This window comes from Bacillus coahuilensis m4-4 (genome assembly GCF_000171615.1).
Classification (GTDB): Bacteria; Bacillota; Bacilli; order Bacillales; family Bacillaceae_K; genus Bacillus_T; species Bacillus_T coahuilensis.
Map to the genome: position 1 here is coordinate 1 of NZ_ABFU01000051.3, position 57,671 is coordinate 57,671.

Sequence of the window (57,671 nt, forward strand, 5' to 3'; positions counted from 1 at the left end):
CAATAAAAAAGCTTGGGGTTACCATCCCAAGCTTTTTTATTGAATTATTTTCATCTAAAATAACGGATAAGGAGAGTGATGTTAATGGTTTCGACGGAAAACACAGTAGTCGGTTTTATTGGTACCGGAGTAATGGGAAATCATATGTCTCGTCATATTTTACAGGCGGGGTATGAAGTGGTTGTGCATACGAGAAATAAGGAAAAAGCTCTGAACCTTTTGGAGATGGGGGCAAGATGGATGGAATCGCCCAAGGATGTGGCGAATGAAGCAAATGTCATCTTCACCATCGTAGGCTATCCTAAAGATGTCGAGGACGTGTATTTAGGTGATAACGGTATTATTACGAATGGAAAAAAAGGTACATATGTTATTGATATGACAACCTCTACGCCAAACTTAGCGAAACGGTTGTATAAAGAGGCAAGTGAAAAAGGGATCCATGCTCTAGATGCGCCTGTTTCAGGTGGAGAAATTGGGGCAAAAGAAGGACGACTTTCCATTATGGTCGGAGGAGATAAGAAAGCGTACGAAGCGGTTCAACCGATTTTTGAGTTGTTCGGAACGAATATCGTTTATCAAGGGGAAGCAGGAGCAGGACAGCATACGAAAATGTGTAATCAAATGGCCATTGCGACCAATATGATTGGAGTTTGTGAAGCGGTCATTTATGCTGAAAAAGCAGGACTTGATCCACGTATCGTTTTACAAAGTATCTCGTCGGGTTCAGCAGGAAGTTGGTCATTGTCCCATCTAGCTCCCAAAATGATTGACGGAGACTTTGAACCAGGGTTTTATATTAAGCATTTTATAAAAGATATGACGATTGCTCTAGAAGAAGTAAAAGCGATGGGCATGCTGACTCCCGGTTTAGAGCTTGCGAAGCAGATGTATGAAAAGCTTGCAGAAGACGGGGAAGAGAACAGTGGTACACAGGCGCTGTATAAATATTGGGCGTAGATGTAAGAGGAGCAAATCCCTATAGGATCTGCTCCTTCACTATTTAGGTCACAGTCTATATAAAAAAGAAATATGATTCCTTTTATTCATTAGATTCATAGTCGTTTGATAAAATAATGTAAACGTATAAGTGCAATTACTTTAATGAAAACGATTGTAGCTTACAAATCGAGCATTCCAATAGGAATTCGTTAAACTGGTAATTTCAATCCCAGAGCTTCCTGCATGAACAAACTCGTTATTTCCAATATAAATCCCCATATGTGAAATTCCAGCTTTATACGTGTTAGCAAAAAATACTAAGTCTCCAGGAACAGGTTCTGATACTCCGTAAGAAAGATTATAGTAATTTAAGCTACTCCCTCTTGATAGATTGTAGCCTGACTTTGTGAACACGTAATAAATAAATCCACTGCAATCAAATCCTGAAGGTGATGCACCGCCCCAAGAATAGGGAGTACCAACCAATGAAAAGGCTAAGTCTAACACTTGATTAGAGGATGTTTTCTTTTTTTCTTCCTTCTTTGGTTCTTCTTTTACTGCTTCTGTTGGCAATTCCCCTCGGATTTTTAACGTTTGTCCTGCGAGGATGATATGGTTATACAAACTGTTCAGTTTCATAAGGTCTGTAATGGTCGTATCGTGTTGTTTGGCTATGCTAGAAAGAGTGTCCCCCCATTGAACCGTGTACGTATCCTTATTCAATGTAGTTTGTGTGGTAGCTGTTGACGTTTCGTTGGCTGTCTTTTTTTCTCCATTTGGTTCTTCTAAAATTAACACTTGGCCTGGGTGAATGAGGTGAGAAGTGATGCTATTCCATTCCATGAGCTTTGTATACGGTATCCCAAATCTTGCACCAATTTCACTTAACGTATCGCCAAAAATCACCGTGTACGTTTTAATGGAGACAGGCGCTTCTTTTAGGTGCTTTTTTACTTCGCTCAATTCAATCACTTGTTTAGGAAAGATAAGATCACTCGTTAGATTGTTAATTTCCTTTAACTTTGTTACTGATGTATTGTGAAGACGGGCAATTTTCCAAAGAGTGTCCCCTTTTTGGACTTCATACGTGCTTTCATTCGCTTCTGCAAGATCTGACGCGATTGGACTGAACAAAGAGGCTGTTGCTAAAACAGAAAAGGCGGCCGTTTTTTCATTGTATTGCTCCTTTGTTATGATGATATAGTGAATGTCTTGCACTATCAGTATATCGAAAGACAAGTTTTCCTAGAATTAAGATCCTGTTACAAAATGAGTAGAAAATAAGTCGTTTGACCTAGTCCATATTAAATCTTTGATAAAGAGTTCTAATGTGAAGGAGAGTACATAAACTAAATAGGATGCCCTTACCGGACATCCTGAGCTTTTCGATCATCAGATTGATTTCGTTTAAACATATAAAATGAAGCAAGAAAGATGATCACGTAGCCTAATAGGCTAATACCATCTGGTATCTGCCCAAATAACACGATACTGATAATGGCCGAGTAGACAACCGTTGAATAAAAAGAAAATCGATATATCCCTCGCAGGAGCAAATTTATAGGCAATGGTAATACCAAACTGACCTAATGTTGCAAACACTCCAGCTGATAATAAATAGACGGTTTGTTTAACAGTCATTGGTTCATAGCTTAACAAAACAAAGGGTAAGAGTACTGCGGTGGAGAAGAATGAAAAATAAAACACGATGGTATAAAATTTTTCCTTTGAACCTAGTGCACGTAAAACTGTATAGGCCCCTGCTGCAAATACGGCTGAAAGTACACCCATCATATAAGGAAACGTCTCAACAGAAAATTGTGGCTTAATGATAAAGAGTGTACCAATGAAAGCAATCACCACGGCAATAATCTGATACGGCTTCGCTTTTTCTTTTAGAAAGATGCTAGAAAAGATGATAAGTAAAAAGGGACTTAGTTTATTTAACATATCAGCATCGGATAACACGAGATGATCAATTGCATAAAAATAGAATAAGATTCCTAATGTACCAAGGGCAGAGCGAAGGATTAAGAGCTTCTGATTTTCTCGCTTTCCAAATAGCTTTTCCTTATAGTATAGGACAAAGCCAAGTGAGATAATGGCTGATACAGAATTTCGGAATAAAGTTTTTTGAACGGTAGGAAGATCTCCCGAAAGCTTCACAAAAGCCGCCATCATAGCAAAACCAAAAGCGGATACTAGGAGTAAAAGAATTCCTTTATTTTTATCTGACATAATGTCCTCCAGCATGTTTAGTGTACGAGCGTCATATTACAGAATTCGTCAGACCGTGTCAAATACTCTGACTGCAAACTCCTTTGGGTTTCACCATTTATTTTGATATAATACGATCATGAAAAAGAAAGGGTGGATAACCATGAGTGATGTAAAAACGATTACACCTGAAGAGCTTCAAAAAAAGCTCCAAAGTGGAGAAGAACTATACCTTGTTGACGTTCGTGAAAACGAAGAAGTAGCAGAAGGCATGATTAAAGAAGCGAAGCATATTCCAATGGGAGACATTCCTGCTTCACTTGATCAATTTGATAAAGACAAAGAATACATATTCATTTGCCGATCTGGTAACCGTAGTGGCAATGTATGCTACTTCATGGCCGACCAGGGCTTCAAAGTAGTCAACATGTCAGGCGGAATGCTTGAATGGACAGGAGATACAACTCCAAAGGCATAATGTGAAAACCCCCTTTTGATTGTGAGATCGGAAGGGGGTTTTTTATTTTATGATTATTATATATGGAACCTATAGCCTATTTTCTTGTAGAAGTTATAATTCTTGTAAGATCTAAAATATGTATAAGAATATCTGTTACCTCTGCCTTCCAGTTTCCAACATGAAAAAATTTGCAAGAACTAAAAGGAAATTTATAACAAATTGCGAATACTAAATATAAGCTTAGTAAGAAGTAGTCCATTTAGTAATGAATACACTTAATTAATAAAATGGAAAGTGGTGCTTATATGATATATATTGCACATATTAGAGAAAGTGATGGGGAAATACAAACAGTTAGAAATCATTTAGTAGAAGTTAAAGAGCTGGCTGAAAATATGGGAGAAAAGCTTGGAGTTAAACACATTGCAGGGCTTGCAGGAATGCTTCACGACGTAGGAAAGTATTCCGGAGAATTTCAAAACTATATCATTGAAGCTGTTGAGAATCCAGAAAATCCACCAAAACGGGGTAGTGTTGATCATTCGACTGCCGGCGGAAAATTACTTTATGATTTATTACATGTAACCAACATTCGACAATATACAGGAATACTAGCAGAGATAGTTGGGAATGTAATCATCTCTCATCATTCCTATCTTAAAGATTTTTTTAACTCTGAGCTGGAATCAGATTATTTAAAAAGAGTAAGGGATAAAGAATTGCCTCAGTTTGAATTGACTAAAAGGATATTTTTTAATCAAGTGATAAGTGAAGAAGAGTTTTTGGCTTATGTAGAGAAATCTTCTAATGAATTGAAATTATTTCTACAAAAGGATTCATCGAAAACAAGTGAATTTAAATTCATGTTCCTTACTAAAATGATATTTAGTATTCTTATAGATGCTGATCGAACAAATACTAGATTATTTGAAGAAAATAAACAATATATACAGCAAGAAAATTCGTTGCTTTTTTCTACATATTACAATAGCTTAATGAAGAAGATACAAGCCTTTAATAGTAACTCACACAAAATCAGCCCTATCAATACACTAAGAAATGAACTTTCAGAACAATGCGATGCATTCGCGGAAAAATCCTCAGGCATTTATACTTTATCCATCCCTACAGGAGGTGGAAAGACCTTTGCAAGTTTGAGATATGCACTAAAACATGCAAAATTATATGATAAAAAGAGGATTATTTATGTTGTTCCGTATACAACGATTATAGAACAGAATGCAGAAGAGATAAGGAAGATCTTACAAGATAATGAAAACATCTTGGAACATCATTCAAATGTAGTGGATGATTTAGATGATAACGATGAAGACCAAGATGGACTAATGAGTAGGAGTCAAAAATTAAAATATGCTAAGGATAACTGGGATTCTCCAATTATATTCACAACCATGGTTCAATTTTTAGATGTTTTTTATGCAAAGGGCAGTCGGAATATACGAAGGCTCCACAATCTATGTGAGTCTGTTATCATTTTTGACGAGGTACAAAAGGTTCCTACTCATTGTGTTTCATTATTTAACAATGCTCTAAATTTTTTAAAAGATTATGGACAATCTAGTATGATTCTTTGTACAGCGACTCAGCCTGCCTTAGATTTTGTAGAACATAAGCTGTCGATCAATAATGATGCTGAAATTATTGAACAGATTGATGATGTAGTTGAAAAGTTTAAAAGAACAGAGATTATAGATATAGCGACCTCAGAGTCCTTTACAGAGGATAAGTTATCTAAGTTTATTGGTGAGCAGTTAATAAAATCGAAAAATATATTAATTATTTTAAACACAAAGAAAGCCGTTAAAAGATTATATGAAAGACTGAAAGAAACACATTTAAATGTTCCAATTTATCACTTGAGCACTTCAATGTGTGCTGCACATAGAAAGACAATTTTAGAGATAGTAAGAGCTCAATTAAAAGAGGGAAAACAACTTATATGTATTAGTACTCAGCTAATAGAAGCAGGAGTAGATATTAGTTTTGAATGTGTCATACGTTCGTTAGCAGGATTGGATTCAATTGCTCAAGCAGCTGGAAGGTGTAATAGACATGGAGAGCTAGAGGTAGGACGGGTCTACGTAGTAGATTATTGTGAGGAAAATCTAGATAGGCTAAAAGAAATATCTGTTGGTAAACAGATTTCAAGGAAAATATTCGTAGACTTGAACACAGATACTACTAGTTACGGGGGACATGTTTTATCAACTAAAGCCATGGCTCGCTATTTTCAAGAATATTATTTACATTTTTCAGCAGATTTAAATTATTATATTCCGAAATTCAAAAAAGAAATGACGAATCTACTAATGGGAGAGAGACGAGATAATAGTTACCGAAAAGCGTTTATTCATAAGTTTAACATACCAGATGTTCAGTTGTTTATTTTGAACAGCTATGGTTCTGCATCTGAATATTTCAAAGTAATTGATCAGGTAACTACATCTGTGGTGGTACCTTATGGACAAGGTATTGATATAATTGCCCAGCTGAATAGTAGTAATTCAATTGATGATTTAGGAAAGATTATGAAAATAGCACAACAGTACAGTTTAAACCTTTTTGAACATGATAAGAGGAAATTGATTGAAAATAAGGGACTAGTCCCATTATTAGATGGTAAAATTTTTGCGCTTACAGAAGGTGCTTACAATAAGGAATTTGGACTAGATCCCGAAAATGAAAGTGGCTATGTATCAGCTATATACTAAAAAACCTATCTTAGTGAAAGATAGGTTTTTTCTATTAATAAATTCTTCTATTAATAATTTAATCTAGCAGCGGGACTGTGGTAAAAAATTGAAATTATTACATATGGAGGTTACTATATAGTTATAAAGACTTATTAGAAGGAGGTGAGAGTATGCGAACTCAGTAGAGTTTGAACTATTTGGTTCTTACGCTTTATTTACAGATCCTTTAACCAAATTGGGTGGAGAAAAAATGACCTATCACGTTCCGACATACCAGGCCCTAAAAGGAATTGTAGAATCTATCTATTGGAAACCGAGTTTGTTGATGGTGGTGGATGAACTTCGAGTATTGAATCCTATCAAGATGGAATCAAAGGGTATACGCCCTATCGAATATGGAGGTGGCAATACTTTAGCTAATTATACATACTTAAAGGATGTACGCTACCAAGTAAAAGCACACTTTATGTTTAACCCTTATCGACCAGATTTAGCAAGTGATCACAATGAACACAAGCATCATAATATTCTCAAACGATCTGTTAAATCTGGTGGACGAAGAGATATCTTTTTAGGTACGCGTGAATGTCAAGGATATGTTGAGCCTTGTGAATTTGGCTCGGGTAAAGGATTCTATGACAATTCTCAAGAAGTTCATTTCGGAACGATGGTACATGGTATTAATTATCCTGATGAGACAGGCAGAAACCAAATGGAGGTCCGTCTTTGGAATCCAATAATGACTGATGGCATCATTAAGTTTATAAGTCCAAATGATTGTACTCAAGTTCGTAAATTATTTAATTATCAAACTAAGATTTTCAATCAATCAAACTTTGAATATGTAGACAAGCTATATGAAAAATTGGAGGTGAAAGATGAATGAGCTGGTTACTGAATTTATATAAAACATATGAGTTAAACCTTGATCAAGTAGGAAAAACATCACCAAAATACAATGGTCATGAATATACATTACTTCCAATCTCTCATACAACACAGACAGCTCATTTAGAAGTTTATATTACGGAAGAAGGAAATTTTCACTCAGCAAATTTAACAGATAAAAGTGATGCAAACACAGTTATTCCTTGTACAGAAGATTCTGCTAGTAGGGCAGGTTCCAAAATAGCTCCTTATCCACTTCACGATAAACTTATTTATGTAGCGGGTGATTTTGTAAAGTATGGAGGAAAAATAAAAAAAGAAGAACCTTATTCATATTACATTAATCAACTAAAAGAATGGGCAAACTCACCGTTTTCCGTTTCAAAAATTAAAAGTATTTATATCTATCTTAGTAAAAGGAAGTTAATTGAAGACCTAATTAATGTAGGGATACTACATACCGATTCCAAAGGAAATCTGATAAACCAATGGGATAAGGAAGCTGAACGGCATTTAATAGAGAAACCACCTATTTTTTCAAGGGTTACCGGTGATCTAGATAGCACTTTTATTAGGTTTACGGTACGGTCGACTAATAAAGTTCTTTCCCCAATATGGAAAGATCCTATAGTGTATGAGTCTTTCATTCAATTCTACGACAATATGTCTGGAAAGAGTGATTATTGCTATGTTACTGGCAAAGAAATGCCAAGTACAAGTAAACATGCAAACAAAAATTAGAAATGCTGGGGATAAGGCAAAATTAATTTCAGCAAATGATACATCTGGATTTACGTTTAGAGGGAGATTTAACAAAGCTGATGAATCTGCTGCTATTAGCTATGAGGTCTCACAAAAAGCTCATAATGCATTAAAATGGCTTATTAATAAACAGGGGAAAATAATAGATCAGCGTGTTTTTCTTGTATGGAGTAATGATGCAATGCCTATTCCTGATGTAGTGGATGATAGTTATTCTATTTTTTCATCAAGTGAAAAAAGTTCTAATGAAGACGAAAGTACATTCTATACTCAAGAAGAATTTGCTAATGAATTTGCAAAAGCGATAGATGGATATAAGAATAATCTTTCTACCAAGGCAAACATTCAGATCTTAATTTTAGATTCAGCTACAACAGGAAGATTGGCAGTTTTATATTACCGAAGTATAAATCAAGAAATGTATTTTAATAGAATCAAGAATTGGCATACAACTGCTATGTGGGAATTCCATTATAGAAAAGATCACAACGGAGAGTTTGTAAAATTTTATGGTACTCCCGCTACGAAGGATATTGCATTTGCAGCTTATGGTCCCCATGTTAGTGAAAAAGTAGTAAAAGGGCTCATGGAACGAATGATACCTTGTATCATGGATGAAAAGAAAATTCCAGTTGATATTGTTAGAAGTGCCATTTATCGTGCATCGAATCCAGTTTCTATGGAAAAATGGCAATGGGAAAAAACACTTAGTATCACTTGTTCATTAGTTAGTAAACATGAAGGGGGAATCTCTGTGGCGTTGGATAAAGAGAGTATGGATCGTGACTATTTGTTTGGTCGACTTCTTGCTATTGCAGATGTTTTAGAAAGAAATGCTTTAGATTCTGGTGATCAAAGGGCGACTAATGCTAGAAGATATATGAACTCCTTTTCTCAGCACCCTGCAAGAACGTGGAAAACGATACAAGATGCTTTACAGCCATATCAAGCTCGCTTAGGAGAAAAGTTTGGTATTATAACAAATTACTAGACGAAGTGGGTGCAAGCATAAAGCTAGAGGACTTTACTAACAAACCACTATCAGGAAAGTACTTGTTAGGCTTTTATAGTCAACGGCAAGATTTATATCAAAAAAAAAGTAAATGTTAATGGAGAGGGGAATAATGCATGAACACTTTGGACCACAAGGTTGACTTTGCAGTCGTAGTTTCGGTAACAAAAGCAAATCCTAATGGAGACCCTTTGAATGGGAATAGACCAAGACAAAATTATGATGGATTTGGAGAAATCTCTGATGTAGCTATCAAACGAAAAATTCGTAATCGTCTACTTGACATGGGGGAATCTATATTTGTTCAGTCTCATGATAAGAAGTCTGATGATTTCAATAGTTTAAGAGAAAGAGCAGATGCTAATTCTGAATTAGCTTTAGCATTAAAATCAAAAGAAAACGCTAGTGAATTATTTGCTGCTGAAGCTTGTAAATCTTGGTTTGATGTAAGAAGCTTTGGACAAGTGTTTGCTTTCAAAGGTGGAACTGGTAAAGGTGTTTCAGTAGGCGTTAGAGGACCTGTATCCATTCATACTGCAACAAGTGTCAATCCTATTACTATTACTACTATGCAAATTAACAAAAAGTGTAAATTCAGAACCTGGTAAAGACAAAGGTTCTGATACAATGGGCATGAAGCATCGTGTTGATTTTGGAGTATATGTATTTTACGGAAGTATTAACACTCAACTAGCAGAAAAAACAGGCTTCACCAATGAGGACGCTTTAAAATTAAAGAACGCACTTGTAACACTTTTTGAAAATGATGCCTCTTCTGCACGCCCTGAGGGAAGCATGGAAGTAATAAAAGTTTGTTGGTGGGATCATAGTTCAATATTAGGAAAATATTCATCAGCAAAAGTCCACCGATTATTAGAAATTAAGAGTGAAGTTGAAGAGCCAAAATCTATTGATGATTATATGATTATCGTAAATGAACTCGATGGGTTACAAGTGGAAGTCATTGATGGAATCTAATGAAGATGAAAACTATTTAATGTTATCTGGAATCCAACACTTCTCATTTTGTAAGAGACAATGGGCCCTTATTCATATAGAACAACAATGGGAAGAGAATGTAAAAACTATAGAGGGTCAGCATTTACATAAAAAAGTTGACCAACCATTAATTAGGGAAAAGCGCGGTGACAAACTTGTCGTACGCGCTATGCCCGTAAAATCAAACCAATTAAAAATAACAGGTGTTTGTGATGTGGTGGAATTTATACGTAATGATGAAGGGATTGAACTAAATGGAGAGGAAGGAAAATATAAAGCTTACCCAGTTGAGTACAAAAGAGGTAGACCAAAAAAAGACACCACTGATATTCTTCAACTAACAGCTCAAGCCCTTTGTTTAGAAGAAATGCTTCTAATAGAAATTGATAGTGGTTTCCTTTTTTACAATGAGATTAAGCACCGAGTAGAAATTCCAATTTCGTCAGAACATAAGTTAAAAGTAAAGTCTATTGTGACTGAAATGTTTGATTATTTTCAACGTGGTTATACACCGAAAGTAAAAGCCGGTACTCACTGTAAGAGTTGCTCCCTTCAAAATATTTGTTTGCCTAGTTTGATGAATAAAAAAGTCTGTTAAAAGCTATATTGAGGGGAAGTTAGCTGAATGAAAAAGCTATTAAATACTTTATTTATCACTCAAAGTGATGTGTACCTTTCATTGGATGGCGATAATGTTGTGCTACTAAAAGGAGATGACAGATTGGGGCGTGTACCATTACATAATCTGGAGTCAATTATTACATTTGGTTACACAGGAGCCAGCCCCTCTCTCATGGGGTATTGTGCAGATCGAAGTATAGCATTTAGTTTTTTTAACTGTAAGCGGAAAGTATAAAGCTAGAGTGGTTGGAAAAAGCAGTGGAAACGTGATTTTAAGGAAAAAACAATATCGTTTATCAGATGATGAAGAAACATCTGCAAAAATAGCGAGAAATTTTATTATTGGAAAAGTTTATAATTCTAAATGGATTATTGAAAGAATGACAAGAGATTATCCTTTAAGAATTGACTTAGAAAAATTCAAAGAGATTTCCAAACAGTTGTCAATATTAATTCAAGAGATCAGAAAATGTAATGATTTAGAAAGATTAAGAGGATTAGAAGGACAAGCTGCCTTTAACTATAATAGGGTATTTAATCAAATGATCTTGCAACAAAAAGAGAATTTCTATTTTCACTCTCGTTCTCGTAGACCTCCATTAGATAATGTAAATGCAATGCTATCTTTTGCCTATACACTTTTAGCTAATGATGTAGCTTCTGCTTTAGAATCGGTTGGCCTAGATTCTTATGTAGGTTTCATGCACCGTGATCGACCTGGTAGAGTTTCTCTGGCTTTAGATGTAATGGAAGAGTTAAGAGGAATATATGCAGACAGATTTGTTCTATCATTGATTAATAAAAAGGTTGTAAATAAAGATGATTTTGTACAAAAGGAAAATGGTTCGGTCATTATGACAGAGGATTCAAGAAAGAAATTTTTAAATGCATGGCAAAATAAGAAAATGGAGAAAATTACTCATCCTTATCTTGGGGAGAAAATTCAGTGGGGGTTAGTACCTTATTCACAAGCTTTACTGCTAGCTAGATATTTACGAGGTGATTTAGATGAGTATCCACCATTTTTATGGAAGTAGGTGCAAGAAATGCTCGTTTTAATTACCTATGATGTAAGCACACTAACTAGTGAAGGGAGAAGAAGGTTACGTAAAGTGTCTAAGACTTGTCAAAATTACGGGCAAAGGGTACAGAACTCTGTATTTGAGTGTATTGTGGACTCTACTCAATATACCTCATTAAAGCTTGAATTAAGTGAAATTATCGATGAAAACAAAGATAGCTTACGATTCTATCAATTAGGCAACAATTATAAACATCGAGTGGAACATTTGGGAATTAAAGAATCATTAGATCTAGAAGGTCCGATAATTTTCTAGTGCGAATAGTAAGCTCACATGAAATTACCAGTGGATTCGCACCAAATATTTAGAGGTTTTTGTAATGAAAAACAAGAAAATAGTAACTTTCCTGTTAAAATCGCTAATGTTACAAGATTTTTATAAAGAAATTACGGTATTTCTACATTTTTTTTATTAAAAATCGCAGTCGCACTCTACATGAGTGCGTGGATTGAAATCAGAACCAGTTGGAATAGGGGCATTGTACACTCTGTCGCACTCTACATGAGTGCGTGGATTGAAATTGTCCATATATCTGCATTTGAACGCACTAGCTCCCGTCGCACTCTACATGAGTGCGTGGATTGAAATACAATACATTCCCCTTGCAAATGCAGAAAATGTTGTCGCACTCTACATGAGTGCGTGGATTGAAATAAGAATCCTTCTCCACCTAAATCCAATGCTTTTTGTCGCACTCTACATGAGTGCGTGGATTGAAATTCCGCCTGTTGCAACAAGCAACTGATTAATTAAGTCGCACTCTACATGAGTGCGTGGATTGAAATGCTCAAGCAAAATCTCCAGGAGAGCGAGAGCTTCGTCGCACTCTACATGAGTGCGTGGATTGAAATTTCGTTGCTCAAATAAGGTACCTGCAACTCCTGTGTCGCACTCTACATGAGTGCGTGGATTGAAATCAAATGGGAGACGCACAACTCAATGTGGATAGGAGTCGCACTCTACATGAGTGCGTGGATTGAAATTTACTAGATGGATCATATTCATTAGCAAGATACGTCGCACTCTACATGAGTGCGTGGATTGAAATATCCGTTTAAACTTGATGGGTCAGTACCGTCAAGTCGCACTCTACATGAGTGCGTGGATTGAAATCTTCTATCTATATTGAATAAAACAAGAACAAAAAGTCGCACTCTACATGAGTGCGTGGATTGAAATATCGAAAACAGATGGTTCAAGCACAAGCACAAATGTCGCACTCTACATGAGTGCGTGGATTGAAATCAGTAACTAGACCAGATACAGAAACAGCAACTAGGTCGCACTCTACATGAGTGCGTGGATTGAAATCCTTGCTTATCAGCTTTTTGAGTGGGAAGGATTGTCGCACTCTACATGAGTGCGTGGATTGAAATTTTAATTGTTTTGGTATAGCAACTCTTATCTACCGTCGCACTCTACATGAGTGCGTGGATTGAAATCAACATACGCACACTCCCTTTCTATTTTTTGCCGTCGCACTCTACATGAGTGCGTGGATTGAAATTCGATTAGCTTGACTTACACCACGTAGTGCAATATCGTCGCACTCTACATGAGTGCGTGGATTGAAATCTTGAATTCTAGTAATAACTCTAAAAATTCATCTGTCGCACTCTACATGAGTGCGTGGATTGAAATATTTCGATCAAATTCGCCTTTCGGCCATCGAATGTCGCACTCTACATGAGTGCGTGGATTGAAATACCAGGAATGACCGCCATCATCGGACCGAACGGTGTCGCACTCTACATGAGTGCGTGGATTGAAATCCGTATTCCCCCGTATCCGACGCCTTGACTCCCGTCGCACTCTACATGAGTGCGTGGATTGAAATATGTTCTCACCTCCCAACTAAAAAGCTCCCACCCGTCGCACTCTACATGAGTGCGTGGATTGAAATAAATATATTGTAAGGTTGTAAATGGTTAGGTAAGTCGCACTCTACATGAGTGCGTGGATTGAAATTTCTGTACTCATTTCCGAACTGATTGTCATTGTGTCGCACTCTACATGAGTGCGTGGATTGAAATTTTTATTCTAGTTATAGTATTATCTTTATCTCTGTCGCACTCTACATGAGTGCGTGGATTGAAATAAATAGGCAGAACAGAAATTTTAATGAAAATTGAGTCGCACTCTACATGAGTGCGTGGATTGAAATGGAACCATAATATAATCTTGATGTGGATGCGCTCTCGGTCGCACTCTACATGAGTGCGTGGATTGAAATATCAAACGTATAATCCGTTTGGTGTGTCTCAATTCCGTCGCACTCTACATGAGTGCGTGGATTGAAATTCTTTTCACGGTTGACATGTGCAACTAAACTGTTTGTCGCACTCTACATGAGTGCGTGGATTGAAATTCTAACTGCTTTAATGCCATATCAATTGGCTCAAAGTCGCACTCTACATGAGTGCGTGGATTGAAATAGCTCAACTACAACAAACGCTAACTGCAAAAGGAGTCGCACTCTACATGAGTGCGTGGATTGAAATATTGACTTTGTGGAAAAACTATTTAACGGAAAGAAGTCGCACTCTACATGAGTGCGTGGATTGAAATTACTAAGCCGTTAGGTTGGGAAAGGTTGCCTGTGGTCGCACTCTACATGAGTGCGTGGATTGAAATCTCATGAAGATAAACCTCGTCAATTCCAAGCACGTCGCACTCTACATGAGTGCGTGGATTGAAATAATTTGTTGCACTCCCCGATTCCGTAGCCAGTTATGTCGCACTCTACATGAGTGCGTGGATTGAAATCCTTCCGTACTTTTGAATCATTAAATCAATCAAGTCGCACTCTACATGAGTGCGTGGATTGAAATCATCCATTGAGAGTATCACTAAGAAGTAAAGAAGTCGCACTCTACATGAGTGCGTGGATTGAAATAAACTTCATCCTGTACGATTACAGGGAATTTTAGTCGCACTCTACATGAGTGCGTGGATTGAAATCCCCCTATCATCCTCATTGCAGAGGTAATACAAGGCGTCGCACTCTACATGAGTGCGTGGATTGAAATGCATCCTTCGCTTCCTTTGCTACAGCTAACTTGAGTCGCACTCTACATGAGTGCGTGGATTGAAATCAACTATGGCATTAAGAATGGATCGTAACCCTGTAGTCGCACTCTACATGAGTGCGTGGATTGAAATATACGGTTAAATAGTAAACAAGATAAAAATGTTTAGTCGCACTCTACATGAGTGCGTGGATTGAAATACATGAATAGAATCTGTAACGGAAGTTCTGTTTCGTCGCACTCTACATGAGTGCGTGGATTGAAATATTTAAAAGCCCGCGCAGACCGATGATGACATTAACGTCGCACTCTACATGAGTGCGTGGATTGAAATAGTTAAATAGAAAACGTTGACACCTTCAATTAACGTCGCACTCTACATGAGTGCGTGGATTGAAATTGTTGAATGACGGCCAATTGTTCATCATCTACTAGAGTCGCACTCTACATGAGTGCGTGGATTGAAATAACGATGGCGTACATTTTAGGAACCTGCTCCCCAAGTCGCACTCTACATGAGTGCGTGGATTGAAATTTTTTCCAATTTAACTTCATCCTCTTTCTTTTGGTCGCACTCTACATGAGTGCGTGGATTGAAATAATATGTTGCATGACTTCCCAAAGAAAAGACTTGTGTCGCACTCTACATGAGTGCTTGGATTGAAATAATGGTGCAAGAAGAAGTAGTGGTAACGTTTATTGGGTCGCACTCTACATGAGTGCGTGGATTGAAATTCTCTATCTGATTTCGGCCCCTTTGGCATTATCGTAGTACTCTACAAGAGTGCGAGGATTGAAATACCAATGGTCCATCACTAGATTGCTTCTGCGCTTGTCGTACTCTAGTTAGTAGGTTGAATTGCATTTTCATGTATAATCTATTAGTTCCTTGGATAGACTAGTAGAAACAGAGCAAGGGGAGTGGAGTTCATGCTGCAAGTGAGGGTGCTAGACTGTGAGCATGAAAGAGACCTAGAAAAAGAAGTCAATGAGTTTTTAAAAGATATTGAGGCTAGGGATATTGTGGATATTAAGTATCAGGTATCCACATGTGCAACAGGGGTAGAACAGATTTATTGCTTCTCCGCTATGATTATATACAGAGAGTAATACAAGAAAGGAACAGAGCGTATAAACGCCCCTGTTCCTTATTTTTTAGTATTTTTGCTTGTAGAGCGGCGTTCATTCCAGCAAGTCTTCCCGTTACTAGGGCAGAAGTGATGTTATATCCACCTGTATATCCGTGAATATCTAACACTTCACCTGAGAAGAAGAGTCCAGGCATGATTTTGGATGCCATGGTTTTGGGCTCAATTTCTTTCACGGATACACCGCCACCTGTGACGAAGGCTTTATCAAGGGGAAGAGTTCCATGAACGTCAAATGTGAATTCTTTAAGCAGGTGAGCTAAATTTCGAATGGCTTCATTTGAAACCTGTCCACCTTGCATATTTGGGTCTAACCCAACCTTATCTAGTAGGAATAATAGGTAACGTTCAGGGACAAGCCCTTTCAAGCTATTTTTAATAGCTTTTTTTGCATCCTCTTGTAGTGCAGTTTGAATCTTACTGACTACTACATGTTCCTTTTCATTCGGAAAGTGGTCAATGCTTAACATAACGCGGTTTTCTTTTGTTTTTTTCATTTCCTTTACAACATACTGAGAGCAGCGCAAGACAGCTGGGCCGGACACACCAAGATGGGTGAAAATCATATCCATCACATGGGTCACAATCTTCTTGCCTTTTTTATTTACGACGCTTAAACCAACAGAACGCAAGGATAATCCTTGGAGCGTTTTTTCTTTGATAAACGGTTCTTTTGATGTTAAAGGTACTTCGGTTGGAAATAGGTCTGTAATCGTATGTCCAGCTTCCGTTGCCCACGGATAGCCGTCTCCTGTTGAGCCAGTGTGTGGAACAGATTTTCCACCAACAGAAATGACAACAGACGGGCTATCAATTCGTTCGCCAGATTGGAGAAGGATTCCTGCCACCTGATGGTTATCGTATATCACACGTTCTACAGGTGTGTTGGTTCTGATATCTATATGCAGTTCATCCATTCTGCGTAAAAGAGCATCCACAACAGATTGCGCTTTATTGGATACAGGGAACATTCTTCCGTGATCCTCTTCTTTTAACTCTATACCTAGATTTTCAAAAAATGCGATAATATCCTCGTTATTAAATAATGAAAAGGCACTATACAAAAATCGTCCGTTCCCAGGGATATGCTTGATGATTTCTTCAACAGGCAAACGATTCGTGACGTTACATCGTCCCCCACCTGAAATCGCGAGCTTTCTGCCCAATTTATTTCCTTTATCCACTAGTAGAGTACGGGCACCGTGCTCACCAGCAGCAATGGCTGCCATGAGTCCGGATGGTCCTCCACCGATTATTATGACATCATACATGTTTTCACCAACTTCTATTTAAATCCCCTTTATTTTACGGTAGTTTTGAATAGGTGGCAAATAAAGAAAAAGAAATTGTCAATACTTGAAAGTAGTAGTAAACTACTGATAGATTGAAACGAGGTTTTTGGAAAGGAATTGTGTATGTCATCAAAATTATTTAGAGGAACGCTCATTCTCTCTTTAGGTGTCTATATATCGAAATTTTTAGGATTATTCTATGTTATCCCGTTTTATGACTTAATTGGTGGGGAAGATAATGCTGCCCTTTATACGTATGGGTATATTCCTTACACCATATTTTTGACCATTGCAACAGCGGGAGTCCCGTTAGCTGTTTCTAAATATATTGCGAAGTATAATGCATTAGGCGAATATGCGGTAGGTAGGAAATTATTTAAATCTGGGCTAGTCATCATGAGCATGACAGGGGTAGTAGCCTTTCTTATGATGTATGTTAACGCCCCTTGGTTAGCTGAAGTGACGCTAAGATCTCAAGAAAAAGTCGAAGGTGATATATCAGTTGGGGATGTGACAACTGTTATTCGAGCCGTAAGTTTTGCTTTGCTGATTATCCCGTTTATGAGTTTAATACGAGGATTTTTCCAAGGGCATCAATCAATGGGTCCATCTGCTGTGTCCCAAGTGATTGAACAAATTGTGCGGATCATTTTCCTTCTTGGTGGAGTGTATGTCGTTATTTATTTACTAGATGGCTCATACAAAACAGCCATTTCAGTTGCGACATTCGCGGCTTTTGTTGGAGGGATTGCCTCGTTAATTGTGCTAGGTGTGTACTGGAAGAAAAGAAAGCCGAGATTTGATGAGTTACTAGAACAACATCCTGGAAATATGAACATTTCCTTACCTACTATTTATAAAGAAATTATTCTATACTCTATTCCCTTTAGTTTAGTTGCCCTCGCCAATCCATTGTTTCAATTAGTAGATCAAATTTCGTTTAATAAAGCGATGATTGAAATTGGATTAGGAGCGATTAAAAATGATGCCTTCGGTGTATTAAACTTTAGTAGCCATAAGTTAGTCATCATTCCAGTTTCTTTAGCCACAGCCTTTTCTATGACACTCATTCCGCTCATTACTGAGTCGTTTATTAAAGAAGATCGTCAAATACTATATAAGCAGTTGGATCAAACCTTTCAAGTGTTGTTATTTTTAACCATCCCAGCTGCCCTAGGTATTTCAATATTGGCTGAGCCTTCCTATACCATGTTTTATGAGTATAATGAGCTAGGGACGGATGTGTTACTAGTCTATGCGCCTGTCGCAATATTATTTGCTCTGTTTGCTGTGACAGCTGCTATTCTACAAGGAATCAATGAACAAAAATTTACGATTTTAAGCTTATTATTTGGAGTATTGTTAAAGCTTGTATTAAACATACCGCTTATTCATATGTTTGAAACACAAGGAGCCGTATATGCAACAGCGATTGGATATTTGGCAGCCATTGTGATTAATCTATTTGTGATTCATATTTACGCGGATTATTCGTATAGTCGTGTTCTTCCAAAGATGGTACGAATTGTCGCTTTAAACGCAGTGATGGCAATCATTGTATGGGTGTTCTATTTCTTATTATCCATTTTCCTGCAACCATCTAGTGAGAGAGAGGCTATCGTACTCGTTCTTATTTGCGGAGTGGTGGGAGCTTCGGTCTATTTCTATATGAGCTTGAAAACACGCCTTGCTGATGAATTATTTGGCAGCCGTGTTGATAAGCTTAGAAGAAGATTAAGAAAAGTAGGGGTCTAACACCCCTACTTTCTTCCTTATACTCAACTAAAATGTTAATAACCAATCTGACGTTCAAGTCGGTCTACACGGCGGTCTAATCGATTAATTTGTCGTTGAAGTCTTTCCACTTGTCGCTCTAGTTGGTCGATGCGGTTATCATAACCTCCACCATAACCACCTGGACCATATCCGCCTCCGTAGCCTTGGCCGTAACCTTGCCCATAGTTTTGTCCAGGCAGCTGCTGTAGGATAAAATCAGTTAATGGTTGTTGACGATACATAGGGGCACCCTCTTTCTATAGTTTCTTTACTTATGTATGTTGGGACACGATCAATTGTGTAGGCAAGTACCTACGAACACGAAAGGAAATGATTATGAGAATCGATAAATTACTAGCAAATATGGGGTATGGAAGTAGAAAAGAAGTGAAATCTCTTTTGAAAAGTGGAAATGTTGTCGTAAATGGAACAGGTTGTAAAGATGGGAAACAACATGTGAATCCAAGTCAAGATGAAGTGTTTGTTCACGGGGAGAAGGTTGTATATCGAGAATTTATTTACCTGCTCATGAATAAACCACAAGGAGTTATTTCTGCTACGGAAGACCTTCGAGATGAAACAGTGATTGATTTATTGGAACCAGATCATCGGGTGTTCAATCCGTTTCCAGTCGGAAGGTTGGATAAAGATACCGAAGGGCTTCTTATCATCACGAATGATGGCCAATTGTCCCATCAATTGCTTTCACCGAAAAAACATGTTCCTAAAACGTACTATGCTGAAGTTAAAGGTGTGGTAACAGAGGAAGATGTAGCGGCCTTTTCAGAAGGGGTTACGCTAGATGATGGTTATCATACAAAACCTGGTGATTTAGTGATTCTATCGTCGGGTGAAATGTCAGAGATAGAATTAACGATTACCGAAGGGAAATTTCATCAAGTGAAAAGAATGTTTGAATCGGTTGGAAAGAAGGTTGTGTATTTACAACGAATAAAAATGGGTCCGATTCTTTTAGATGAAAACTTAGAACTAGGGGAATACCGTGAGTTATCACAAGAAGAAATTGACCAGCTAAAGAACAGATAAAAGGCTTTCTCTAGGGAAAGCCTTTTTTACTATTTTTTCTATTTAAGAAGATAATCGTACTTTCTTCTCCGTTGTGGTCCATTTCCCGCGACTTGGACTCTCCACCAAGTCGTTGTATGCTAATACGTTCAAATCACGTTGAACAGTTCTTGGAGTTATACCAAATTCGTCTACGAGGTCCTGTGTGGACACAGTTCCATTATTTTTAATAAACATGTAGACAGATTTAATACGGGTTAGCATTCGGTCAGTAGAAGGTTTCAAAAAACCACTCCTCATCTTATTCTTTAGGCAAAGACTACGGATCTACTAATGGACTACTGTCCATCGGGATATGTAAGCATATTTTCCGAGCAGACAACTCCTTTACTATTCAACTGATATTTCAGACAATTACATTTTACCCTTGTACTTATAAAATTTCCACTATATCCTATAGATTTACAAAATTTTTACACAGTATTGAATGTTTTTTATATCTACTGTATTTGTATGGTTGGACAACTTAGAATATGAACGACAATTATTTTTCAATCCTGTAACGAAATAGTTTCTTTCAGGATTCCATCCGTTTACAATAGACGTGACGAGAAAAGAGGAGGATGACGCTATGTCGATTAATTGGACGGAAGAAGTAGAAAAACGGAAGCAATCATTTTTAGAACATACAAAAAAACTTTTACATATTCGAAGTGTCTTAGATGAAGAAAATGGAACAAAGGAAGCTCCATTCGGAGAAGGGGTTAGAGCAGCGTTAGATTTCATGTTAGAGCTAGGTGAAAAGGATTCTTTTACTACAAAGAACGTGGAAAATGTGGCTGGTCACATTGAGTTTGGTGAAGGGGAAGACCTCCTTGGTATCTTATGTCATGTGGACGTAGTGCCTGAAGGTGATGGTTGGAGTGTAGATCCATACGCAGGGGAAATAAGAGATGGAAAGCTGATTGCAAGGGGAGTACTAGACGATAAAGGGCCAACCATGGCTGCTTACTATGCCATGAAAATTGTAAAAGAATCTGGTCTTCCATTATCGAAGAGAGTCCGCATGATTATTGGAACAGACGAAGAAAGCGAATGGCGCTGTGTTGATACCTATTTCAAGCATGAAGAAATGCCAACCTTAGGCTTTGCTCCTGATGCAGATTTCCCTATTATCTATGCTGAGAAGGGGCTTACGGATTTTGATATTCGTTTCAAAGAGGGTTCCGTACAAGGGGGCCAAGCAGAGCTTAAACTTGTTACGTTCCAATCAGGCCTACGATATAATATGGTTCCAGATGCTGCAGAAGCGACGATTGATCTAGACTCAGACCCTACTTACCTTTGTCAATCATTTGACGAATTTTTAAAAGAGAATGAGCTAGAAGGGTCATACTTAATGGATAGTGGACGATTAGTATTCCGCTTGAAAGGAATTTCATCTCACGGGATGGAACCAAGGAATGGTCGAAATGCAGGCTTGTATTTAGCTCAATTTTTAACTACGCTTCCTCTTGACGCAGAGGGAAACGATTTGTTTCATTCCTTTCAGAGCATCTTCACTTAAAATCACGTGGGGAAAGCTTTGGAATTGCCTTTGAAGACGATATTACAGGCCCACTTACGATGAATATCGGGAAAATGAAATTCGAGTCAGGCAAAGAAAGCGTAGTGGGTGTTAACCTGCGTTACCCTGTTACGTTTAACTTTGAAGAAGGAATGAAACCATTCCACGAAATCATGAATCATATTGGTGGAGAAATTGTTGTGAAGACACACATGAAGCCACATCACGTCAATCAAGAAGATATGTTAGTAAAAACATTGGCTAAGGTCTACGAAGAGCACACAGGAGAAAAAGCAGAACTTCTTTCTATTGGTGGAGGAACATATGCACGTTCATTACAATCTGGTGTAGCATTCGGTCCACTATTCCCAGGTAGAGAAGATATTGCCCATAAGAAAGATGAATATATGTTTGTGGATGACTTACTAAAGGCAACGGCAATTTATGCACAAGCAATTTATGAGTTAGCGAAATAAGAGGGAAATAAGAGGGACAGGGACTTTGTCTTTTTAAGGTTGGTGCTTAAGGCATCAACCTTCTTTATTATGGATAGTATTGAAGGGGGGTTACCTTCTATTTGACGTTTGTTTAGTACATTTCTACCTTTACTTAGTTGAAGGACTAAAACGGACAAAGTCCCTGTCCCCCCACCCCTTAATAATCCTATTGTTTGAAACTTATCGGGAGATAAAACGTAATAAAAAAAGGATAAGCAATGCAAATAAAAAGGATAAGAGAAGGAGGTATGTGTGGATATGGAGAATAAAAAATGTCTTAAATGTGGTGGTACTGAATTCGCAGAAGGTACAGATTTCATGCCCATCAAACCGAGCAAAATGTCTATGAGTGGTGGAAATAAAATTTACATATTTTAAAATGCGGAGAAGTTGATTCAATCCGTATCGAAAATACTAGTATTTTTGGAAAAAATAGAGGGTATTCAATAAAACAGTATTGGACAAGGATTTTGGGAAACCTTTGTAGATAGGGTTTCCCAGTCTATTATACATTTATCAACATTAAAGTTTGACAGAGCCTTAAAAAAAGAAGAGCCAGACTGCTCTTCTTAGTTTCTTTGTTGCCTGCTCGAGATTCTTCTCGCTAGAATCTCTCTAAAATAAGACAAAGTCCCTGTCCCTCACTAAAACTTGAAGAGGTCACTAGATAGATAGCGTTCTCCTGTGTCACAAGCGATGCAGATGACCACATCATTTGGAGTGAATTTCTTGGCTACTTCAATAGCGGTGTAGGCAGCAGCTCCGGATGAGGGGCCAACTAGGATGCCTTCTTCGCTAGCTAGTCTTCTTGTAATATCGTAGGCATCTTCATCTTTAATTTTATGAATTTCGTTGTATACATCTTGATTTAAGATAGAGGGGATAAAGCCAGGGCTCGTGCCCACAAGTTTATGTTTTCCAGGCTTTCCTCCAGATAACACAGGGGATCCAAAGGGCTCTACTACATGAATTTCTAAATCACTGTATTTTTCTTTTAATACTTCACCAGTACCCGTAATGGTTCCGCCAGTCCCAGCAGTAGCGATAAACCCTTTAAGGGGTTTTCCTATCTGGTTGACACCATCAATGATTTCAAGGGCAGTAGAGTGACGATGTGCATCAGGATTCGCTTGATTGTCAAATTGCATGGGCATAAAGCTGTTTGGAATCGTGTTAAGCAGTTCTTTAGCCTTTTCAATGGCACCTGGCATTTTTTTCTCACTTGGCGTTAACACGACTTCTGCACCATACGCCTTTAATAGGTTAATACGTTCCTGTGTGCTAGAGTCTGGCATCACAAGGATCGCTTTATATCCTCTAGCGGCAGCGTTCATAGCAATTCCAATTCCCGTATTTCCACTTGTAGGTTCAATGATAGTGGACCCTTCTTTTAAATAACCAGCCTTTTCAGCTTCAATGATCATATTATACGCCGCACGGTCTTTTACACTTTTACTTGGGTTATAAAATTCTAACTTTAAATAAACATCTGCACCGTCCGCGTGTGCTAATCGATTTAATTTCACTAAAGGAGTGTCTCCGATTAAATCGGCAAGGTTTGGTACAACCTTCATACAATCGCTTCCTTTCTTTCTATAAGCTCTGTAAAATAATCTTAAAGCTAAGTGATGTTGAAAGCAAATGAACCACTCCTCCTCCTCTTAATTTTCGTTCATTTGCTACAATGGAGGTAGAACAATGTAGAGAAGGTGTTAGGATGGACCCCCATTATTTTATTGCTTTTACTTTACCAGATAGCATAAAAGAAGCCATTACCCCAATGATTATGCATGGACAACAGGAAAAACAGTTGAAATCATGGGTTCACCCCGAAGATCTTCACTTGACTCTTGTGTTTATTGGAAGTTCAACTCGCTCTACACTAGAAGGATGTTTGAATCAAATAGAAGCGCAGGTAAAGGGAAATGACCCAATTGAAGTAAAAATGAACAGAGTAGATACGTTTGGAGATTCAGCACGTCCAAGAGTCATTTGGATAGGAATTGAAGAATCCATAGAAGTAGAGACGATAAGAGAAAGTATTTATAGAGTTTGTACTACATATTATGATCACTTGGATAAACGACCTTTTACTCCACATATCACTTTAGGGCGTAAGTGGATAGGAAAAGGGGTATATCAGCATGAGCTGTTTCATGATCGACTACAACAGGTCTCACCTACAAAATTTGTTCTGGATGAGATCGCTTTATACGAAACAAAACTCGAACAGAAGCCGAAATATAATAAAGTAAGAAGTATAAAACTACACCCTTTTGTTTAGGGGAGAGTTGAAAGGAAAGTATGTAAATTATGGCACAATTAATTAAACTAGAGGATTATATGTCTCGTTATGCGACCAATATGTATAAGTACCCAACTCAGTTTGTTCGCCTAAAAAAGCAGCAATGGGAACGACTGATGCACGAATACGAGAATGGCACATTAGTGGAAGTTGAAGACAAGGAAGAAGTAGTTGAAAACGAAGGCATAAAAGAAAAGTTCAAGAATGTGTTTAAGAGACAAAGAAAAGAAGAAGTTTTATTTGATTTCCAATCCATCGTACCTAAGACGGAGACCTTTAACTTTCAACCTTCATTTACCATAACACCTTCTTCACTAGAGGATTTGAAAAGAATGTTTTTGGATCAACTGTATAATACACAGCTGAAATGGGCTAGCTCTAGTTTATTAGAAAAATCATTCATAAATCCAGGGTATTATACAGACCCTAACTTAAAATATTTTCTTCAAAGGTTTCCAGACACATTTTTTGTCCTTTACAAACCAATCTTTTTATTAAAAAAAGACCCCAATTGAATTAGAAACATTATTGATTACTCCATCAGAGGTCATTTGTTTATCTATTTTAGAAGGGCGGGAGAACGCTGCTTATATTGCTGATGCAAATGAACGATTCTGGATTCAAAAATCTGAAGGGGAAGACAAAAGATTTTTAAGTCCTCTTGTAGGGTTAAACCGAACTGAAAGCATAGTATCAACGATTTTAAAAGCGAATGAAAGTGCCATTCCTGTAAAGAAACTTCTTCTTTCTCGAACTGGCTACATTGATTTTCCGATGAGTCCCTACCATGTTCAATTGGTGGATAAGCGTAATTATGAAGAGTGGTTTCAACAGATGAGAAACTATCGGTCACCATTAAAAAACCAACAGATTAAAGCAGCGGTATCCCTACTAGATTATTGTCAAACAACGAGTATTAAAAGATTAGAATGGGAAGATACGAATAGCATAACAGGTCAGGAAGAGGACTAAGTGCACAGGTTATGGGGACTCCGAATAGAATGAAAGGAAGCTACCATTTACCATTCTATGATTGATTTGTGAAAAAGAAGGTGAACTTTTTGTTGAAGATAGAGAGAACATTTGAAGCATATTTAGATGGGATGAATACGGTAACGATATTACTACCACGAAGCTATCACGACGGAGAGTCAGCTCATTTTACATTGCTTTTTGAAGATAAATCATGGCCCATAACTATAGAGTCTGTAGTTGAATTAGATAATAGAAGAAAATATGTAGGGAAGCTTACTTTCACTCCTAATTTTGGTCAAACGTATTATGTGTTGGATGAGCGAAACATTCAAACCGACTTACAAATAGGATCCGTTATCCGGACAGATGAATTTGACGAAATGTTTTATTATGATGGGGAGTTAGGCGCACTATATTCAGAGAATCAAACCTCCTTCCTTGTGTGGGCACCGACGGCTACGCATGTACGGTTAAAGTTAATACATCCAGTACAGATGGACACAAAAATGGTTTCTATGACTAGAGAAGCTGGAGTGTGGTCCCATTTAGAAGAAGGAAATCTAGATGGGTACTATTATTCATTCATTGCTTGTGTCAATCAACAATGGAAAGAAGTTGTCGATCCGTATGCCAAAAGTGTTACAGCTGGAAGTCAGCTCGGGGTTGTCATTGATATGGAGAAAACCAAAAAGCTTACCGCACTTCCATCTTTACCTCCAACACAATGCAGTATATATGAATTACATGTACGTGATGCGACCATTCATCCGAATAGCGGAGTCCGAATGAAAGGAAAGTACAAGGGCTTAACTGAACTTGAAACCATTTCAAAAGATGGATTATCAACAGGATTGTCTTATTTAAAAGAGCTAGGAGTTACACATATAGAATTATTGCCTTTAAATGATTTTGAAGGGGTAGACGATCTTCATCCTCTAAAACAATACAACTGGGGATATAATCCGCTGTTTTTTAATGCTCCAGAAGGTTCATATTCTACCAATCCCAAAGATCCATACAGCAGAATTCATGAATTAAAAGAAATGATTGATACTTTTCATCAGCAGGGTTTAAGGGTCATCCAAGATGTGGTGTATAATCATGTCTATATCCAGGAGCTATCAAGCTTTGAACTACTAGTGCCAGGTTACTTTTTTCGCCATGATGGATATGGAAATCCATCTGATGGAACAGGGGTAGGAAATGACTTTGCATCTGAAAAGAAGCTGGCAAGAAAATTTATAGTGGACAGTGTGACCTATTGGCTAACGGAATATGGTATAGATGGCTTTCGATTCGACTTAATGGGAAATTTAGATATTGAAACCATGCTAGAAGTCAGTAAGGTAGCGGAAGAATTGGTGCCAGGGCTAATGTTACTTGGAGAAGGGTGGGATTTACAAACCACGCTTCCAAAAGAGAAAAAAGCCATTATAGCAAACGCTTCAAGCTTACCTACTATCGCTTTTTTCAATGACCAATTTAGAGACACAATTAAGGGAAGCACATTCAATATGGGCAGTACTGGTTTTGCTTTAGGTGAACCAAATATGGAAGAAAAAGTTTTGCCTTTACTCTTAGGAGAAGGGAAGCTAGCCCCTATTCAAAGTGTTAACTATGTCGAATCTCATGATAATCATACATTATGGGACAAAATTCAGTTCATATACCCGAACGACCAATGGAATATTAAAAGACATCAACTAGCGACAGCGATGACTATATTAGCACCTGGAATTCCTTTTCTACATGCTGGCCAGGAATTTTTCCGTACAAAGGAAGGGATCGGAAATAGCTATAATGCACCAGACAGGGTGAATCGACTTGACTGGGGACTGCGAGAACTAGAAGACGAAAATGTACAATTCATTATGGGGCTACTCCGTTTACGCAGGGAGAATCCAATTTTTCATGTGTCGAGCCATATGGAAGGAAAAGAATTTTATTCAGTGTTAAAAAAAGATAATGGGATCATTGCCATACATTACAAAGGGTTAAAAGCCTTTTCAACTTGGGAAGAACTAGTGATTGTCTACCACAATCGCTTCACTATCCAAGAACTTTTATTGCCTGAAGGTAAGTGGAATATTTTAGTGGAAGAGCAGTCCGTATCCACATCTTCTCATCGTACAGTACAATCTATTTTAGAGATTCAACCACTCAGTCTATATGTACTAGGTCGGTAGTGGGAAAGGGAGTCTTGACGTAAGTACTAATTGATTATAAAATTTATAAAGAGATAGCTGTGATTGTGACTATCAACAGCTATCTCTTTTTTATTTTGATTATAAACGAATGATTATAGTATGATAATAAACGTATACTAGGGACCTCGGAGAATGCATTAAGTTGTAGGTGAAGCATGTTGGAACATTTATTTGATAAGGAATGGACGATCACACCTGCTGGAGGAGCTACAGGAGAAGCTTATTTTGCTCAAAGAGAGGAGCAAAAGCTTTTCCTAAAACGGAATTCATCCCCATTTTTAGCTGTTCTTTCAGCTGAAGGAATTGTACCAAAGTTAATTTGGACAAAGCGATTAGAAAACGGTGATGTGATTACGGCTCAAAGCTGGATGAGTGGAAGGGAACTTTCGGCTCGTGATATGAATGACATTTCTGTAGCAAAATTACTTCATAAAATTCATAGTACAAAGCCACTATTAACCATGTTAGAGCGTTTAGGAGTGAAACCGTTTCAACCTGAAGAAATGCTCATTCAAGTTGAAACGGGGTTGGATACTGATTTGACAAGGCGTCTAGTAGTCGAGCAGTCCATACAGTTTCTTCAAGAAACTATAGGGGACATTTATACGGCTAATTATGTGGTTTGTCATGGTGATCTTAACCACAACAATTGGCTCCTGTCTGATGATGGGGACCTATACCTTATTGATTGGGACAGTAGTATGATTGGTGATCCTGCTATTGATCTAGGCTTGATCTTATATTGGTATATCCCTAGAGAAGACTGGGGAATGTGGCTATCTCAATACGGTGTTGAGTTATCAAATTCCTTACAAATTCGTATGAAGTGGTATGTTATTTGTCAAACGCTACTTTCTGTGCAGTGGCACTATTCAAAGGACAGAGTTGCTGAAATGAATCAATTGCTACTGCGTCTAGAAGGATTTATTACTCTTTAAAAGTACGTATTCATATCCTCTACCCAGTTTTCTAAAGACTGACGGTTCGTATGAATATGTTGTTCTAAGCCTTTCGTGTATTTACCCTCTTGTCCATAGCGGTAAATTTCTTCTAACAGGGGTTTAGCAGCTTGTTGTACGTCTTGATTCACCATTAGAGATTTAACAAGACGTTCTACTTGCTCGCATTCTGCTACTGTTCCGCAGCAGTCATCTAAGTGATTAGTCAGAATATCTTGAAGTAGTGAAAGTTGATTGTGATAGGTTAAAGGCATTCTTCGGCACCCTCTCTTAATAAAGATACGTGAATTCACAGTTAGTTTGTGGATTCATTTTTTTATCTATACATGAAGTAAAAAGAATGACTTTCTAGTAATGGGAATCATTGATAATGAAGGTCAGATATGGTTTAACTCGAATTAAGTAACACATAGCAAAAGGATTGGTGATAAACATGAGATTACGCAACAAACCATGGGCTAAAGATAAGTTAGATAGTCATCCAGAGATCGTGGTGAGAAACCCTGAACAATTTAAGGGGAAGTGGCATGAAGTATTTGGTAATAAGAATCCTATTCATATTGAAGTAGGGACAGGAAAAGGGCAATTTGTTTCAGGCATGGCAGAACTAAACGCTGACATTAACTATATAGGAATTGAACTTTTCGAGAGTGTCATCGTAACCGCTTTAGATAAAGCGCTGGAAAAGGATGTTAGAAACCTCCGTCTCTTAAATGAAAACGCAATGGATTTAACAAAAATTTTTGATAGGGATGAAATCTCACGAGTGTATTTAAATTTCTCAGATCCTTGGCCAAAAATTAGACATGCTAAAAGAAGACTTACTCATTCTAACTTTTTAGATCTTTATAAAGAAATTCTTATTCCAGAAGGGGAAATCCATTTTAAAACAGACAATCAAGGGTTGTTCGAGTATTCTTTACAAAGTTTCTCCGAATATGGATTGCTTTTAACATTTGTAAGTTTAGATCTACACAAAAGTGAATTTGGCCCGAATATAATGACGGAATATGAAGAGAAATTTTCTAATAAAGGGCAGAGAATTTATCGATCAGAAGTTCGCTACCTAAATAAATAAACAGTAAAAACCAATAGAACGTCCCCGTTGACGACTATTGGTTTTTTTGTTTTTCTTTTTATAATAGTGAGTTAGGATGCTAAACTGAAGAAGACAAGATGATAAGGGGGATTTTTGTGGATACGTTAAAAAGGGGAAACATGTCGTTCACTTGGTTAAATGGGGGAGTTACACATCTAGACGGAGGGGCAATGTTTGGTGTCGTTCCGAAGGCACTATGGTCCAAGAAATATCCAGTAGATGAATATAATAGAATTGAACTACGAACCGATCCAATCTTTTTCCAAAAAGACGGAAAGAATTTTATCATTGATTCTGGAATTGGAAATGGTCGGCTCTCAGAAAAGCAGCTCCGTAATTACGGAGTGCTAGAAGAATCACATGTAGAAAAGTCTTTATCGAAACTGGGACTGACGCCAGAAGATATTGACTATTGCTTAATGACTCATATGCATTTTGATCACGTGTTAGGGTTAACAAAAAAAGCAGACGACGGTGAATTACTCCCTGCTTTTCCGAATGCAACCATTATTACATCAGAAGTGGAATGGAATGAAATAAGAAATCCGAATATAAGGTCTCGCAATACATATTGGAAAGAAAATTGGATTGCGATTGAACAGCAAGTAAAAACGTTTAAAGATTTCATAGAAGTACTAGACGGAGTCATGATGATTCATACCGGTGGACATAGTGACGGACACAGCGTAGTCAAAATTAGTGACGGCAAGGAGGTCTATGTTCATTTAGCTGATATTATGGCAACACATGCCCATCAAAATCCCCTTTGGGTCATGGCATACGATGACTATCCAATGACGAGCATCTTTGCAAAAGATAAGTGGCTTAAAGAAATTTTAGAAAACGAATATTGGTGCCTATTCTATCATGATGGCCTATATAGAGCCGTGAAATGGTCTAAAGAAAATGAAATCATTGACTCCTTGAAAAGGGAGAGATAAAAAAGGTTGCCCCTCGGGGCAACCTTTGCTCATTCAAACGGTCTGTAATTCTTTTGTCACTGTATCAATGCGTAGGATACTTCCTGTTTTAGCATCCGCTATAAATTCAAATTGTTCATTTTGGCCATTGCGCTGTCTCATAATTCCTCCACGGTACACTTTTGTATGCACAGGATCGATCACATAGTCTTCTGGCTCCATATGAATCCACGAACCATCAATCGGTCCTTTTTCCCGGAATGCTTTTTCACCTTTTCAAGAACGGCCTCTGAAGAAACATAGCTTGATGAAGTTGATAATTCTTTAACTAAATACCCTCCTGCAAAACCTGCAATCGTACCAATTAGTAAAGACTTCCAGTTCATATGAGTTTCCCTCCATTCCAAATTACAATTGAACTCTATATATTCAGTATACAGAACTCTACCCATTTCATCATCTTTTTAAAATACAGTTTTGTTAAAGTTTGTTAGATCGCTGAAGTAGTATGATAACTGAAAGGAAGAACAAAACATTTTATTAAGAATATGCTCTTATGGTTAGGCAACACGATTATTCTTTTAGTACAATAAAGGGGTATACATAAGAAGGGAGTTTTCATATGAATCAAGAAACGTTGTCTTTATTTAAAACATTAACAGAATTACCGGGGGCACCAGGTAATGAATATTTAGTAAGAGATTTTATGAAGAGTGAACTTGAGAAATACTCAGATGAAATCGTCCAAGATCGACTTGGTGGAATTTTTGGAGTAAAGCACGGGGCTGAAAACGGACCACGTATTATGGTGGCAGGACATATGGACGAAGTTGGTTTCATGGTGACGAAAGTGACAGCGAATGGGATGATTAAATTTGAAGCACTAGGAGGCTGGTGGAGCCAAGTCTTACTTGCTCAACGCGTTCAAATCATCACGAATAATGGACCTGTTATTGGAGTAGTTGGTTCTATTCCTCCTCATATTCTTACTGACGAAGTAAGAAAGCGACCTATGGATATGAAAAATATGCTAATTGATATTGGGGCGGATGATGCGGAGGATGTAAAACGAATTGGTGTTAGACCTGGACAGCAGATTGTCCCTATTTGTCCTTTTACTCCTATGAGTAATGAAAAGAAAATTTTAGCAAAAGCTTGGGATAATCGCTATGGCTGTGGATTATCTATTGAATTGTTAAAAGAGCTTCAAGGTGAGACTCTCCCAAATACATTGTATTCAGGTGCAACTGTTCAAGAAGAAGTAGGTTTAAGAGGAGCGCAGGTTGCTGCGACTATGATTAAGCCGGATTTATTTTTCGCATTAGATGCAAGTCCAGCTAATGATATGTCAGGCAATAAGAGTGAATTTGGTCAATTAGGAAGTGGTGTTCTCTTACGCATTTTAGACCGTTCTATGGTTACTCACCGAGGCATGAGAGAGTTTATTTTAGATACAGCAGAAACAAATGACATTCCGTACCAATATTATGTTTCTCAAGGAGGAACAGATGCTGGTAGAGTTCACTTAACAAATGAAGGTGTCCCAAGTGCTGTCATTGGTATATGTTCACGTTATATTCATACGCATGCTAGTATGATTCATGTTGATGATTATGCAGCAGCGAAAGAATTGATTGTAAAATTGATTAAAGAATGTGACTCATCCACTGTTAAGTCCATCATTGAACAAGGGTAAAGAACATGAACATTGCGATCGGAAGTAAAAATCCTGCAAAGGTGGGAGCGGTAGAACGAGCATGTCGACCATACTTAACAGGAGATTTTTATAGTGTAGATGTAGATTCTGGGGTAAGCTCCCAGCCTTTTACGGATGAAGAAACCATACAAGGTGCTGTAAATCGTGCGAAGAAAGCTTGTTTACACCTTGACGCAAATATGGGCTTTGGTTTAGAGGGTGGAGTACAAGAGACCTCTCATGGATTATTTCTTTGTAATTGGGGAGCCATCTATCTAAGAGAACAACAGGATAGTATGATTGCGGGTGGAGCCAGAATTTTATTGCCAGAGGAAATTGCTTGCAGACTACGAAACGGTGAAGAGTTAGGACCTGTGATGAATGACTACAGCAATCGTAATGATGTGAGAAGTAAAGAAGGAGCGGTTGGAATATTCACAAACAGCTTAATGACACGCGGGGCTATGTTTGAGCATGTCACCACTCTTTTAATAGGTCAATACTTAAGAAAAGTAGCAGTAGAGAAGGGTTAATGAAAAAGGGAACCATTGTCCTATGAGAATAGGATCGTGGTTCCCTTTTATTATTCTAAAATATACGCAAGGACGTTCACGGCTTGTTGAATGTCTGTGACTGTGACATTTGCTTTCCTGGATAATTCTTTTAATGGATGGTGTAGCTTTTCAGGTCTAACCAGAATAAGTGGCTTATTGAGCGTCAATGCGGCGCTTGCATCCATTGCCGTGTTCCACTGTTTATACTGTTCACCAAATAAAGCAATTACTACATCACTTTAGAAAGTAAGACCTGTGTACGGATATTATTAATGGCTGACGCAGCATCATCTGTAAAAATCTTAGACGGCTGCTCACCTAAAATTTCTTCTCCGATATAATCAGAACGTTCATGGTCTTCCATGGGCCCTACAAATGTAAATGGTAAGTCTTTTTCTTTTGCCAGCTTTTTAATATCATCTCTCCATGAAGTATGTATTTCACCAGTTAAATAAACAGTTAAGTTCATAGTATTCTCCCCTTTAAGTTCATTTTCCATAAGTTTACCATAAATAGTATCAGTATAAGAAATGATAGGCGTAAACTCAGTTGTCAAGACAGCGTTATAAGAGTAAGATAAACATGTATTGTGATGATTTGGAGGGAAAGAAAGTGAAGCGAATTGGATACATAGTACTTGTGATGTTCAGTTTCCTACTTTCTGGTTGTGGCTTATCCAATGAAGAAGAGATTAAACAGTTAAAGGATGAGACGATTACGTGGCCAGAAGAATCCAAGGAACCAAATGAAGAAGCGAATCATTATAGCTTTTTTCTTCCTTTTGGGATGAATGTGGAAGAACAAGTTGACAATAATATTGTCATTGAAAGTGGAGATACAACCTATTTGTTGTTTTATAACGAAAATGAAGAGAAAACGAGTCAAACCTTATACGAAGGTGTTAAGAGTTCTAGTAGTGAATGGGACATTGATGAAACAAATAACGAAGATGGTTTCCATTATGTGCTCATTAGGAAAATAGATGAGGAAGTAGAAATAACAGCTGGTAATGGACAAGTGAAAATTAGTTCCATTATAAAAAATGATATCAAAGATCATGTGGAAAAGATGCTTAGTATTATAAAGTCTTTTAAAGTGAATGAGTAGGTGACAGGAATGAAAGAGTTTTACAGAAAAAAGGGGTGAGTCTCTCACCTAAAGTATATTTTGTTGATGCCCTTAGTTATATGGCGTTAGGTTTATTTAGCTCCTTAATTATTGGATTAATTAGTAAGACAATAGGAGAGCTTCCACAAAATGACCTTACGTTTTAGTAGAGATGGGAACTCTTGCGATGGGGCTTATGGGTCCTGCTATTGGTGGAGCCATTGCATATGGTTTATCTGCACCTCCACTGGTGTTGTTTTCAAGTATAATCGCAGGTGCAGCTGGAGCAAGCTTAGGTGGCCCTGCTGGAGCTTACATTGCATCTGTATTAGCAGTGGAAATTGGTAAAGTGGTCAGTAAGTCGACGAAATTAGATATTATTGTGACACCATTTGTGACGATATTGACAGGGTATGTAGTGGCGTATTTTATCGGGCCGGTAATTGCTGATTTTATGGTCGTGTTTGGAAGCTGGATTGAATGGGCAACAGAACAAAGACCCATCACGATGGGAATTATTGTTGCTGCCTTAATGGGACTGGCCTTAACGGCACCCATTTCGAGTGCCGCGATTGCTATAATGCTTGGGTTAGAAGGGATTGCAGCAGGAGCAGCAACTATTGGGTGTTCAGCCCAGATGATAGGATTTGCAGTAAGTAGCTTCCGTGAAAATAAATGGGGTGGGCTCTTTGCACAAGGAATTGGAACAAGTATGCTTCAAGTGCCAAACATTGTTCGCCATCCACTCATCTTGATCCCCCCGACTGTTGCAGGTATAGTATTAGCACCTATTGGAACGACACTTTTGATTCTAGAAAACAATGCAGCAGGAGCAGGAATGGGTACAAGTGGTTTTGTAGGGCAAATCATGACCATTACGACCATGGGAGCTTCAGCAGATGTGTTAGTTAAAATAGTACTATTGCATATAGTTGGACCTGCGCTACTATCCTTGATACTATCTGAGTACATGAGAAAAAAAGGCTGGATTAAATTCGGTCAAATGACAATAGATACCGGAGGGAACAACAAGTGAAAAAATTAGCGTCCATTGAAGAATTTCATGAATTAAAAGCATCGGGAACTCATATGTTTTTATTTTCAGCAGATTGGTGTCCAGATTGCCGAGTGATTGACCCGATCCTTCCAGAACTAGAAGAAGAGTATAGACAATTTACTTGGGTTTATGTAGATCGGGATCAATTTATTGATGTATGCATAGAACATGATATTTTTGGGATTCCAAGCTTCCTGGCTTATCAAGATGGCAAAGAGTTAGGCCGATTTGTCAGCAAAGATCGTAAAACAAAAGAAGAAATTGTTACATTTATTGAAAGTCTATCATTTTAGTAGGGTGTCATGAAGGGCAAAAAAGTGCTTTTCATGTTGGTCTCCCTTCATCATTGAGATGAAGGGAGATTTTTTGTATGATAAGTATATTGCAACTATGTAGGTACTTCTCATCGTAAGGAGGGGGTAAGATAATGGCGAAAATGAATGAAATTCAAATGAGGAACGAACTGCAAAAACGGTTAGAACGAGAAGGCAGAACGTTTACATATAACCATAAAGACAAAACACTGCGTATTGAAAACGAACATAAGCAAGGTGTGACCATTTCACTTCAGACGGTTGTGGCCAAATGGTCTGAGCGCAAAGACGATGCAATCCAAGATGTTGTCTATTATGTAGACGAAGCCTTAGGTGTAATGGGGCAAGATGTGACGCTAACGGAAAAAGAAAAAAATATCTTTCCTGTTATTCGTTCAACTTCTTTTCCGACAGAGAGTAATGAAGGCCATAGCTTGTTGACAGAAGAGCATACAGCTGAAACACGAATTTATTATGCATTAGATCTTGGTAGTACGTATCGACTAATCGATACAGCTCTTCTTCACCGTGAAGAGTGGTCGAGTGAACGAGTTAAAGAGCTTGCTCGCTTCAACGTGCGATCTTTACCAACCCCATTCAGACAAGATCAAGTTAGAGATAATCTCTTTTATTTTGTTAATGCAAAAGACGGGTATGATGCAAGTAGAATTCTAAATGATGCCTTCTTGAAGAATATGAGCGATCGTATAGAGGGGGAGATGACCGTATCTGTTCCCCATCAAGATACACTAATCATTGGTGACATACGGAACGAGGCAGGGTATGATATATTAGCACAAATGACGATGCATTTCTTTACAACAGGCCCAGTTCCTGTGACGGCACTATCCTTTGTATATGATGAAGGTAAACTTGAACCAATTTTTATATTAGGTAAAAATCGACCAGTAGATAAGGAGAAATAATAATGAATGTATTTTATAACAAAGAAGGTATTGGTGATACATTAATTGTTTCGGTAAAGGATGCACCGAAAGATGTGATTCAACTTGAGAAGAAAAATGATGTGGCAAGAATTTTTGATGCTTCGACGAATGAAACAGTAGGATACAACGTATTCCATGCAAGCAAGTATATGACAGTTGTAGAGAATGGCCCAATTAAAATGGACGATAATCGATTGAAAGAAATCAATGCTGTCCTATTTCAAAATGGATTTGAAGAGGCTCTTGAAGCAGATTTTTCACCTAAATTTGTAGTCGGATATGTAGAGTCTAAAGAGAAGCATCCTGATGCTGATAAGTTAAATGTATGTTCAGTTAATGTGGGAGATAAAACATTACAAATAGTGTGCGGAGCTCCAAATGTAGATGCTGGGCAAAAAGTAGTTGTGGCAAAAGTCGGCGCCGTAATGCCAAGTGGCATGGTGATCAAAGATGCAGAGCTAAGAGGAGTAGCTTCAAGTGGAATGATTTGTTCTGCCAAAGAGCTTGACTTACCAAATGCTCCGAAAGAAAAAGGAATACTTGTATTGGAAGATACCTATACGGTTGGTGACAGTTTCTTTTAATAGGCTCATGTCCTTTATCCATTTTGGATAGAGGATTTTTTGTATATTTTCTACTGAATGCCACAGGACAACCAGTATCTGATACAATGAAGATTGAATCTATGAGAAAGAGTGATGTGAGTGAGCTGGATAAAAAAGCTGTTTAATCTTCCTACTGAACAACAAGATACCATCCATGAGCGTGAAGATAGAGAAACGATGCCAGCAAGGGAAACTAAAAGAAATTGAGACGAGAATGACCTATCAATACCCAAAAGGTCAGTTTAAATTTCCGCTTATACCTGACGGAAAAGATGAGAAAGCGATACGTAGCTATGACGAATCCGTTGAATTGAAAGTTGAAGAGGATAGAAGCGATAGAAGTAGAGAAGTTGAAGACGTCTATTCGAATCCAAATCGTTCTTCACTTCCTACACCTAAAAATAAAAGGCCCTTTAAACCGACCGAAATTCCTAGTCCCATTTATGGATTTCAAAAAAGGGAACAAGTTAACTTAATCCAAGCTGATTTTGATAAAGTATTATCATTTCCAACTCTTCTACATAACAAGAAAGAGCTGGTCGAACACCATACCAAGGAACAAGATTTTCAAGAGCTACCAGTAAGCGAAATCCCTGAGGAAACATCTTTTGTGGAATCACGTTTAGAATTAAAGGAAGACGTTCCAATAAAAGAAACTGAGCTAGTAAAAGCTGAGGAAGAGAAAGAAGTACCCCCTTGGATAACGGAAGAAGAGGAGCGGGAAGAACTACAAAAAGTACCTGCCCTAGCTATAACAGATGAGACATCGTCAGTAGAAGAGAATGAGCATAGGGAACAAGAAGAGAGTGCTGCTACCATTGAAGAACCTTCTACAAACACGAGAAGAGAACAACGAAGAAAAAGCAGACTCCCATTTAATGTGATTATGCTTAAACAAGATAAAGAAAAGGTTGCAAAAGCCCAAACACAAAACAGTAAGGAATCTAAGGATGTAACACAACCCTTCACTTTACAGGAACAGACAGCATTACCAGAATCCAAAATCATTGAATCCTCTTCAACAAATGTTTCACAAACACGAGTTGTGGAGAAAGTTGATTCTGGTTATAAAGCACCGAGTCTCTCACTTTTAACACCGCCTGTTCAAAGAATGGAAGAAGAAGAGTGGCTAGATGCACAGCAAGATTTATTAAATGAAACGCTAGCTAATTTTAACGTTAAGGCACATGTAATAAATGTAACTCAAGGACCATCTGTAACACGCTTTGAAGTTCAACCCGAGCCAGGAGTGAAAGTGAACAAAATCACAAATTTAAGTGATGATATTAAACTAAGTCTGGCAGCAAAAGACATTCGAATGGAAGCGCCCATTCCAGGCAAGAACGCGATAGGTATTGAGATTCCTAATCCCAAAAGCCGACCTGTATTTCTAAGTGAAATTATACAGCACCCTCGTTTCCAAGAGGCGGAATCCCCACTCTCCGTTGCTTTAGGATTGGACATATCAGGACAGCCTGTTGTGACAGATCTAAATAAAATGCCACATGGACTTATTGCAGGAGCTACTGGGTCTGGTAAAAGCGTGTGTATTAACTCCATTATTGTGAGTTTGCTGTATAAATCCTCACCACATGATGTGAAGTTATTAATGATTGATCCGAAAATGGTAGAACTGGCACCATACAATCACATACCCCATTTGGTAAGTCCTGTTATAACAGATGTAAAGGCAGCTACTGCTTCATTAAAGTGGGCAGTTGAGGAGATGGAGAGACGTTATGAGCTATTTGCCCATGCAGGTGTCAGAGATATATCTCGCTATAATAAGATTGCGATGGACAACAAACAATATAATCAAAAGCTTCCTTTCATCGTTATTATCATTGATGAGTTAGCAGACCTTATGATGATGAGCCCACAAGATGTCGAAGAGTCTATTTGTAGAATTGCACAAAAGGCGAGAGCATGTGGAATTCACTTGTTAGTTGCAACGCAGCGACCATCGGTAGATGTTATTACAGGGTTAATCAAAGCGAACGTTCCTACTAGAGTCGCTTTTTCAGTGTCCTCTCAAATCGATAGCCGAACGATTATCGATATGAGCGGAGCTGAGCGCTTATTAGGAAAGGGAGATATGCTATTCCTCGAAAATGGATCATCAAAATCAGTTAGACTACAAGGGACGTTTGTGACGGATGAGGAGATTGATCAAATCGTAGACCACGTTCGGAAGCAAGGAGAGCCTAACTATATCTTTAATCAAGAACAACTGATTCGAAAAGAAGCGACAATTGAAGAGGAAGATGAGCTCTTCTATGAGGCATGTGAATTTGTCGTGGGTCAAGGAGCAGCCTCTGCTTCAAGTCTTCAACGCCGCTTCAGAATCGGCTATAATAGAGCGGCTAGACTTGTAGAAATGATGGAAGAGCAAGGAATGATATCTGGAGCAAAAGGAAGCAAGCCTAGAGATGTATTAATATCTGAGGAACAGCTTGAAAAGCTTTACGAATAGATGTGGATGAACTACTTGTTGATTCAAAGGAGAAAATGGAATGAAAGAAATTAGAAAAAAAGCTTAGTGGTGAAATCAGTCGTTTAACGAATACGACCTTTAAATTTGATGATCGCGTAAAAGAAGGGTGGTTTTCGGCAGTCTATTTTCTTAAGACCAAAGAGATTGCTAAACGATTTAAACCAAATGCCGAAGTAACCATGCAATTTTTTCAAAAAAGTCACGCGGTATTATGCGGGACAGACGAAGCGATTGCCCTACTTCATACATTCTCAGATCATCCGGAAAATCTTGAGATTTTTTCGTTAAAGGATGGGGATAAGATTAGCCCATTTGAAACGGTGTTAACGATTAAAGGAAATTATCAAGATTTTGGTTACCTAGAAGGCATGATTGATGGGATTTTAGCAAGAAGAACGTCTGTTGCAACGAATGTATACAATGTAACAAAAGCGGCTGCCTTATCTGGTGTTCAAAAACCCGTTATCTTTATGGGGGACCGAGACGACCATTTTACTCAGCAGGCGGGAGACGGTTACGCTGCATTTATAGGCGGAGCAACAGCACAAGCGACTCACGCCATGAACGAGTGGTGGGGAAAGCAAGGGATGGGAACCATGCCTCATGCGTTGATTCAATTGTTTGACGGGGATATCGTGGCTGCGACAGAAGCTTATCATGATACATTTCCAAACGATGAACTAATCTCTTTAGTGGATTATAATAACGATGTTATTACCGATTCGTTAAAAGTAGCAAGAGTGTTTGGTGAAAAACTAAAAGGTGTCCGCGTCGATACATCGCGTACAATGATCGATAAATACTTCCTTCGCAATCAACATATACTTGGTACGTTTGATCCTCGTGGTGTTAACGCTGAACTCATTTTTGCTTTACGTAAAGCATTAGATGAAGAGGGCTATAGTCATGTGAAAATAGTTGTGTCAGGTGGGTTTAGCGAAAAGAGAATTGAGGAATTTGAAAAGAATGGAGTACCTGTTGATGTGTACGGTGTAGGTGGTAGTCTCCTTAAGATCAATATTGGATTTACTGGTGACAATGTATTAATCGATGGTCATGATGAGGCAAAAGCTGGTAGAAAATACCGACCGAACCCACGACTTAGAAAAAGTAGAGAGTAGAAAGTAATTTTTACAATTTACCTACAATACGTATAAGTTAGTATCGTATAGTATGTAGAGGAACACATCAAATGTGCAGGTAGCATAAAACATGTTATAATGTAACATTAAGAAGGACTGACTATCTGATCTGTAAGTGAGCAATTTCTAGGAATGTTCATATAATGCTTAGCAGATAGACATTAGTGGAGGTTCAATTTATGACAGTTTACCATTTTGTAGGAATAAAAGGCTCCGGTATGAGTGCGCTTGCCCAGATCCTACATGATATGAAGGTTGAAGTGCAGGGATCTGACGTGGAGAAATATTTCTTTACACAAAAAAATCTTGAAGAGTCAGGGATTACAATTCTTCCATTTAATGCAGATAATATTAAAGAAGGATTAACGGTCATAGCAGGAAATGCGTTTAGCGATAATCATGAGGAAATAGAAAGAGCAAAAGAACTGGGTTTACCCGTTATCAGATATCATAAGTTTTTGGGCGAATTTATGAAGAAATTTACGAGTGTGGCCGTAACAGGTGCGCACGGTAAAACATCTACTACAGGGTTATTGGCCCACGTTATTTCAGGAGATAAACCAACATCGTATTTAATCGGTGACGGTACAGGAAAAGGGACTGAAGATTCCCAGTACTTCGTTTTTGAAGCGTGCGAATATAGACGTCATTTCTTATCGTATCACCCAGATTATGCGATTATGACGAATATTGATTTTGATCATCCAGACTATTTTGCAGATGTAGAAGATGTTTTTTCAGCCTTTCAAGAAATGGCGTTACAAGTGAATAAAGGAATTATTGCTTGTGGAGACGATGAGCATTTACAAAGCATTCAAACAAAAGTTCCAGTTGTGTTCTATGGTTTCGGTGAAGAAAATGATTTCCAAGCTAGAAATATAACAGTAGATGAAAATGGAACGACTTTTGATGTTTTTGTAAGAAATACATTTTATGCATCTTTTACCATTTCAACATATGGTAAGCACAATGTACTCAACGCACTAGGTGTCATTGCATTATGTCATTATGAAAACATTGACACAGCAGTGGTTCAAGAGAGATTACGAACACATAAAGGTGTGAAACGTCGCTTCACAGAAAAAGTGAAGGGCAGCCAAGTTATCATTGATGATTATGCTCATCATCCAACAGAAATCAACGCTACGATTGATTCTGCAAGACAAAAATATCCTAATAGAGAAATTGTGTTTGTATTCCAACCACACACATTTACTCGTACCCAAGCATTCTTAACAGATTTTGCTGACAGCTTACGGAAAGCCGACAAAGTCTATTTATGTGATATATTTGGCTCTGCTCGTGAAAATCATGGCAAACTGTCAATTGCAAATCTCCAAGAGAAAATTGAAGGGGCCGACACGATTACAGCAGAAGACACTTCTGCTTTGTTACATCATAAAGACGCTGTCGTTATTTTTATGGGAGCGGGAGATGTACAAAAGTATCAAGAAGCCTATGAGCAGTTAGTAGACGAAAAAACAGGTGTTACTGAATAAAATTAAACCCCCTTTCCTGAAGAATGGAAGGGGGATTTTTCTTAACTTTGTTTATTTATATAGCTTGTTTAAAACTCTAGATGCTGATGAAACGTTCTACACAAACACAACGTGGAAGCTGAAGCTTTTTACGAACTTCAACCTGAAATTATTTTAAATTTTCTGGGTTTAATCCTTCTAGCTTCTCAATGACAAACCGACCATCTTTACGAATTAACTTACCATCAAAGTAAATTTCGCCCCCACCATATTCAGGTCTTTGTATAGCAACAAGATCCCAATGAATATTGCTATGGTTATCATTAAATGCATCATCATAGCATTGGCCAGGAGTGAAATGGAAGCTTCCATCAATTTTCTCATCAAATAAAATATCTTGCATCGGGTGAAGGATATAAGGATTCACACCAATTGCGAATTCTCCTACGTAACGAGCACCTTCGTCTGTGTTAAAGATTTCGTTTATTCTCTCTGTATCATTTGCAATGGCTTCTACAATTTTTCCGTTTTCGAATGTCAATTGAACATTTTCAAACGTAAATCCGTGATATGGAGACGGCGTATTATACGTAATAGTACCATTCACTGAATCTTTAACAGGAGCAGAATATACTTCTCCGTCTGGAATATTTAATCGACCTGCACACTTAACTGCCGGAATACCCTTAATAGAAAACGATAAATCTGTTCCAGGTCCTTTAATTTGAACTTGATCCGTGTTATTCATTAACTCTACTAACGCATCCATCGCTCTGTCCATTTTACTATAATCTAAGTTGCATACATTGAAATAAAAGTCTTCAAAGCCTTCAAGACTCATTTTGGCTAATTGAGCCATAGAAGGTGTAGGGTATCGAAGCACTACCCATTTCGTTTTAGGTACTCGAATATCGCGATGTACTTTCTTCATAATAGTGGCACCATGAATGGCATTTTTTTCTGCAGGAACATCTGACTGTTCATTAATATTATCTCCTGCTCGCAGTCCAATGTATGCGTCCATATCTTTCATTACGTTTGCTTCATAGTCTGCCATAAATCCATATTGTTCTTCTGATGCCCCCATTAATAGTGCTCTATCTACAGAATGGTCCTTAATGGATACAAAAGGAAGACCTCCAACAGCATAAGCTTCTTTGACAAGAGCTGTAACGAGTTCTTTTTGTAAACCAAAATTTTCAATTAATACTTTTTCTCCTGGTTGAAGTTGGCAAGAATATTGAATTAAATTTTTTGCAAGTTGTTGAATACGTGGATCCTTCACTAGATTACCCCCATTAAATTATGTAAGTTACACCACTAGTTTACCCGAGTTGCAGCATAATGTGAATTATATTAGACAAAGCAACTAACTTATCGTACGATTAATCGTAATTAAATAAAGGGTTTCTAAATTATTTAGAGAAGTAATGTAGGTAAGTTTAGTAAATCCTATTAAGGGTAAAGAATTAAACTATAGGAGGTGCTGTAAATGGAAATTATTTTATACTTAAGTGCAGCGGTGGCGGCGATTGCTTTTCTAATTTTAGTCATTTTCTTAGCAAAAACCTTAACATCCTTACAGGAAACATTAAAGAGTGTTTCAACGACATTAACAGGATTAGAAGGACAGCTACAAGGGATTACGAAAGAATCAACAGAACTCTTACATAAAACAAATGGATTAGCAGAAGACATTCAGAAAAAATCGGATGACTTAAACAGTGTCGTTTTTGCAATCAAGGATGTAGGACGTTCTATTCAAGAATTTAATAGCAGTATTCGAAAAGTATCTAGCACGGTATCTACAGGTATTGACGAGAACAAAGAAAAGATTTCTCAAGTAGTGCAATGGGGAAATGTATTAATGGAATTAAAGGATAAGTGGCAGCTTAGAAAAGTAAAGCAAGAGTCTGCTGCTGAAGAAGTTTATGAAGAAAGAAATGAAAAGTGCGTAAGGGCCGAATTCATCGGTCTTTATAAAAGGCTTATTAAGTTCAAGTCTTTATATAAGTGAACACTAAACTTGGGAGGATGAGAGAGATGGAAGAACAAAGAAAATTACCTCAACCAGAACAACCATTGGATGGTGTAGCAACTTTAGAAGATACAAAACAAGATACAGCAGGTAGAGATTTTGTACTAGGAGCTGTATTAGGTGGTTTAGTTGGAGCGGCTACCGCATTATTCCTTGCACCAAAGCCAGGTAAGGAATTAAGAGAAGACATGAATAGTCAAGCGTCTAATCTTAAGGTGAAAGCGACAGAATGGAAGGAAACCGCTGTAACAAAGGGGTCTTCCATTGTAGAGGCAACAAAAGATAAAACCGCTTCTCTACAAACCTCTATTCAAGGAATTAGAGATCGTGTGGCTTCTTCTAATACTAATGATGAGGTAGAGGAAGTAGAATCTTTAGAGCCTACAAAAGGTTCTTATGAGCCTCATGATGAAAAGGCTGAAAACGAAGCTAAACTTCATCAAGTAAATGAAGGACAAGACGAAGAAGTATATCTAAAAGCCGTCAATCAATATGATGGATCTGAAACGAATGTATAAATAAGGAAGGTGCACCCATGGTTAGACTATTCTAGCTGTGGGTGCACCTTTTTTGTTGCATATGGAGCTAGAATATAGTTTATGAGACAGCCTAGCTTCGTTTTGGAAGGTAAGAAAAAGGGGTGGGTTTAATCGCATGAAATAGCGCATGCTTATAGTGCATATATTATATGACAAGTGAGTGAATAATCAATTTGAAGCTTTGCAAACCTGCATCTTTAGCAAGCATAGTCTTGGCATATTCTCCTAAATTTTCGGTATGATATAGGGGAAGATGTAAGGAGGGAATCAATTTGAAAAAAATACATTCAATCAATGATTTTGAATCATTATTACAATCAGAAGATAGGTTTTTCTTTTTAAAGCATAGCTTAACTTGCCCAATTAGTGGGAAGGCATTTGATGAATACTCTTCATTTATTAACAGTAGTGCTGAAAATGGCTATTATTTAGCTGTTCAGGATTCTCGTGAATTATCTGGATATATTGCGAAAAAGTTTGCTATACGCCACGAGTCACCTCAAGCATTTTTATTTATTGATGGTAAACCGTCATGGAATGTCTCTCATTTTAAAATCACTGAAAAAGCGTTAAAAGCACTCTAAACGCAAGAAAGCAATCCCACTGCTGAGTAGGATTGCTTTTTTATTGGTTATTTAAGATTTTTAGACGACGGTTGAAAGTTAATTTCTAGCGTGTCACCCGTTTCAATAGGTTCATCAAAAGCAGAAGGCTGCCCGTTACGTAGTAATTGATAATTACCAACAGAATGCTTAGGTATGTCAACATCTGCTTTTGTAAAGATATCTTGAAATATGAAAGGCGTAGCTTCTTTATACGTTAAGCGAATTTCATCACCAGATTTTAGAACAGAGTCAGCCGTTAACTTCTCACCGTTCCTAAAAGCGGAGACCGTTTCCTTAGATAATGAAAGGGGTGCCCCTTGAAAAAAGACTTGAATTTTGTTTTTCTAATGAAAGTTGTTTACGTATGGCGATCTTACCCCAACTAGGAATTTCAGCTTCTTCAAATGTGATTTTGTCATTGGGCTGCAATTTATGAGACGGACGTACCATCTTTCCGTTCACTAATAATTTACCTGTGAGAGGAGGGAAGAAAATTTCTTTTCCCTCTAACGTTATATAAAATGGCTTCATTTTCTGTAACCAATGCTCTAAGCGATTGGAACGAAGAACATGCTCTACAGTAAATTCATTGGACAAGGTGAGGCGATCTCCATCAAATAACCCGTCTGATGGTTTTGCTTGCTTTCCGTTCTTTTCAATAAACGTATCAAGAAAAACCTTTTTCTTGTCGACGAATACAGTGAAAGAAGGAACAGAATCCATGAAATCTTGAATGGTAACCTTGGCGGGGAGACCATCCTTTCCTTTGACAACTGTAATACGATCTTCGTTTGTTATAGGGTCATCTAAAGAACAAGGTTGACCATTTTTTGTGAATTCAGGCGGTTCACCGTGATATCCTGGAACCGTGATGGCTTGCTGATTTACTGTAAGAACAAGACCCAATCCAGGTTTTCCATACATTTTATTAAACTGTAATCCTGCTGCCAATAAACTATCACCAACAGTGAGCGATTTGACTTCAAACAGTCTAATAGGTTGCTCGTTTACATAGGTGGTCATGTACTGAACAGGAGATTGTTTAGCGGCTATAGCAATACCAATCGGGGTAACAAGTTCAGGACCAAAGTAATCCGTATCATGAAGTTTAATATTTTGTATCGCATCAATTCCTCTGATGGCTACACGGTTTTCAGGTAGACCTAGATTTTCAGCTACCACTTTTGGTAAGTTAGGAGTTAAACTACCACCTCCAACTAGCATGACGGCTTTTGGTGGCTTCTGGTTATTTAGACGCTTCAGTTCATTGGTGATTTCTTCACCTAATCTATCGATGCTGTAGCTAATTTTTTCCACTGCGTCTTCTTTCGTTACTTCTGATTGGAACCCTAGAATATCTTCAATAGAGATACTGCCATTTGCAATAAGTTCTTTTTTTGTCTTTTTCAGCTAATGGGAAATCTAATAAAAATTGATCACTAAGTGCTTCTGTTATTTCATCACCAGCTACTGGCACCATTCCATAGGCTATGACAGTACCTGCGTCTGTGATAGCAATGTCAGATGTACCTGCTCCTATATCCACTAATGCTACATTTAATCGTCTCATAGAAGGAGGGATTAATACATTAATAGCGGCAATAGGCTCTAGAGTTAGTGCCTCCATTTCTAGGTCAGCACGTTTTAGTGCGGAGATCAGTGACTCCACCACTACTCTTGGTAGAAATGTAGCAATGATGTCTACAGATGCTTCATTTCCTTGTTGATCTATTAAGTTTCCAATATCTTCTCCGTCTAATCGATAATAAAGAACAGAATATCCTACACAGTAATAATGGTGACTCTTACTTTCCTGAGCCTGTTCTGCTGCAGTACTCTGGGCTTGTTGAACTGCACTTAATTCAAGATGAAGAACATCTTCTTTTGTTAACTCCGGCTTCCCTTTAATGGGCAAAACGGCACTTGCACTTTCTGTTTTTAATGCACGCCCAGCTGCAGCCACGCATACTCTTTTAAGAGACCCATGTTTTCTTTCAAGCTGCATTTTTACATCTTGAATGACTTCACTCACGGCAACTACATCATGAATTTGTCCATCCAACATAGCTCGCTCTTTATGTTCAATGGATAAGACGTCAATGACTTCGTATTTACCTTCTAGCTCTTGAAGGATAATACCGACAACTGAACGAGTTCCTATGTCGAGAGCGAATATTTTAGATTGTTCCATTAGAAACACCTACTTTAATTTTTGTATGGTATTTTACTTTAACGCTTAAAAGCGTTTAAGAATTAAAATATTTTTCGTGACTTTTCTAATTTTTTTCTACTATAATGACCGTAATATAGTTTAAAGCTATCATAAAATTAGAAAAGAAAAAATAGAACATCTTGAAATAATTTCACACATAGGGCTTTCTATGGCGATACTATTTCAAACGATATACTTAAGTATATTACGTAGTTTCATTTTAATGAAGGAAGGTGCAAAAATGAGCCATAATGAATTAGATATTTTACGAGAAAAAGTGGATACTTTGAACTTGCAGTTATTGGAACTCATAAATGAGCGAGCAAAGGCTGCCCAAGAGATTGGAAAAATTAAAAGAAAAACAAGGTATGTACCGTTTTGATCCTGTTAGAGAACGAGAAATGCTGAACCAAATTATTGAAAACAATAAGGGACCCTTTGAACATTCCACAATTGAGCACATTTTTAAAGAAATCTTTAAAGCAAACCTTGAATTACAACAAGATGATCACCGAAAAGCGCTTCTTGTTTCAAGAAAGAAAAAGCCTGAGGATACCGTTGTTTCCATAAATGGTGAGAATATTGGTGATGGTACACCTAGCTTTATATTTGGGCCATGTGCCGTTGAATCATATGAACAAGTAGCAGCTGTTGCAGAATCCGTAAAAGCAAAAGGTTTAAAGCTTTTACGTGGTGGAGCGTTTAAGCCTCGTACATCGCCATATGATTTCCAAGGATTAGGGCTTGAAGGGCTTAAAATCCTAAAGAAAGTGGCCGATGAGTATAATCTTGCAGTAGTAAGTGAAATTGTTAACCCAGCGGATATTGAAAAAGCATTAGATTACATTGATGTGATTCAAATTGGTGCACGAAATATGCAAAACTTTGAATTACTAAAAGCTGCTGGTGCTGTGAATAAACCTGTTTTATTAAAACGTGGATTAGCTGCTACGATAAGCGAATTCATCAATGCTGCTGAATACATTATTTCTCAAGGGAATGGGCAAATCATTCTTTGTGAGCGTGGTATTCGTACGTATGAAAAAGCAACGCGTAATACGCTAGATATCTCAGCTGTTCCTATCCTAAAACAAGAAACTCACTTACCGGTATTTGTTGACGTAACTCATTCCACAGGTCGTAGAGACTTACTATTACCTACAGCGAAAGCTGCTTTAGCAGTAGGGGCTGATGGGGTGATGGCAGAGGTTCACCCAGACCCGGCTGTTGCATTATCAGATTCTGCTCAACAAATGAACATTGATCAGTTTGATACATTCTTTGAAGAAATAAAAAAAGGGTTATTTATTTCATCTAAATAATGAAGAGTAAAGGGGAGGCTTAATTTAAGCCTCCTTTTTCAATACTTAAAATATTGGAAGATTCTCAAAAAACAGGGCATCGATCAATTTATAAAGTTTTTGTCAATATTAATCGAATATAATTGAAGTTCTTTCTTGTCTAAAGTATGATAATAAGCGCAAAATATTGATATTCTTAGTTGTAAGCGTTTCTTAAATAATGAAGAATAGTGTAATATATGTAGTAACATGTGTTTAAGTAGAAGGAGTGTAAGATGAATGAACGTAACTATTTATGATGTAGCGAGAGAGGCAAACGTTTCCATGGCGACGGTCTCCCGTGTTGTGAACGGAAACCCAAATGTGAAACCTCAAACAAGGAAAAAAGTATTAGAGGTCATTGACCGATTAGGATATAGACCAAATGCTGTAGCACGAGGACTTGCGAGTAAGAAAACCACAACGGTAGGTGTCATTATTCCGGATATCTCCAACATCTTTTTTGCTGAGTTAGCACGTGGTATCGAAGATATTGCGACGATGTATAAATATAACATCATTTTAAGTAACTCTGATCAAAAATAAAAAATAAAAGAATTGCACCTATTAAATACAATGCTTGGAAAGCAAGTGGACGGGATTGTATTTATGGGAGGAGATATTACAGATGAACATGTAGCGGAGTTTAAACGATCTCCTGTGCCAATTGTGTTAGCAGGATCTGTTGAGGAGTCTAAAGAAATTCCGTCCGTTAACATTGATTATAAACAAGCTGCTTATGATGCGGTGACTGATATTGTTGAAAAGGCCACAAAAATGTAGCATTTGTTAGTGGTCCTTTACATGATACGATTAGCAAGCTAAAGCTAGATGGATATAAAGAAGCACTAGAAAAACTAGGTGTTCCATATCAAGAGGATTTAGTGGTTGAAGGGGACTACACGTATGATAGTGGCATGGAAGCTTTTGACCGTTTAAAAGAGGGTGATCCTCCATCAGCGATTCTAGTAGGAAATGATGAAATGGCTTTAGGTGTCGTACATGCTGCACAAGATGCTGGAATGTCTATTCCAGATTCAATTGAAGTGGTAAGTTTTGACAACACCCGACTTGCTCTTATGGTAAGACCACAGCTTTCTAGTGTGGTTCAGCCCCTTTATGATATTGGTGCAGTTGCGATGAGATTGTTAACAAAATTAATGAATAAAGAGAATGTAGAAGAGAACACTGTAGTACTTCCGCACCGAATTGAAAAGCGTGGCTCAACAAAATAAAAGTTATGTCGATACAATAGGTAGATAACTTTTATAGAGCTAGGGAGAGAAACGATGAAAAAGCTGGACATTTTTACCCCCGTTGGCATTGTAGTAGGATTCGGATTTATTGCATTTGGTATCATTTCAAATAGTGGGATTGGAGGATTTACATCCTTTATTGATGTTCCCTCCATCCTCGTCGTATTTGGGGGATTAACGGCTGCCATGTTAGTTAGCTTTTCACTAAGGGAGCTTAAATCCTTGTTTACTATTATGAGAGAAGGATTTCGTACCGAAGAGTTTGACATTCGTGGATTAATTTCTACTTTTGTCACACTATCTGAAAGAGCACGTAGAGAAGGTCTACTAGCGTTAGAGGCAGAGCTTGAAAAAGTAGACGATCCTTTTATTAAAAAAGGCGTACTTCTTGCCGTCGATGGTATTGAACCAGATGTTATTGTAGACATTATGAACGCGGAACTTACAGCACTTGAAGATCGCCACAGAGGGGGCCGTGACCTACTTGATAAGGCTGGGGAATATGCACCTGCGTGGGGGATGATTGGAACGTTAATTGGACTTGTTCTCATGCTAAAAAACTTGAATGACCCAACTACATTAGGGCCAAATATGGCTATCGCTTTATTAACAACATTTTACGGGTCATTACTTTCAAACTTAGTCTTTATCCCCCTATCGGGTAAACTAGCCGTTCGAACAAAAAAAGAGATATTCTATAAGCAAATCATTATAGAAGGTGTTATAGGAGTTCAATCTGGTCAGAATCCAAAGCTATTAGAGGAAAAGTTAAGTGTATTCCTTTCAAAAACAGATCGTGAAAAAGAGCAACAAAAAGTGGAGGCTGACGGTCAGGAGGCTGTCTTAAATGAGGCGTGATCGAAGACCTGAACCACCAGAAAAAGGTGCTCCTAAATGGATGGTTACATTTTCTGACCTTGTAACGTTAATCTTAGTTATTTTTTATTCTACTATTCTCTATGTCTCAAATTGATATTGTAAAGTTTAAAGCTATTGCGGAATCGTTTAGTCAGCGACAAATCTTAGAGTTTTATCCTTCTATCATTGAATTTGAGAATCCGTCTGCTTCACCAGAAGTAGAAAAAGAAGATGATATGGTTCAAAAAGAACTAGAAGACAATGATGCACCTCCCAACACGGATGCGGGTGAGCCTCAAACAAAAGAAGAGTTGGATCAATTACTGGATGAGATTCAACAATATTTAGATGAAAACAAATTAAATGATGTAGCCGTTGCTTCTCGTACAGAAAGAGGAGTGGTGCTTGTTCTTCAAGAGCAAGTATTATTCCAATCTGGAAATGCGGTCATCATCTCTGATGCTTATCCGTTTCTGGACAAAGTAGCAGAATTATTGTCTTCTATTCCGAACATGATTAAAATAGAGGGACATACGGATAATCGACCCATTTCAACCAGTGTGTTTCCTTCTAACTGGGAGCTCTCAGCAGCTCGTTCAAGTGGGGTAATTCGCTACTTTATTAGTAATCACCAATTAGATCCAACGAGATTTATTGCTGTTGGGTATGGAGATACAAGGCCATTAGCTCCTAACGATTCAGCAGAGAACTTACAGAAAACCGACGAGTTGAAATGATTATTTTAGATCCTAGTTATGAAAATGTGGATTAACAGCAAGAAGCTTAGGCTTCTTGCTGTTTTTGTCTAGTACAAAGATAAGGCAGGGTATATAACTCTGCTAAACCCGATTAATGACATGAGATTTCGATATAAAATCGGCTATCGTATAGTTCAAGTCTACTTGCAAAATCATCCGAACGTCCGTATTGAGGAATGGTCAGGACTTCTACCTAAGGATATTATTTTAGGCAGTGATTATAGGGATATATATCAAGAGTTATACGGTATAGAAGAGTAATAGAATAGGCTGTCCAATTGGACAGCCTATTTAGTTACGCTCTTGTCTTAAAGGATATAATAATTTCTGTACAATGTGTTCATTTTTTTCTTCAATTTCAGCCTTTCTAGGAATAGGCTGATACATACCATCTGGGTCTGACCACGTCGTTGGTAGGGGAACAGGGGACGCATTTTGCCACTTGTCTATCCATGTTAAGGGCAATTCATTAGATGAAAGTGTTTGCTCTGTCATCTCTAACCAAATTAGTGACCAGGCTCTCGGTACGACACGCCAAATATCGTATCCACCCCCCCCCAACCCGCTATCCACTTACCGTCACAATATTCATGTGCTAATTCATGAGCTAGCTTAGGGATTTCTTTATAAATATTCATGGTACATGCAAGGTGAGTTAGAGGATCATGGAAATGAGCATCTGCACCGTTTTGAGTAAGAATAACATCGGGTTTAAAAAAGTGTGTTACTTCCCTGAGTGCTGTCTCATAACTTTTTAAAAAGGAGTCATCTTCTGTAAAGGCATCCAGTGGAATGTTAAACGTATATCCATAACCTTTTCCACTTCCTCTTTCCGTGATTTGACCAGTACCTGGAAATAAATATCGACCTGTTTCATGAATGGAAAAGGTGCAAACAGATGGATCATCATAGAATGACCACTGAACACCGTCCCCGTGATGAGCATCTGTATCCACATATAACACTTTGGCACCATATTTCTGTTGTATATATTTAATGGCTACGGAGCTATCATTATATATACAAAATCCTGAAGCTTTCCCTCTAAATCCGTGATGAAGTCCCCCCCCTAAATGTAGAGCATGGTTCTTTCGTCCAGACATGACCTCATCTACAGCTGTTAGCGTACCACCTACTAGTAACGAACTAGCATCATGCATTCCAGGAAATATGGGTGTATCGTCTGTACCAATTCCATAACCTTCCCATTTTTCCTGGGTTAAAATCCCAAGTCCAGCTTGTTTTACCGCCTCAATGAACGATCGTTCATGATTTAATGCCAATTCTGATTCTGTTGCTATCCTCGGCTCTATTATGTGTTCATCTGATAAAGCACCTATTTCACGAAGTAGACTGACTGTGTGTAATAATCTTTGCTGATTAAATGGGTGATTTTTCGAAAATCGATAGTTTAGTAGTTTTTCTGAGAAGATAAAAGAACTATCACTCATAAAAACCACCTAGAGCATGTGGCCAAATAACATCTAAATTAGCATCTTGAAATGCTTGAATAACTGCCATTGGATTCATTGTGCCAATGCGAAGTACGATAATTTTAAACTGCTCATCTTTAGGATAAGGGTACACAAGAACACTATGTATGTTGACATGAAAATTCTTCAACACAGAGGTCACTTCATGTAACATCCCTGCTTTATTTGGAACTTTTACTTCTATGTGTGAACCAGGTTGATGAGCTCCTGTTAACTTAATAAGAGTATATAAGGCATCTTTCGCGGTAATCATTCCAATTAATTTTTGATCTTTCACAATGGGTAGACAACCGATTTGATAATCGTAAAAAAGCGCAGCAGCTTCTTCAATTAAATCTAATGGGTGACCATAAATGACATCTTCAATCATGATGAGTTTCACTGGTTTTTGTAACTCTTCATCAGACGAGGTAGCGCTTAAAATGGAAGGTGCTGCATCCTTTAAATCACGGTCACTGACAATGCCTATGACTTCATTTTGATCATTAATGACGGGCAAATGTCGAATTTTTTTCTCGTTCATTAATCGAATAGCATGTTGAATGGTATCCCATTCATATAATACTGCTACATCCTTGTTCATGATCTCTTCGACTAACATGTCTATCCATCCCCTTTGTTTAGACTATCGTTAATACATAAATCGATTCATAAATCGTAGTCGATCAAATCTTTCAATTGATTCAGGCTGTATTCTTTTTCCGATACGGGCCATTAAACAATTGGCCGGGTGAGAGCTAATCTCTGGATCGTCCGTTGCATACCATTCTAATCCACCTGCATTCATCATTTTTTCCATGATTTTGCGGTACTCCCATACGTTCAATCCCGTTCCTTTTAAATCCCAATGCCAATAGTATTCTGTTGTAATAATGATATAGTCTTCCATTGCATGATCCATCATGGATACTTGTAGCAATGATTTTCCAATGGAACAGCCACGATAATGTGGAATGACTTCAATGGCTCCTAATTCAATTAAATTTTCCATTTTACCTTGAGACCAACGCTCAAGTGGGTCGGGATACAGGTAAGTAACATAGCCTACGACTGTATTTTGTCTATCTCTTGCTACAATAATTCTTCCTTCGGGTAATCCCGCAATTTCTATTAAAGCTTTATGCTGTTTATTTGCTATTCTAAAAGATGTTAAATCTTCATGAAAATCATAGGACGCTAGCTTTTCTGAAGTAATGGGTCCTTCGATGACAATCGTTACCTTTTTTTGTTTTCAATTCCTTCGCATTATACGTTTTAGTATGAATCACAACTTCACCACCTAAACTAGATCGTTATTTTTATTATACAGGATAATGAAAAAAGTAAAGCGTTTTCAACTAACTTTCATAGAAGAAATATTGTCGAAAAAAACTGCTAGTAAGAGAAGATATTAAAAAATTGAGAATATTTGGTCCTTATATTATAATGGGGGATAACAAGGGCAAAGGGGGATATGCTTGTGAAATTGGAAGCGTTACCAACGGTAAAGGGGAATTACAACCTAATTGACTATAAAACTATGTCTACTGACTTTCAGTGGAGTGATGTAGAAAAAGAATTTACCTGGTCGAAAACAGGACGGGTAAATGTTGCATATGAAGCCATTGACCGCCATGCAGAATCATTTCGAAAAAATAAAATTGCATTATATTACAGAGATGCAGAAAGAAATGAAAAATATACGTATAAAGAAATGAAGGAATGGTCTAATCGGGCAGCTAACGTACTTAAATCAACCGCAGAAGTAGAGAAGGGCGATCGTGTTTTTGTATTTATGCCAAGACAGCCTGAACTATATTTTGCCGTTTTAGGTGCAATTAAATTAGGTGCTATTGTCGGCCCATTATTTGAAGCGTTTATGTCAGGAGCTGTTCGAGATCGGTTACAGGATAGCGAGGCGAAAGTACTAATTACCACTCCAGAGCTGCTTGAGCGTGTTCCTGTAGAAGAGCTTCCTGCACTCCAACATATAGTATTAGTTGGGGAGGATGTAAAAGAAGAGGGGAAGATTGTTAACTTTTTAACTCATCTTCAGAGTGCAAGTAAACATGCACAAATCGAATGGGTAGATCGACATGATGGCTTAGTTTTACACTATACGTCTGGTTCTACAGGAAAGCCTAAAGGTGTACTTCATGTACATAATAGCATGATTCAACACTATCAAACAGCAAAGTGGGTTCTAGACTTAAAGGAAGAAGATGTGTATTGGTGTACAGCAGACCCAGGGTGGGTGACAGGTACGGCATACGGAATGTTTGGACCATGGTTAACAGGGGCTTCTAATGTAATTGTTGGAGGTAGATTTAATCCTTCTACTTGGTATGAAATGATTGAAGACCTTGGAGTAACTGTATGGTACAGTGCTCCGACCGCATTTAGAATGCTAATGGGTGCGGGTGATGAGTTGGTTCAGTCCTATAATCTGTCATCATTAAGGCATATTTTAAGTGTAGGTGAACCATTAAATCCTGAAGTTATTCGATGGGGAATGAAAGTGTTCCATCAACGCATTCATGATACTTGGTGGATGACAGAGACAGGAGCACAGGTAATTTGTAACTATCCATGCCTTGAAATCAAGCCAGGTAGTATGGGAAAACCTATTCCAGGAGTGAAGGCGGCGATTGTAGACGATAGAGGAAATGAATTACCACCATATACAATGGGCAATTTAGCTGTTAAAAAAGGGTGGCCTTCGATGATGTATACGATCTGGAATAACAAAGAAAAGTACGAAAGCTACTTTATGCCTGGCGATTGGTATGTTTCAGGAGATTCCGCCTATATGGATGAAGACGGGTATTTCTGGTTCCAAGGAAGAATTGATGACGTCATTATGACATCAGGTGAACGTGTAGGACCATTTGAAGTAGAGAGCAAATTAGTTGAGCATCCAGCTGTTGCGGAAGCTGGCGTCATCGGAAAGCCTGATCCATTACGCGGGGAGATTATCAAAGCCTTCGTAGCTTTACGAGAAGGCTACACAGAATCAGATGAGCTAAAAGAAGAAATTCGCACATTTGTAAAAGAGGGCTCGCTTCTCATGCGGCTCCTCGTGAAATTGAATTTAAAGAAAAACTACCAAAGACAAGAAGTGGGAAGATCATGCGTAGAGTATTGAAGGCATGGGAGCTTGATTTACCCACAGGTGACTTGTCAACCATGGAGGACTAATAAAAAGAATCCGATTCAACTGAATCGGATTCTTTTGCTTATTCTTCTGGATCCTCTGGTTCTTCAGGCTCTACAGGAGGAGTTTCTGGTTCTTCAGGCTCTGCTGGTGGTTCTTCTGGTTTAGGATCCGGTTTATCTTCTTTTGGTGGATCTTTTTTGTCATCTTTTGGCTTGTCAGGTTTCTCAGGGTTTTCTTTAGGAGGTTCTCCCACTCTAACTACATTAGATGCCGGTGATTCGTTACCTGCTACATCAACTGCAACAACGATGTATTCCCCATTACCAGCAGCAACAGAGAAGCTTTCATCAGACTTTTTAATAGCTACTTTTGCTCGTTTTCCATCTTTTACAGAGTATACTCTGTAGCCTATTACATCCCCACTCGACGAAGGTGTCCACGTAATAGCTGTATTCTTTGCTGTTACATTCACCTTATTTGGGATACTACCATCGTCTTCAATTTTATTTTCCGCCACAAGAATATTTTTATATTTCTCGTTATTATCTGGAAACAGCTCTCTTGGATCAGCACTTGCTCCTTGCATAATCTCTTTAATGAAATCAGGATTTAAGATAACGCCAGGATAAGAGAATTCTTCAGGAGTTGAAGGAAGAGCTAAATACTTCTTATCATTAATAAGTACATACCGGCTCTTGATTAAACTATCGTCAACTTCTGTAGGCACGTATTGTGCATTAAATAACCCAGTTTCAACAAGACCAGCTTCAGAGCATGCGTCAGAAGGAATTTTACCGGAAATACTACAGAACGATCTTGAGACAATTCCACCTGGCATTTCAAAGCGAGTGGAAGGATCAATTAACTCTTTATCTACGTTATAAGCAGAATTCAATAGCTTACTCCATAGCTTTAAATTACGAGTACTATAATTCTCATATGCACTTGGCTCAAGTGAGGTATTGTCATCATATCCAATCCACGTCCCAAATGTAATGTTCGGATTTGCTGCGACAAACCAGGCGTCACGATAATTCTGACTTGTTCCTGATTTTCCTGCAAAATCGCTAGAAAATTGTAATAATGAATTGATGCGACTACCAGTCCCATATTCTACTACATCTCTCATCATATCAATCGTTAAGTAGGCGGTTTGTGGTGAAAATACTTCTTGTGCTTCAATTTTGTGTTCGTACACCACATTGCCATCTTTATCTAGAATCTTATCAATCATATAGGCATCAATGAATTGACCACCATTAGCAAACGTTGTGTAGGCATTCACGTTTTCTTCTAAGGTTACACCTTCAGTTAAACCACCTAAGGCAAGAGAAAGGGCACCGTAATCTCCTTTTACTAGACTAGTAAAGCCCATTTTCTCTAAGTACTTAATTGGTTCGCGATTTATAATTTTTGAATGTAACCAAACCGCAGGTGTGTTATATGAATAAGCTAACGCTTTATCAGCTGGCATGATTCCTTTGATATTGTTTCCATAGTTTCCTGGAGTATAAGGGTCTTGTCCAGGTATATTATACGTAAAGT

Annotated in this window: 42 protein-coding genes, 14 pseudogenes and 1 CRISPR repeat array (1 of these 57 running past the window's edge); of the genes and pseudogenes, 39 read left to right on the forward strand and 17 right to left on the reverse strand. The window is 37.9% G+C overall.

What is annotated here, in order from left to right:
- Positions 1 to 84: 84 nt before the first annotated feature.
- The gene (locus tag M44_RS12690; RefSeq protein ID WP_010174182.1) at positions 85 to 960 is read left to right on the forward strand and encodes an NAD(P)-dependent oxidoreductase; all 876 of its coding nucleotides are present in this window, start codon (positions 85 to 87) and stop codon (positions 958 to 960) included.
- Between the two features lie 141 nt (positions 961 to 1,101).
- Here the strand turns inward: M44_RS12690 and M44_RS23000 are convergent, their stop codons facing one another.
- Both M44_RS23000 and M44_RS23005 read right to left on the reverse strand, forming a co-directional pair.
- The gene (locus M44_RS23000) at positions 1,102 to 2,181 is read right to left on the reverse strand and encodes a C40 family peptidase (RefSeq protein WP_010174184.1); all 1,080 of its coding nucleotides are present in this window, start codon (positions 2,179 to 2,181) and stop codon (positions 1,102 to 1,104) included.
- Positions 2,182 to 2,306: 125 nt separating this feature from the next.
- Positions 2,307 to 3,180, reverse strand: a pseudogene (locus M44_RS23005) (DMT family transporter).
- A 142-nt stretch (positions 3,181 to 3,322) separates the two neighbouring features.
- Between M44_RS23005 and M44_RS12705 the strand changes: the two are divergent.
- The 9 genes and pseudogenes from M44_RS12705 to M44_RS12745 all read left to right on the forward strand — a co-directional run bounded on the left by M44_RS12705 (position 3,323) and on the right by M44_RS12745 (position 15,836).
- Entirely contained in the window at positions 3,323 to 3,637 is a 315-nt protein-coding gene (locus M44_RS12705) for a rhodanese-like domain-containing protein (RefSeq protein WP_010174189.1), read from the forward strand.
- Positions 3,638 to 3,924: 287 nt separating this feature from the next.
- Positions 3,925 to 6,351, forward strand: coding sequence for a CRISPR-associated helicase/endonuclease Cas3 (locus tag M44_RS12710; protein WP_010174191.1), 2,427 nt, complete (start codon positions 3,925 to 3,927; stop codon positions 6,349 to 6,351).
- A 157-nt stretch (positions 6,352 to 6,508) separates the two neighbouring features.
- Positions 6,509 to 7,219, forward strand: a pseudogene (gene cas5c / locus M44_RS23010) (type I-C CRISPR-associated protein Cas5c); the annotation flags it as partial.
- Positions 7,216 to 9,093, forward strand: a pseudogene (gene cas8c / locus M44_RS23015) (type I-C CRISPR-associated protein Cas8c/Csd1). The pseudogenes cas5c and cas8c, both read left to right, overlap by 4 nt.
- An 18-nt stretch (positions 9,094 to 9,111) precedes the next feature.
- Positions 9,112 to 9,973 (forward strand): annotated as a pseudogene (cas7c, locus tag M44_RS23020) (type I-C CRISPR-associated protein Cas7/Csd2).
- Positions 9,963 to 10,623 (forward strand): annotated as a pseudogene (gene cas4 / locus M44_RS23025) (CRISPR-associated protein Cas4). Before cas7c ends, cas4 begins: the two co-directional pseudogenes overlap by 11 nt.
- Positions 10,620 to 11,652 (forward strand): annotated as a pseudogene (cas1c, locus tag M44_RS23030) (type I-C CRISPR-associated endonuclease Cas1c). The pseudogenes cas4 and cas1c overlap by 4 nt, the downstream one beginning before the upstream one ends.
- Before the next feature lie 9 nt (positions 11,653 to 11,661).
- A complete protein-coding gene (gene cas2 / locus M44_RS12740) occupies positions 11,662 to 11,952 on the forward strand; it encodes a CRISPR-associated endonuclease Cas2 (protein WP_010174196.1) in 291 nt (96 codons plus the stop codon).
- A 168-nt stretch (positions 11,953 to 12,120) separates the two neighbouring features.
- Positions 12,121 to 15,526: direct repeats of the CRISPR family, unit length 32 nt; unit sequence GTCGCACTCTACATGAGTGCGTGGATTGAAAT.
- A gap of 130 nt (positions 15,527 to 15,656) precedes the next feature.
- The gene (locus tag M44_RS12745) at positions 15,657 to 15,836 is read left to right on the forward strand and encodes a sporulation protein Cse60 (protein WP_010174198.1); all 180 of its coding nucleotides are present in this window, start codon (positions 15,657 to 15,659) and stop codon (positions 15,834 to 15,836) included.
- Here M44_RS12745 and M44_RS12750 read toward each other — a convergent pair.
- Positions 15,820 to 17,145, reverse strand: a complete 1,326-nt coding sequence (locus M44_RS12750) for a BaiN/RdsA family NAD(P)/FAD-dependent oxidoreductase (RefSeq protein WP_010174199.1) — start codon at positions 17,143 to 17,145, stop codon at positions 15,820 to 15,822. The two genes, M44_RS12745 and M44_RS12750, sit on opposite strands and share 17 nt — an antisense overlap.
- 144 nt (positions 17,146 to 17,289) lie before the next feature.
- On the opposite strand from M44_RS12750, the gene M44_RS12755 reads away from it, so the two are divergent.
- Complete coding sequence (locus M44_RS12755; RefSeq protein WP_010174200.1) at positions 17,290 to 18,921, forward strand: putative polysaccharide biosynthesis protein; 1,632 nt, start codon at positions 17,290 to 17,292, stop codon at positions 18,919 to 18,921.
- 35 nt (positions 18,922 to 18,956) lie between these two features.
- On the opposite strand, the gene M44_RS12760 is transcribed toward M44_RS12755, so the two are convergent.
- A complete protein-coding gene (locus tag M44_RS12760; protein WP_010174201.1) occupies positions 18,957 to 19,184 on the reverse strand; it encodes a hypothetical protein in 228 nt (75 codons plus the stop codon).
- Between the two features lie 94 nt (positions 19,185 to 19,278).
- On the opposite strand from M44_RS12760, the gene M44_RS12765 reads away from it, so the two are divergent.
- Complete coding sequence (locus tag M44_RS12765; RefSeq protein WP_010174202.1) at positions 19,279 to 19,989, forward strand: pseudouridine synthase; 711 nt, start codon at positions 19,279 to 19,281, stop codon at positions 19,987 to 19,989.
- A gap of 42 nt (positions 19,990 to 20,031) precedes the next feature.
- Here M44_RS12765 and M44_RS12770 read toward each other — a convergent pair whose 3' ends face one another.
- Positions 20,032 to 20,253 carry a DeoR family transcriptional regulator gene (locus M44_RS12770; RefSeq protein ID WP_010174203.1) on the reverse strand — a complete coding sequence of 74 codons (222 nt, stop codon included), beginning with the start codon at positions 20,251 to 20,253 and terminating at the stop codon, positions 20,032 to 20,034.
- Between the two features lie 346 nt (positions 20,254 to 20,599).
- Here M44_RS12770 and pepV point away from each other — a divergent pair.
- A pseudogene (gene pepV / locus M44_RS23035) lies at positions 20,600 to 22,011 on the forward strand (dipeptidase PepV).
- Positions 22,012 to 22,676: 665 nt separating this feature from the next.
- Here the strand turns inward: pepV and cysK are convergent.
- The gene (cysK, locus tag M44_RS12785) at positions 22,677 to 23,606 is read right to left on the reverse strand and encodes a cysteine synthase A (RefSeq protein WP_010174207.1); all 930 of its coding nucleotides are present in this window, start codon (positions 23,604 to 23,606) and stop codon (positions 22,677 to 22,679) included.
- A 143-nt stretch (positions 23,607 to 23,749) separates the two neighbouring features.
- Here cysK and thpR point away from each other — a divergent pair, with 143 nt between their 5' ends.
- The 5 genes from thpR to M44_RS12805 all read left to right on the forward strand — a co-directional run bounded on the left by thpR (position 23,750) and on the right by M44_RS12805 (position 28,457).
- A complete protein-coding gene (thpR, locus tag M44_RS12790) occupies positions 23,750 to 24,316 on the forward strand; it encodes an RNA 2',3'-cyclic phosphodiesterase (RefSeq protein ID WP_010174209.1) in 567 nt (188 codons plus the stop codon).
- A gap of 29 nt (positions 24,317 to 24,345) precedes the next feature.
- Complete coding sequence (locus M44_RS25410; protein WP_050770984.1) at positions 24,346 to 24,852, forward strand: hypothetical protein; 507 nt, start codon at positions 24,346 to 24,348, stop codon at positions 24,850 to 24,852.
- 13 nt (positions 24,853 to 24,865) lie between these two features.
- Entirely contained in the window at positions 24,866 to 25,309 is a 444-nt protein-coding gene (locus M44_RS25415; RefSeq protein ID WP_050770985.1) for a hypothetical protein, read from the forward strand.
- A gap of 89 nt (positions 25,310 to 25,398) precedes the next feature.
- Complete coding sequence (pulA, locus tag M44_RS12800; protein ID WP_010174211.1) at positions 25,399 to 27,498, forward strand: type I pullulanase; 2,100 nt, start codon at positions 25,399 to 25,401, stop codon at positions 27,496 to 27,498.
- A 179-nt stretch (positions 27,499 to 27,677) separates the two neighbouring features.
- On the forward strand, positions 27,678 to 28,457 hold the full coding sequence (locus M44_RS12805; RefSeq protein ID WP_010174213.1) for a phosphotransferase family protein: 780 nt from the start codon (positions 27,678 to 27,680) through the stop codon (positions 28,455 to 28,457).
- Here the strand turns inward: M44_RS12805 and M44_RS12810 are convergent.
- Positions 28,454 to 28,732, reverse strand: coding sequence for a YtzH-like family protein (locus M44_RS12810; RefSeq protein ID WP_010174215.1), 279 nt, complete (start codon positions 28,730 to 28,732; stop codon positions 28,454 to 28,456). The two genes, M44_RS12805 and M44_RS12810, sit on opposite strands and share 4 nt — an antisense overlap.
- Positions 28,733 to 28,911: 179 nt before the next feature.
- Here M44_RS12810 and trmB point away from each other — a divergent pair, with 179 nt between their 5' ends.
- Entirely contained in the window at positions 28,912 to 29,556 is a 645-nt protein-coding gene (trmB, locus tag M44_RS12815) for a tRNA (guanosine(46)-N7)-methyltransferase TrmB (RefSeq protein ID WP_010174216.1), read from the forward strand.
- A gap of 116 nt (positions 29,557 to 29,672) precedes the next feature.
- Positions 29,673 to 30,518, forward strand: a complete 846-nt coding sequence (locus M44_RS12820) for a YtnP family quorum-quenching lactonase (protein ID WP_010174218.1) — start codon at positions 29,673 to 29,675, stop codon at positions 30,516 to 30,518.
- A gap of 33 nt (positions 30,519 to 30,551) precedes the next feature.
- On the opposite strand, the gene M44_RS28285 is transcribed toward M44_RS12820, so the two are convergent.
- Complete coding sequence (locus tag M44_RS28285; RefSeq protein ID WP_010174220.1) at positions 30,552 to 30,701, reverse strand: hypothetical protein; 150 nt, start codon at positions 30,699 to 30,701, stop codon at positions 30,552 to 30,554.
- Positions 30,698 to 30,883 carry a hypothetical protein gene (locus M44_RS28290; protein WP_010174222.1) on the reverse strand — a complete coding sequence of 62 codons (186 nt, stop codon included), beginning with the start codon at positions 30,881 to 30,883 and terminating at the stop codon, positions 30,698 to 30,700. The genes M44_RS28285 and M44_RS28290 overlap by 4 nt, the downstream gene beginning before the upstream one ends.
- Positions 30,884 to 31,119: 236 nt before the next feature.
- Here M44_RS28290 and M44_RS12830 point away from each other — a divergent pair, with 236 nt between their 5' ends.
- On the forward strand, positions 31,120 to 32,193 hold the full coding sequence (locus M44_RS12830; protein ID WP_010174224.1) for a M42 family metallopeptidase: 1,074 nt from the start codon (positions 31,120 to 31,122) through the stop codon (positions 32,191 to 32,193).
- A gap of 5 nt (positions 32,194 to 32,198) precedes the next feature.
- Positions 32,199 to 32,726 carry a DUF84 family protein gene (locus M44_RS12835; protein WP_010174226.1) on the forward strand — a complete coding sequence of 176 codons (528 nt, stop codon included), beginning with the start codon at positions 32,199 to 32,201 and terminating at the stop codon, positions 32,724 to 32,726.
- Between the two features lie 50 nt (positions 32,727 to 32,776).
- Here the strand turns inward: M44_RS12835 and M44_RS23050 are convergent.
- Positions 32,777 to 33,216: pseudogene (locus M44_RS23050) on the reverse strand (YtoQ family protein).
- Positions 33,217 to 33,359: 143 nt separating this feature from the next.
- Here M44_RS23050 and M44_RS12845 point away from each other — a divergent pair.
- The 8 genes and pseudogenes from M44_RS12845 to murC all read left to right on the forward strand — a co-directional run bounded on the left by M44_RS12845 (position 33,360) and on the right by murC (position 41,912).
- Positions 33,360 to 33,854 (forward strand): hypothetical protein, encoded by a 495-nt coding sequence (locus tag M44_RS12845; RefSeq protein WP_010174228.1) that lies wholly within the window; start codon positions 33,360 to 33,362, stop codon positions 33,852 to 33,854.
- A 35-nt stretch (positions 33,855 to 33,889) separates the two neighbouring features.
- Positions 33,890 to 34,890 (forward strand): annotated as a pseudogene (locus M44_RS23055) (PTS sugar transporter subunit IIC).
- The gene (locus M44_RS12855) at positions 34,887 to 35,204 is read left to right on the forward strand and encodes a thioredoxin family protein (protein ID WP_010174232.1); all 318 of its coding nucleotides are present in this window, start codon (positions 34,887 to 34,889) and stop codon (positions 35,202 to 35,204) included. Before M44_RS23055 ends, M44_RS12855 begins: the two are co-directional and overlap by 4 nt.
- A 143-nt stretch (positions 35,205 to 35,347) precedes the next feature.
- Positions 35,348 to 36,151, forward strand: a complete 804-nt coding sequence (locus M44_RS12860; protein ID WP_029326877.1) for a DUF1444 domain-containing protein — start codon at positions 35,348 to 35,350, stop codon at positions 36,149 to 36,151.
- A gap of 2 nt (positions 36,152 to 36,153) precedes the next feature.
- Positions 36,154 to 36,756: a YtpR family tRNA-binding protein gene (gene ytpR / locus M44_RS12865; RefSeq protein WP_010174237.1), complete on the forward strand. Its 603-nt coding sequence runs from the start codon at positions 36,154 to 36,156 to the stop codon at positions 36,754 to 36,756.
- Between the two features lie 235 nt (positions 36,757 to 36,991).
- Entirely contained in the window at positions 36,992 to 39,250 is a 2,259-nt protein-coding gene (locus M44_RS25420) for a DNA translocase FtsK (RefSeq protein WP_155814965.1), read from the forward strand.
- Positions 39,251 to 39,324: 74 nt separating this feature from the next.
- Positions 39,325 to 40,392, forward strand: coding sequence for a nicotinate phosphoribosyltransferase (locus M44_RS12875; protein WP_029326878.1), 1,068 nt, complete (start codon positions 39,325 to 39,327; stop codon positions 40,390 to 40,392).
- Between the two features lie 200 nt (positions 40,393 to 40,592).
- A complete protein-coding gene (gene murC / locus M44_RS12880; protein ID WP_010174242.1) occupies positions 40,593 to 41,912 on the forward strand; it encodes a UDP-N-acetylmuramate--L-alanine ligase in 1,320 nt (439 codons plus the stop codon).
- A 148-nt stretch (positions 41,913 to 42,060) separates the two neighbouring features.
- On the opposite strand, the gene M44_RS12890 is transcribed toward murC, so the two are convergent.
- Positions 42,061 to 43,176 (reverse strand): aminopeptidase, encoded by a 1,116-nt coding sequence (locus M44_RS12890; RefSeq protein WP_010174244.1) that lies wholly within the window; start codon positions 43,174 to 43,176, stop codon positions 42,061 to 42,063.
- A 207-nt stretch (positions 43,177 to 43,383) separates the two neighbouring features.
- On the opposite strand from M44_RS12890, the gene M44_RS12895 reads away from it, so the two are divergent.
- The 3 genes from M44_RS12895 (at position 43,384) to ytxJ (ending at position 45,052) form a co-directional block, all read left to right on the forward strand.
- A complete protein-coding gene (locus M44_RS12895) occupies positions 43,384 to 43,908 on the forward strand; it encodes a DUF948 domain-containing protein (protein ID WP_010174245.1) in 525 nt (174 codons plus the stop codon).
- A gap of 26 nt (positions 43,909 to 43,934) precedes the next feature.
- Positions 43,935 to 44,447, forward strand: coding sequence for a YtxH domain-containing protein (locus tag M44_RS25425; protein WP_010174246.1), 513 nt, complete (start codon positions 43,935 to 43,937; stop codon positions 44,445 to 44,447).
- A gap of 293 nt (positions 44,448 to 44,740) precedes the next feature.
- A complete protein-coding gene (gene ytxJ / locus M44_RS12905) occupies positions 44,741 to 45,052 on the forward strand; it encodes a bacillithiol system redox-active protein YtxJ (protein WP_010174247.1) in 312 nt (103 codons plus the stop codon).
- Between the two features lie 315 nt (positions 45,053 to 45,367).
- Here ytxJ and M44_RS29515 read toward each other — a convergent pair whose 3' ends face one another.
- Together M44_RS29515 and M44_RS29520 are read right to left on the reverse strand one after the other, a co-directional pair.
- Entirely contained in the window at positions 45,368 to 46,390 is a 1,023-nt protein-coding gene (locus M44_RS29515; protein ID WP_337444106.1) for a hypothetical protein, read from the reverse strand.
- Positions 46,391 to 46,433: 43 nt separating this feature from the next.
- Positions 46,434 to 47,264: a cell division protein FtsA gene (locus M44_RS29520; protein ID WP_337444107.1), complete on the reverse strand. Its 831-nt coding sequence runs from the start codon at positions 47,262 to 47,264 to the stop codon at positions 46,434 to 46,436.
- 262 nt (positions 47,265 to 47,526) lie between these two features.
- Here M44_RS29520 and M44_RS23075 point away from each other — a divergent pair.
- The 5 genes and pseudogenes from M44_RS23075 (at position 47,527) to M44_RS23085 (ending at position 51,476) form a co-directional block, all read left to right on the forward strand.
- A pseudogene (locus M44_RS23075) lies at positions 47,527 to 48,607 on the forward strand (bifunctional 3-deoxy-7-phosphoheptulonate synthase/chorismate mutase).
- Between the two features lie 258 nt (positions 48,608 to 48,865).
- Positions 48,866 to 49,860 (forward strand): annotated as a pseudogene (gene ccpA, locus M44_RS23080) (catabolite control protein A).
- Positions 49,861 to 49,914: 54 nt separating this feature from the next.
- On the forward strand, positions 49,915 to 50,739 hold the full coding sequence (gene motP, locus M44_RS12935) for a flagellar motor protein MotP (RefSeq protein ID WP_010174259.1): 825 nt from the start codon (positions 49,915 to 49,917) through the stop codon (positions 50,737 to 50,739).
- Positions 50,729 to 50,854: a flagellar motor protein MotB gene (locus tag M44_RS29525; RefSeq protein WP_010174261.1), complete on the forward strand. Its 126-nt coding sequence runs from the start codon at positions 50,729 to 50,731 to the stop codon at positions 50,852 to 50,854. The genes motP and M44_RS29525 overlap by 11 nt, the downstream gene beginning before the upstream one ends.
- The gene (locus M44_RS23085) at positions 50,841 to 51,476 is read left to right on the forward strand and encodes an OmpA family protein (RefSeq protein WP_010174263.1); all 636 of its coding nucleotides are present in this window, start codon (positions 50,841 to 50,843) and stop codon (positions 51,474 to 51,476) included. The genes M44_RS29525 and M44_RS23085 overlap by 14 nt, the downstream gene beginning before the upstream one ends.
- A gap of 312 nt (positions 51,477 to 51,788) precedes the next feature.
- Here M44_RS23085 and M44_RS23090 read toward each other — a convergent pair.
- The 3 genes and pseudogenes from M44_RS23090 to M44_RS23095 all read right to left on the reverse strand — a co-directional run bounded on the left by M44_RS23090 (position 51,789) and on the right by M44_RS23095 (position 54,258).
- A pseudogene (locus M44_RS23090) lies at positions 51,789 to 52,948 on the reverse strand (acetoin utilization protein AcuC).
- Positions 52,941 to 53,591: an acetoin utilization AcuB family protein gene (locus M44_RS12950; protein ID WP_010174267.1), complete on the reverse strand. Its 651-nt coding sequence runs from the start codon at positions 53,589 to 53,591 to the stop codon at positions 52,941 to 52,943. The pseudogene M44_RS23090 and the gene M44_RS12950 overlap by 8 nt, the downstream one beginning before the upstream one ends.
- 30 nt (positions 53,592 to 53,621) lie before the next feature.
- Positions 53,622 to 54,258, reverse strand: a pseudogene (locus tag M44_RS23095) (GNAT family N-acetyltransferase).
- Positions 54,259 to 54,449: 191 nt separating this feature from the next.
- Between M44_RS23095 and acsA the strand changes: the two are divergent.
- A pseudogene (acsA, locus tag M44_RS23100) lies at positions 54,450 to 56,167 on the forward strand (acetate--CoA ligase).
- Between the two features lie 38 nt (positions 56,168 to 56,205).
- On the opposite strand, the gene M44_RS23105 reads toward acsA, so the two are convergent.
- Positions 56,206 to 57,671: the 3' portion of a transglycosylase domain-containing protein gene (locus M44_RS23105; RefSeq protein WP_010174273.1), read on the reverse strand. Its footprint extends 1,225 nt past the window's final position; the window shows 1,466 of its 2,691 coding nt (coding positions 1,226–2,691); its start codon lies beyond the right edge, outside the window — the gene reads right to left on this strand; it ends in the stop codon at positions 56,206 to 56,208.

Excerpts from the sequence above, each read along its gene's own strand:
- M44_RS12690 (WP_010174182.1), top strand. The coding sequence starts at position 85 with ATGGTTTCGACGGAAAACACAGTAGTCGGTTTTATTGGTACCGGAGTA.
- M44_RS12705 (WP_010174189.1), top strand. The coding sequence starts at position 3,323 with ATGAGTGATGTAAAAACGATTACACCTGAAGAGCTTCAAAAAAAGCTC.
- M44_RS12710 (WP_010174191.1), top strand. The coding sequence starts at position 3,925 with ATGATATATATTGCACATATTAGAGAAAGTGATGGGGAAATACAAACA.
- cas2 (WP_010174196.1), top strand. The coding sequence starts at position 11,662 with ATGCTCGTTTTAATTACCTATGATGTAAGCACACTAACTAGTGAAGGG.
- M44_RS12745 (WP_010174198.1), top strand. The coding sequence starts at position 15,657 with ATGCTGCAAGTGAGGGTGCTAGACTGTGAGCATGAAAGAGACCTAGAA.
- M44_RS12750 (WP_010174199.1), bottom strand. The coding sequence starts at position 17,145 with ATGTATGATGTCATAATAATCGGTGGAGGACCATCCGGACTCATGGCA.
- M44_RS12755 (WP_010174200.1), top strand. The coding sequence starts at position 17,290 with ATGTCATCAAAATTATTTAGAGGAACGCTCATTCTCTCTTTAGGTGTC.
- M44_RS12760 (WP_010174201.1), bottom strand. The coding sequence starts at position 19,184 with ATGTATCGTCAACAACCATTAACTGATTTTATCCTACAGCAGCTGCCT.
- M44_RS12765 (WP_010174202.1), top strand. The coding sequence starts at position 19,279 with ATGAGAATCGATAAATTACTAGCAAATATGGGGTATGGAAGTAGAAAA.
- cysK (WP_010174207.1), bottom strand. The coding sequence starts at position 23,606 with ATGAAGGTTGTACCAAACCTTGCCGATTTAATCGGAGACACTCCTTTA.
- thpR (WP_010174209.1), top strand. The coding sequence starts at position 23,750 with ATGGACCCCCATTATTTTATTGCTTTTACTTTACCAGATAGCATAAAA.
- M44_RS25410 (WP_050770984.1), top strand. The coding sequence starts at position 24,346 with ATGGCACAATTAATTAAACTAGAGGATTATATGTCTCGTTATGCGACC.
- M44_RS12810 (WP_010174215.1), bottom strand. The coding sequence starts at position 28,732 with ATGCCTTTAACCTATCACAATCAACTTTCACTACTTCAAGATATTCTG.
- trmB (WP_010174216.1), top strand. The coding sequence starts at position 28,912 with ATGAGATTACGCAACAAACCATGGGCTAAAGATAAGTTAGATAGTCAT.
- M44_RS28290 (WP_010174222.1), bottom strand. The coding sequence starts at position 30,883 with ATGAACTGGAAGTCTTTACTAATTGGTACGATTGCAGGTTTTGCAGGA.
- M44_RS12830 (WP_010174224.1), top strand. The coding sequence starts at position 31,120 with ATGAATCAAGAAACGTTGTCTTTATTTAAAACATTAACAGAATTACCG.
- M44_RS12835 (WP_010174226.1), top strand. The coding sequence starts at position 32,199 with ATGAACATTGCGATCGGAAGTAAAAATCCTGCAAAGGTGGGAGCGGTA.
- M44_RS12860 (WP_029326877.1), top strand. The coding sequence starts at position 35,348 with ATGAATGAAATTCAAATGAGGAACGAACTGCAAAAACGGTTAGAACGA.
- ytpR (WP_010174237.1), top strand. The coding sequence starts at position 36,154 with ATGAATGTATTTTATAACAAAGAAGGTATTGGTGATACATTAATTGTT.
- M44_RS25420 (WP_155814965.1), top strand. The coding sequence starts at position 36,992 with ATGACCTATCAATACCCAAAAGGTCAGTTTAAATTTCCGCTTATACCT.
- murC (WP_010174242.1), top strand. The coding sequence starts at position 40,593 with ATGACAGTTTACCATTTTGTAGGAATAAAAGGCTCCGGTATGAGTGCG.
- M44_RS12895 (WP_010174245.1), top strand. The coding sequence starts at position 43,384 with ATGGAAATTATTTTATACTTAAGTGCAGCGGTGGCGGCGATTGCTTTT.
- M44_RS25425 (WP_010174246.1), top strand. The coding sequence starts at position 43,935 with ATGGAAGAACAAAGAAAATTACCTCAACCAGAACAACCATTGGATGGT.
- M44_RS29520 (WP_337444107.1), bottom strand. The coding sequence starts at position 47,264 with ATGGAACAATCTAAAATATTCGCTCTCGACATAGGAACTCGTTCAGTT.
- motP (WP_010174259.1), top strand. The coding sequence starts at position 49,915 with ATGAAAAAGCTGGACATTTTTACCCCCGTTGGCATTGTAGTAGGATTC.
- M44_RS29525 (WP_010174261.1), top strand. The coding sequence starts at position 50,729 with ATGAGGCGTGATCGAAGACCTGAACCACCAGAAAAAGGTGCTCCTAAA.
- M44_RS23085 (WP_010174263.1), top strand. The coding sequence starts at position 50,841 with ATGTCTCAAATTGATATTGTAAAGTTTAAAGCTATTGCGGAATCGTTT.
- M44_RS12950 (WP_010174267.1), bottom strand. The coding sequence starts at position 53,591 with ATGTTAGTCGAAGAGATCATGAACAAGGATGTAGCAGTATTATATGAA.